Raw genomic sequence first — 55,372 nt, 5'->3', positions numbered from 1 at the left:
GCCACGCCGTCCGGGGTGGCGCCTTGGGTTCCTCCTTTCGGCGCGCATCCTGTCAGCGATGTGCCGCCGGCCGGTCCGGCCGGCTTGCGCCAGGCCAGCGTACCGCTGAAGCTGGCTGACCAGCGTGCGCGCGAAGAGCATGCGCAAGCCGATGCTTCGCTGCCCATGCCGCCGCCCGGCGAATACGAATTCTTTTCCGCCCCGTTCGGAACCAGCGCGCCCGCGCTGCTGGCGCTCGACCCGCGCAAGGCCGTCCTGCACGCCTGGCTGCCCGCCTCGAAACGCTGGCTGGCGCTGGACCCCGACTATGGCAGCTTGCTGGCCGAATCGGACCTGGCCCACGGCGCCTGGCGCGCCGAGCTGGTGCCGGAATTCAATAGCGTGCTGGTCTTGCCGACCAGCCATGGCCTGGCCTGCATCCGTCCCGACGTGCCTTCGCTGACCTACGTGGTCGAGCACGTGGGCGGCGCGCCGTGCGTGGCCGCGCCCGTCTGGTTCCAGAACCGCCTGTGGGCACCGCTGCGCGACAACGATGGCCGCATCCGCTTCGTCAACCTTGATGCGCAACAAAAACCGGGCAGCGACGTGCTGCTCGACGGCGTGGTCGACCTGGGCACCGTCAGCGCCCCCGTGGCCTACAACCGCATGGCCGTGTGGCCCTGCGCCAACGGCCAACTCCGGCTGCAGCTGCAGCCGGACGGCAACGTGGCCGCTTCGTTTACGCCCTGGCCCGAAGGGCTGGTGCCGCATTTCGAATTCGGCAGCCCGTACGTGTCGCGCGATGGCGGCCTGTGGCAGCTGTGCTTCGAGCGCAGCCGCGGCACCTATGTCTACGTGAAACTGGGCGCGCAATCCGAGCGGGCCGACGCGCTGGCGCCGCGCCTGTGCTCGGGCAGCTTCAATTACCGCTTCGCCGCCAAGCTGAAAACGGCGCCGTGGGAAGAACCGGAACACGGCGACGATGGCGGCAAGAACCAGGCCGTCATGCCCTTGCTGGAATCGGGCGGGGGCAGCAGCGTCTTTGGCGTCAAGTTCGCCACCAGCGCCGGCCTGTCGAGCGTGCTGCGCTCGAGCGAGCGCCTGGCGGCCCAGCTGGTGCAGGACGACGAGTTGCGCGAAACCGTATTTCACACGTTCGCCGTCAGCGAGCCGTGGCGCGTGCGCCTGTTTGTGCATGAAGGCATGCTGTGGGCCTACCACCCGCTGCTGTCGCGCATCGATGGCTGGGCCTTGCAGGCATGAAGGCGCGCTTACTGACCGTGGCTTGCGCCGCGTTTTTCAGCGCCGCCGCCGCGCATGCGGCCGGCATCCAGCAAGCGTTTCTGGTGCAAAACTCGGGCTGGATGGAGCCGTTCTACACGGATGAGCATTCGCAGCTGAAAGCCCTGGTGGGCGCCGTGGCGCAGGCCGCTACAAACCCGTCCGACAAGGTCTACACCCTGGCCTTCAGCCAGAGCAGCGGCAGCAATGTGTCGCCAGCGCTGATCGGGCAAGGGCAGGGCGGCGCCGGCGTGGCGGGCCAGCTGGCCCATCTCGGCCTGGCGCGCAAGAGCGCCGGCGGCGCGCTGGCCGACACGGATTTTCAGGAAGCCGTGACCAAGACCATCACGGGCCCGTTTCAGTCCGCGTCCGGCATCGTGTGGATCTTTACCAATAACAAGAACAGCCCGAACAACGACAGCCAGACGGCCGAGCGCAACCGCGATTTTTACCGCTTGCTGCACCTGGAACCGTCGATCACCAAGACGGTGGTGTTTCCGCTGCGCATGCCCGTGCAGGGCAAGCTGTACAGCGCCAAGGGCTTGATGGTGTATGCGCTCGCGTATGGCCAGCCCGCGTCCGAGGCGTTGACCCGCATCCTGGCCGAGGGCCGGCTGTCGCAAGTGCTGACGCGTCCGCCCGCGCGGCTGAAACCGGTGGACCAGGATGCCGTGCGCATCGTGCCCCAGTCCGTCAAGAACAGCGCCAATGTGCACGCCAGCCTGGGCCGCGACGGGCGCACCATCGTGCTCGACGTCGATGCGGCGAACCTGGTGCCGCAAGTGGTGCTGCAGGCGTCGCTGCAAAACATGTTTTTCCCGTACGTGATCGACAGCGCCAGGGTGCACGCCAGCCTGGCGGGCCAGAACGCGCCGCTGCACGTTGCGCCAGATCAAATCCGCCAGCTGCAGCCGGGTGCCAGCCAGTCCGTGCAGGTGCAGTTTGCGTTGCCGATGGCGCAGATTCCGTCGCCGTGGTCGGCGCAGGCGATCGCCGCCATGGGCAAGCAGGTGTTGCTGCCCATGCAGGCGCAGGTGGGCCTGTCGGAACAGCGGCTGGCGCTGGCGTCCAGCTTCGGCAAGGATTTGCAGGAACTGTTTCCCGGCGATCCGATCTCCGGCATGTTCACGCCGCCCGACAGCGTGCGCGCGTCGCAGGCGACGATCCCGCTGCTGGTGCGCATCCAGTATCCGCTGCTGCCCGTGCTGGTGATACTCGGCGGTGTGCTGGCGCTCGTGCTGGGCTTGCTGGCGCTGGGTTTGCTGGGCACGCGCGCCACGCGCTACAAGGTGATGGCCGACGGTGTGCAGCGGCAAGTGCTGCTCAAACCCTTCAAAAGCGTGCAGATCCGCGACGATGACGGCCGCGACATCGGCGAACTCAAGCGTGGCCTGGGCAAGCCGGCCGTCGTGCGCGTGGCCGAAGGCCATACCCTGAGCCTGGCCTGAGCAACCATTCTTTAAATAAACCTTCTATTCAACTGAGGCATACCATGGCGCAAGACACTCCCAAAGACAACAGCGGTTTTACCCTGCCGGCCCCCGCATCCGCGCCGCCGGCCGCCGATGCGCCGGGCGCACCAGCATCCACCACGGCCACCACCGAAGCTGCGCCCGCGTTGGACGCCGCTGCCACGACCGACACCTCGTCGCGCGACACGCTGATCGGCGGCGTCGTGCTGTTGCTGCTGTTCGTTGCCTTTTTCTTTGCCAAGAATGCCTATGCGAATGGCCTGGTGGCCAAGCGCGTGCCGCCGAACAAGGCCAATGCCTCGGGCTGGTGGCTGTTCATTTTCCTGGCCAGCCTGGCGACCGGCGTCGTGCTGGCGGCCGTGAATGCGCATAAATTCCTCGCGCCATTGTTCATGGGACCGCTGGTGCTGGTGGGCCTGGTAGCGTTGCTGTTGACGTTCACCTCCAGCCGCCGCTAAGAATACGCCGTTGCACGCATCATCGAAGGAATCACCATGGCAGAGAACCTGAACCAAACCATCACCGGCGGCGCCAGCGAGCGCAAGCAGGACAAGATCATCGAACTGCGCCCGACCCTGTTCATCGGCATCGGCGGCACGGGCATGCAGGTGTTGATGCGCGTGCGCCGGCGCATCCTCAACACGCTGTGGGGCGGCGCGGGCAACCGCACGCGCATCGAGGGCCTGGCCGACTTTCCCATCGCGCAATTCATCCATTTCGACCTCGACAATGGCGCCGTGATCGAAAGCGGCGAGTCGCAGGCGAAGGACTTGCAGTTCGACCAGGTGAAGTTCACGGACGATGACAAGGTGGTCGAATCGTTCGACATGGACAAGTACAGCCGTGATGAAGATTCCTTGGAGAAATATCCGCACATCAAGGAATGGTTGCCGCTGACGCCGCAGCGCATCCGCGAGCTGCGTTTCGACATGAGCAGCGGCGCCGGGCAGATCCGCGCCGTGTCGCGCCTGTATTTCTTCGACAAATACGCGAAGATCCGCGACAAGATCCGTTTGAAGCTGAAAGCGCTGAAGGCGGGCCTGTCGCACGAGCGCCAGCTGGCCGAACTGGGTTTGCGCATGGAAACGAACCGTTTCCGCATCGTCATCGTCGGTTCCGTGGCGGGCGGCACGGGTTCCGGTTCCTTCCTCGACATGGGCTTGCTGGCGCGCTGGCTGGCGCGCAGCGAAGTGGGCGCGGCCGACGTGGAGCTGATGCTGTTCTTGCCGACCGGCTACACCAAGGCCAACAAGGACCGGGTCGAGGCCAACGGCTATGCGGCGCTGATGGAGCTGGAATCGGCGATGATGGGCAACAAGGGCTATGTGGGCCGCTGGGACGCGTATGACCGTCCGGAGCTGACGCGCGAGCCGTACAGCGAGGTGTACCTGATCGATTCGGGTAATCTTGCCCAACAGCACACCAAGGATGTCAGCGACGTCTACCACATGGTGGCCGACTCGCTGTTCGAGGATTTTGCCTCGGCCGACTTCGCCCGCGCCAAGCGTTCGATCGCCGTCAACCAGGCGCAGCACAAGAATTCGCTGTACAACGCGCCCGTGCCGCAAGACCGCTTCGGCGACATGCGTTTGTATTTCTCGAAGCGCTTTTCTTCGTTCGGCATGGCCGTGCTCGATACGCGCCAGGAAGCGGCGCGCGACGAGCGGGCCCACCGCTGGGCCGGCGCCATGCTGCAAGCGTTCTTTGGCGTGGGCGGCACGGACGCGGGCGCCAACCGCGCCACGGATACGCAGCGCGATAATTTTCTTGCTGCAAATATGTTCCTGAAGGGCACGCCCTTCAGCGATTTCCCCGAGTTTTCCGACAAAAGCATCGAACTGAAGCGCTCCAGCGGCGACTTCATCGATTTCCGCGTCGTCGACGAATTGCTGGAAGACCGCCACGGCCACTTGCTGGCCGGCGTGGAAAACCGGGTCAATACGCGCATCAACGATATCCGCACGGGCTTCGACCGCAGCGAATGGCCGGCGCAGGTGCGCGACGCCATGAAGCACCTGGAACGCGACGCCGTGCGCGACCAGGATTCCACGGCCGACACGACGGAAGACCGCATCAGCAAGCGCCGCCGCGAAGTGCTCGACGATGTCAAGAAAGTCGTGCGCGACCAGTTGTACGGCTATCTTGATAATAAAGAATTCGGCGGCCTGGAATACGTGTTGTCGCTGGTGGAACAGATCAAGGACCGCATCGAGGCGCCGGGCAGCGGCTTGACGGCGCAGATCGGCGCGAATGCCGAGCGCTACCGCGAAATCAAGGAAGCCGTGCGCTCGCGCGAATACGAGCGCCTGCTGAACAACCTGGAACAGACGCGCAGCACCTTCGGTTTCCTCAGCAATGGCGAAAAGCAGGCGGGCGTGGTGATGGATCATTTGCGCACGGAAATGGCGAATGCGCTGAAATTCCATCTGCGGGCCAAAGCGGCGGACGAGTCCGTCATCCTGCTGGGCGAGCTGTCGCGCTGGCTGGGCAACCGGGTCGGCGTCGATGCGCAGGGCCGCGCGCAGTGGAATGGCCTGGTGGGCGAGCTGCAAACGGGCCGCGAAGGCGTGCTGGCCATGCTGGCGGAACTCAAAACGGCCAATACCATCCTGCAAAAGGACCTGGACAAGGAACATGCGACCCTGATCGTCATTCCCGTCACGGAAAAAGACATCGCGCTGCCGTCGGCGGCCACCTTGCGCCAGTGGGCCGATGAAGCGTTCAAGGACATGGGCGGCTCGAAAGCCCTGTTCCCCATGCTGGGCGAACCGGCGCAGCGGGGCTTGATCCTGGCCAAGGTCACGCGCATGGCCGAGAACATGATCGCCACGGCGGGCCTGACCGAAGGCGCGACGAGCACCCCCGACCCCCTGTTCGAGGCATTGGAACAGATGGACGTGTCCGAACGCCTGGACCGCTTCCGCAAGCTGCTGGCCTGCTCCATGCCGTGGATCGACGCCAACATGGCGGGCGACTTCACGGTCGTGTCGGACCAGTTCAAGTGCGTGATCGGCGTGGCCAACGCGGCCGCCTTCAAGGCGAAGTTCGGCGCCGAGCTCGAATCGTGCGTGCCGACCCAGGTGGGCATCACGGTGAGCCAGCTGGAAATCGTCGAGACGGGCATCCGCGGGCGCGCCGTCTGCTATTGCGAGCTGGCCGGCGTGCCGATGACGGTGCTGCGGGGCCTGGAAGGCTGGCGCACCAGCTACCGCAAGGAAGGCGACAACGACAAGGCGCCGACCCACACGCATATCGATCCGACGCAATTTACGCACCCGATCGCGCCCAATACCGATGAAATGAAGCGCCTGGCCGAGGATTTCGGCGAGTTCCTGCAAGCGATCATGCTGGGCGTGCTGACGCGCCACACGGGCAGAGTCGTGCCGCCAGGCCAGTACCAGTTTGCCGTCGAACCGGGCGACCTGCGCCGCATCGGCAACGAACGGGCCATCCGCCAGAACGGCATGCCCGCCTCGTACGAGAAAAACATCGCCCTGCGCATCGAAGAAAAATTGACGGCGCTTGACGTCGTGCAGACGGCGGCCATGGCCGCGCTGGCAAAATACTATGAACGCACCGTGTATGCGCCCAAGCTGGTGGCGCAGGCCGATGGCTCGCAGCTGCCGTACGTCGGCTTTGGCAGCGCCATTTCCGCCGAGCTGGGCGCGCGCCTGCGCGAGTCGGCGCGCCGCAAGGGCATGGCCAGCGATGAGCTCGAGCGCACGGTGCAAGCCTTGCTGGGCCGCCTGAAGGAATGGGCGAACGTCATCGGCGACTCCGACGGCGACGCTTACGACTGGGAAGTGCGCGAGCCGGAAGCGGACGGCCAGCCCCGGCTGAAATATGCGATCAAGGGGGAAATGCTGGAAGCGGGACGCCTGGAGCAACTGCTGCGCCCGGCCAGCGCACCGGCCGCTGCCATGGCGCCGGCCTTTGGCATGGCGCCGCCACCGCTGGGCGGCATGCCGCCGCCCCTGGTGGAGTACCAATATTTCCTGGGCATAAACGGCCAGCAGCAGGGACCGTTCACGGCCCAGCAGATCGTGCAGTACGTGCAGGCAGGGCAGGTCGTACCCGGCACCACCAAGGTGTGGCGCGCCGGTTTGCCGGCCTGGGCCGAGCTGGCCCAGTTCCCCGAGCTGGCGCCCTTGTTCCTCAGCGCGCCGCCACCGTTGATGCCGCCGCCCTTGGGTTGAGTGCTGGAGTGCTGGAATGACGTTGGAATGAAGGATTAGTTTTGGATATCTGCAACAAATGCAAGACGGGCCTGTGGACCGTTGTCAGCCATTGTCCGTACTGCGGGCAGGCGCAGGCTGGCGTAGCCAAGCCAGCCGCGGCTATGCCGCCGCCGCTGCCTGTGCCGGTGGCGGCGCCGGCGCCGGCGCCTGTGCCAGTATCACCGGCTGTGGCGCCCAAGCCGCCGCCTCTGCCGGTGACACCGGCGCCTGCGCCGAAAGCGCCACCCAAGCCGGCGCCGGTGCCGGTGCCGCCGCCAGCCGCGCCGAAGCCCGTGCCGGTGCCGGTGCCGCCATCGGCGCCTGCAACGGCAGTCCCGCCGCCGCCGCGCAAGTGGCTGCGCTGGCTGGGCGGCGCCGTCGCGCTGGCGGCCGTCATCGTCTACATGAATGGCAAGCCGGGCGGCAAGAGCGAATCGGCCTGCAACGACGCCATCGACAGCGGTTTGAAACTGGTGGCGAATGGCAGCCTGGACGGCGCCCGCCAGAAGCTGGCGACGGCGAAAAATGTGTGCACGGGCAAGTCGAGCGCCAAGGCCGACGATCTGCAGGCGGCGATCGGCAAGGCCGGCGCCGCATCGGGCAGTTGCCAGCGCGGCGTGCGCGCCATCGAGCGCAATATTGACGGCCATCAATTGCAAAGCGCCGCCAGGGGCATTGCCGGGCTCGACATCGATTGCGCGGGCGCTGCCAGCGTGGATTCCTTGCGCAAGCAGCTGGCGCGCCAGCAGGCGGCAGCCGCGTCCGTGCTGGTCGGCGTGCGCCAGGCGCTCGATGGCAAGGATGCGACGGCGGCCCGCAATGGCATCGCCAGGCTGGAAGCGATCGACCGCGAAGCGGTGGAATTGCCGCAGCTGAAGGCCGACGTGCAGGCGCTGTCGATGGCGGCGCCCGTTTCTGCCCCGTCACCGGCGCCGGCAGCAATGCCGGCACAGCAGGAACCGGCGCCCGCGCGCGCGGTCGAACGTCCAGTGGTGACCGAACGCCGTCCGCTGGAAACGTCTCCCGTCGATAGCGGCGCGGCCATGCGTAACGAGATGGCGCAATCGTTCCTGCGCGATGCCGAGCGTTCATTGTTGGAAGGTAAGTTCGATGCGGCCAAGACGTATCTGGAAAGCGCGCGCCGCGTCGATCCGGGCAATGCGCGCATCGACAATCTGTCGCGCCGCATCCGCGAGCGCGAACGGCAAGTGCTGCAGACGGAAACAACGATCAATTAGTCATCCGGGAGTCACCATGCTGAATCACACCACCTTGCGCGCCGTCGCTGCGCTGACCATCGCGGCCATGCTGACCGGCTGCGCCACGGCGACTATGAGCCCGAACGGCGTGCGCCAGGACAGTTCCTATCCGCAAGGCGGCGCCCAGGCGGCCACGGATGAGGATCCGTGCAGCGTGGGCACGTCGGCGGCGGCCGGTGCGGCCGTGGGCGCGCTGCTGGGGGCGCTGGCGGGCGGCAAGAATGGCGCGCTGAAGGGCGCGGCCATCGGCGGCGGCCTGGCGGCGGCCGGTTGCCTGGCCATCAATGTCAATTCGCGCCAGACCAAGACGGCGGCGCAGGCGGACCGCGACTACATCCGTACGCGCGGCGCCTTGCCGCGCGAGCCGCAAGTGGTGTCGTACACGCCGCAGCTGAGCGCGTCGACCGTCAAGCGCGGCCAGCCGTTCAAGGTCAACTCCGTGGTGGAGCTGGTCAACGGCAGCGCGCAAAGCGTCAACGACGTGCGCGAAGAACTGGTGGTGCTCGACCCGCAAGGCCAGCCCTTCAAGTCAGGCTCGAAAGCTCTGGCCAGCAACAACAAATCGGGCGGGCGCTTCGAGAACTCGTTCGAGCTGACCTTGCCGGCCGGCGTGTCGCAAGGCGTGTACGGCGTCAAGACGAATCTGTACGTGAATGGCAAGCTGGCCGCCACGCGCGATTTGCGCACGCAGCTGGTGATGCTGGACGACAATAGCGGCGCGGCGCGGCTGGCGCTGCGCTGATCGCCGTATGCAAATGCGTAGGTCGGATTAGCGGGGTAAAGCCCCGCGTAATCCGACAACACCACTAACGCCAACAATGTTGTCGGATTACGGCCCCTTGGGCCTAATCCGACCTACGCGCCGCCGGCGTATCCATGCTGGCGCCAGGCCTCGTAGACAACGACGGCCACCGTATTTGACAGATTCAAACTGCGGTTGTCGGGGCGCATGGGCAGGCGGATGCGTTGTTCCGCCGGGAAACCGTCGCGCAGGGCTGGATCGAGGCCTTTCGTTTCCGAGCCGAACACGAACACGTCGCCCGGCAGGAAGGCCACGTCGCCGAACGGGCGCGAGCCGCGCGTCGTCATGGCGAACATGCGGGCGGGGTCGGGCTGGGTATCGGCCAGGAAGGCTGCCCAATTCTTGTGCACCTTCATCTTCGCGTAATCGTGGTAATCGAGGCCGGCGCGCTTCATCTTGGCATCGTCGAGGGGAAAGCCCAGCGGTTCGACCAGATGCAGCTGCGCGCCCGTGTTCGCGCACAGGCGGATGACGTTGCCCGTATTGGGCGGGATTTCAGGTTCTACCAAAACAACGTGAAACAAAATGCTCTCCTTGGTCTATCTCTAATATATGCAGCGAATTTAATGCGGCGGCGTGCGCGCCACCACCAGGATGCTGACCCTGGCCGCCCCCGCGCGCTTGCAGGCGGCGGCCAGGGCGTTGACGGTATGGCCGCTGCTCATCACGTCGTCGACGATGCCGACATGGCATCCTGGCAATAACGGCGCGTAGTCCGGCGCGATGGCGAACGCGTGCGCCAGGTTGGCTTGCCGTTCCTGCGGCGCCACGCCGCTTTGCGCCCGCGTTTCGCGCACGCGCAGCGCAAGGCGGGGCTGCAACGGTACGCCCAGCAGGCGCGCCAGCGGGCGCGCGATTTCCAGCGCCTGGTTAAAACCCCGCTCGGCCAGCCGGGCCGGGCCCAAGGGCACCGGGCACAGCAATTGTGGCGCTTCCCACCCTTGTTGTTGCTGAATGGCAACATGCAGCAGTTCTGCGAACAGGGGCGCCAGCGCCAGTCGCGCGCCGAATTTCAGCTGCAGCAGCAACTGGTCGACGGGCGCCGCATAGTCAAACGCCGTGACGGTGGCGTCATATGCGGGCCGCTGGCGCAAACAGCGCCCGCACAGTTGAGCCACCTCAATGTCAGCGAGCGGATTGGCGCACTGGCGGCAGCGCTGGCGCAGTTGCCCGCGTCCTTGCCCCAGGTATTGCGCGCGGCAGGGCGAACACAGCACTTGCGGGCAGCCGATGCCGCACAGCGCGCATTGCGCCGGCAGCACGGTGTCGCCCAGCCACAGTCGCAGCGCCTGCCAGGCGGCATCAAGGCGTTGCCGGGTGGCGGTCCGCATCGCGATGGCGTCGTTCCATGTACACTGCCGACATTATCTCACCTCACCCGATTCAACATGCCAGTTCCCACCAGTCCGCCCAAAATGAGTGCGCCCATCGATGCGGTGCAAGTACGCGATTTCTTTTCCCGTCCGGCGCGCGTCGCGCCGTCGGACTTCCTGCGCCGCGAAGTGTCGGCACGCATGCACGAGCGCCTGGAGCTGGTGAAAATCACGCCGCATCGCGTGCTTGACGCCGGCTGCGGCCCCGGCGCGGACCTGGCGCAGTTGCACAAGGATTATCCCGCCGCGCAGATTATCGGTCTCGATGCAGCGCAAGCGATGATGCAGGCGGCGCGCGCGCCCGCGTCGAAACTGGCCAGCCTGAACCAGTTCCTCAGCAAGTTGCTGCCGGCCAAAACGGGCGTGGATTTGTTGTGCGGCGACCTGGGCGACCTGCCGCTGGCGCAGGGCAGCATCGACCTCGTGTGGTCGAATCTGGCGCTGCACTGGCATGCCCAGCCCGACCGCGTGTTTGCCGAATGGCGGCGCGCGCTGCGCCTCGATGGCTTGCTGATGTTTTCCTGCTTCGGCCCCGATACCTTCCGCGAAGTGCGCGACGCGTTTGCCGAGGCCGATTTATATCCGCACGCCTTGCCCTTCGTCGACATGCACGATTTTGGCGACATGCTCGTCGAGACGGGCTTTTCCACGCCCGTGCTGGACATGGAGATCATCACCGTCACCTACGATACGGCGGAAAAACTGCTGGCGGACGTGCGCGCCTTCGGCGGCAACCCGCTCACCACGCGCCGGCGCGGCCTGATGGGCAAGGCGGCCTGGCAGCGCATGCTGGCCGCGCTGGAAAAGACGCGCCGTCCCGACGGCAAGCTGGGCTTGAGTTTCGAAGTGATCTATGGCCATGCCTTCCGTCCCGCGCCGCGCGTGACGCGCAATGGCGAGGCCATCATCCGCTTCGATCTGCCGCGCAAGCCCAAATAAAAGGGCAAAGAAACCGACACTTGGTCGCATTCGCGCGCGATGTGGCAACTTGGCGTTGCAAAGCACGCGGCGGCCGTGAGAAGGGCGCGCACAAAGCCGATTATTGCTTGATGGATTCAAGTTTACTTGATTATAATCGTTGATTGTTTGTCAGCTTGCTAATTGAAAAAAACAAGGGCTGCATACAAAATAAAAAAAACAAAGCGAGACTTATTCGAAGTTACTGCATTAGTATAGTAACCATCTTCCACACGAGGCCATTTCGATGTGGGGAAGAAAAACAGGGTTCCAGCATGGTTGCGCGCCGCCGTTTTTTGCTGCGGCAGCCAGCATGGAATTCGCTGGTGCTTGACGCACATGGCCGCATTCCGGCCGTGTTGCTTTCATGGAGGAGCGGCAGCGGTCCAGTACGGAGAAATCCGCAGCCGTTTAAAATATCATTATTTTTGGGTGGTTGGGGAAAACATGACACATGCAAAGCGACTTCAATCGTTGCTGCTCGGGCTGTCTTTGACAGCGTTTGGCATCGGGCGATGGGCCACGGCGGCACCGGCTGCCAGCACCTATCCCGGCACCGGCGGTCCCGTGCCGTTCGAAATGAATCTGCAACCGCCGGCGACACAGATCGCCCATGAAATCTACGATTTGCACACCCTGATGATGATCATCTGCCTGGTGATCTTCGTGGCCGTGTTCGGCGTCATGTTCTATTCCATCTTCAAGCACCGCAAGTCCCTGGGCCACAAGCCGGCCACTTTCCACGAAAGCACCACCGTCGAGATCGCCTGGACCGTCGTGCCTTTCCTGATCGTCATCGGTATGGCCCTGCCTGCCACGCGCACCGTGGTCGGCATGAAGGACACCTCGAACGCCGACATCACCATCAAGGCCACCGGCATGCAGTGGAAATGGGGCTATGACTACCTGAAAGGCGAGGGCGAAGGCATTTCCTTCCTCTCCAACCTGGCCACGCCGCGCTCGCAAGTGGGTGCGCCAGGCGCGCCGCCGACGGAAAAACGGGGCGAAAATTACCTGATCGAAGTCGACAACGAAGTCGTCGTGCCGGTCAACAAGAAGATCCGCGTGGTACTGACGGCCAACGACGTCATCCACGCCTGGTCCGTGCCCGCCTTTGGCGTCAAGCAGGATGCGATTCCCGGCTTCGTGCGCGACACCTGGTTCAAGGCCGACCATATCGGCACCTTCCGCGGCAATTGTGCCGAGCTGTGCGGCAAGGAACACGCGTTCATGCCCATCGTCGTCAAGGTCGTCTCCGCCGACGACTACAAGGCCTGGGTTGATGTAAAACAAAAGGAAATGGCCGCATTGGCTGATGATCCAAGCAAGGTGTGGACCATCGACGAATTGAAGGTCAAGGGCGAGAAAGTGTATACGGCCAACTGCGTGGTCTGCCACCAGGCGACCGGCAAGGGCGTACCAGGGGCATTTGCGCCGCTGGACGGCTCGGCCGTGGTGAACGGCCCGAAAGCCGATCAGATCCACGTCTTGCTGAACGGGCAAAAGAGCGGCAAGTATCCCGCTGAAATGCCGGCATGGAAACAGCTGTCCGACACGGAAATTGCCGCAGTGATCACTTACACGCGCAATTCCTGGTCGAACAAGGCCGCAGAGAACATCGTTCAACCAGCCGAAGTCGTGGCTGCACGCAAGTAATTAGGAGCCGCATATGAGTACGAGCACGAGCACCTTGGACCACGCCGGTCACGATCACGACCATGCCCACGACCACCCGACTGGCTACCGCCGCTGGCTGTTTGCCACCAACCACAAGGATATCGGTACGTTGTACCTGTGGTTTTCGTTCATCATGCTGCTGTCGGGCGGCGTGCTGGCCCTGATGATCCGTACGGAACTGTTTCATCCGGGCTTGCAATTCTTTCACCCTGAATTTTTTAATCAACTGACCACCATGCACGGCCTGGTGATGGTGTTTGGCGCCATCATGCCGGCCTTCGTCGGCTACGCCAACTGGATGATCCCGCTGCAAGTGGGCGCGTCCGACATGGCGTTTGCCCGCATGAACAATTTCTCGTTCTGGCTGCTGCCGCCGGCCGCGCTGCTGCTGGCCACGTCATTCCTCGTACCGGGCGGCGCCACGGCTGCCGGCTGGACCCTGTATGCGCCGCTGTCGACGCAGATGGGCCCCGGCATGGACATGGCGATTTTTGCCATGCACCTGATGGGCGCCTCGTCCATCATGGGTTCGATCAACATCATCGTCACCATCCTGAACATGCGTGCCCCCGGCATGACCCTGATGAAAATGCCGATGTTCTGCTGGACCTGGCTCATTACCGCGTATCTGTTGATCGCCGTCATGCCCGTGCTGGCCGGCGCCATCACCATGACCCTGACGGACCGCCATTTTGGCACCTCGTTCTTTAATGCGGCGGGCGGCGGCGACCCCGTCATGTACCAGCACATCTTCTGGTTCTTCGGCCATCCCGAGGTCTACATCATGATTCTGCCGGCTTTCGGCATCGTCTCGCAGATTCTGCCCGCGTTTGCCCGCAAGCCCCTGTTCGGCTATGCCTCGATGGTCTACGCTACCGCTTCCATCGCGATTCTGTCCTTCATCGTCTGGGCGCACCACATGTTTACCACCGGCATGCCGGTGACGAGCCAGCTGTTCTTCATGTACGCGACCATGCTGATCGCCGTGCCCACGGGCGTGAAAGTGTTCAACTGGATCGCCACCATGTGGAAGGGCTCGATGACGTTCGAAACGCCGATGCTGTTCTCGGTGGGCTTCATCTTCGTCTTCACCATGGGCGGCTTCACGGGCCTGATCCTGGCCGTCACGCCGATCGACATCCAGCTGCAGGATACCTATTATGTGGTGGCGCACTTCCACTACGTGCTGGTGGCCGGTTCGCTGTTCGCCCTGTTCGCCGGTTTCTACTACTGGTCGCCGAAATGGACGGGCCATATGTACAACGAGACGCGCGGCAAGATCCACTTCTGGCTGTCCCTGATCACGTTCAACGTGACCTTCTTCCCGATGCACTTCCTGGGTCTGGCCGGCATGCCGCGCCGCTACGCCGACTATCCGGCGCAGTTCACGGACTTTAATATGATCGCCTCGATCGGCGGCTTCGGTTTCGGCCTGATGCAGGTGTACTTCCTGTTCTTCGTCGTCTTGCCGACCATCCGCGGCGGCAAGGCTGCGCCGGCGAAACCATGGGAAGGCGCGGAAGGCCTGGAATGGACCGTGCCGAGCCCGGCGCCGTTCCACACGTTTGAAACGCCGCCGACCGTGAAATAAGGTATCGCGGGCCGGCGTGTTGCGCGGCCCGTCTTGAATAAAGTGCCTGCCATGACCGAAGTGAAAACTGAGCGCAAGAAACCGAACAACCTGCGTACCGGGCTGATCTTGGCCGCCCTGGCGGCCTTCTTCTTCCTGTCCGTGTTCGTCAAGCGCATGTGGCTCTGACGTGACGACGCCCCACCAACAGGAAACGCGCGGCCTGAACCGCAAGATGCTGGGCAAGCTGCTCGTCATTGCCGTGCTGATGTTCGGCTTTGGCTATGCCCTGATTCCCGTCTACAAGCAGATTTGCGAAGTGATGGGCATTAACGTGCTGACGCAAAAAGATGGCACGGTGGCCTACGACAACAATACGCAGGTCGATACGACGCGCAGCATCACCGTCGAGTTCGACGGCAATGCGCAAGGGCCATGGCGCTTCCGCCCGACCGTCTCGAGCATGCAGGTGCATCCGGGCGAGCTGGTGACCGTCCTGTATGAAGTGGTCAACACGCAAAACCGCGTCGTCAACGCGCAAGCCATCCCCAGCTACGCGCCGCAGAGCGCCACGCCGCATTTCAAGAAGGTCGAGTGCTTCTGCTTCAAGCAGCAGACCTTGAAGGCCCACGAAGCGCGGCAGATGCCGGTGGTGTTTTTCCTCGATCCGGCCCTGCCGAAAGAGGTGAAGACCATCACCCTGTCGTACACGTTTTTCGAGATTGCCGGTCTGAGCCAGGCTCAAACGCCGGCCGTCCAATAGGAGAGTGTCATGGGCGAATCCAAGCAGCCTGAAAAAGCGTCGTTCCTGTATTCGCTGCGGGCCGTCGTCTGGTCGTTCACGGGACTGCGCCGCAAGAGCGATTTCGACACGGATTCGGCCAAGCTCAATCCCGTGCACATCGTCATCGCCGGTTTCCTGGTGGTGGCTTGCCTGATCGGCATCCTGATTTCAATTGTTAAATTCGTCGTTTTATAAATTATAAAAAACCACCCTATAAGTTTTTGAGGAGATGATGATGAGTTCCAACCACGCCGCCGTACCTTATTATTTCGTGCCCGGCCCGTCGCGCTGGCCCATGCTGGGCGGCGCCAGCCTGCTGCTGACCATGATCGGTGCCTCGGCCTGGGTCAACGACGTCTCCTGGGGACCATACGTGAATTACCTGGGCATCGCGGGCATCCTGCTGGTGCTGTATTTCTGGTTCGGCGACGCCATCAGCGAATCGGAGCAGGGCCTGTACAGCGAGCGCATCGATCACTCGTTCCGCTGGAGCATGAGCTGGTTCATCTTTTCGGAAGTCATGTTCTTCGCCGCCTTCTTCGGCGCCCTGTTCTACGCGCGCAGCATCTCGATGCCATGGCTGGCCGACCTCGACCACAAGGTGATCTGGCCCGATTTCGCCGCCCACTGGGGCAATACGGGCCCGGCCGGCACGGTGCAGGAATTCACCACCATGACGCCGTTCTGGATTCCGACCATCAATACGGCCCTGCTGCTGACGTCGGGTGTCACCCTGACGATTTCCCACCACGCGCTGCGCGCCGGCCACCGCGCCATGACGGCCCTGTTCCTGTTCGCCACCATCGTGCTGGGCGCCATCTTCATGGGCTTCCAGGTCTACGAATACATGCACGCCTACAGCGAACTGAACTTGAAATTGACGTCCGGCATCTACGGCGCCACCTTCTTCATGCTGACGGGCTTCCACGGCTTCCATGTGACCTTGGGCGCCATCATGCTGTCCGTCATCCTGTACCGCGTGCTGAAAGGCCACTTCACGCCCGAGCACCACTTCGGCTTCGAAGGCGCCGCCTGGTACTGGCACTTTGTCGACGTCGTCTGGCTGGGCCTGTACGTGGTCGTGTATTGGTTATAATGGCGGGGCAGGGCGCGCGTTGTTGAGGGGCGCGCCGGCACCATAAAAAAAAGCCGTACCGGGAGATCCTGGGTACGGCTTTTTTCTTAGTGTGAAGAATTTTGCTAAGCAAGCAACGTCGTTGGCAACGGGGTCAGACCCGTCGGGTCTGACCCCAGCCGTTAATGTATGCCCGTCGGCTGGATGTAACCCAGATGATGCGCCAGCAGGATCAGCAAAAACAGGGTGATCGACAAGCCCACGCGCAGGGCCAGCGCCTGCACGGTGCGGTTGCTCTTGCCCTTGTCGCGCATGAGGAAGAACAGGGCCGAGCCCAGGCTGCCCAGGATCAGGATGAAGGCGATGGCAACGAGGATTTTCATGGATGGTAGCGCCAGGCTTGAGGAGGTTTCATTGTAATGCGTATCCGCTTCCATTTTAGATGGATTCCATTTGTTGTAATGCTGCTACTGGTGGCGCTGGGCGTGTCCCTGGCGCAATGGCAGCAGCGCCGTGCCGATGAAAAAGTCGCCCGCGCCACCCGGCTCGAGGCGGGCAACCAGGCCGCGCCGCTGGCCTTGACGGCCGCACCGCTGCTGCCGGACGATGCGCAAGCGATCGAATACCGCCGCGTTACCGTCACGGGCCATTTCGTGCCAGCCTGGACGGTCTACCTGGACAACCGCCCCTACAAGGGCCAGGCCGGTTTCCACGTGCTCACGCCATTTCAAATAGACGGTTCCCCCATGCACGTACTGGTGGCGCAGGGCTGGTTGCCGCGCAACAATGCGGAGCGCACGCGCATTCCCGACTACGCCACGCCCACGGGTACGGTGACGATCACCGGCATCGCGCGCCTGAACGCGGGCCATGTGATGGAACTGGGCACGGCGCCGGCCCTGGCGCCGCACGCCATCGTGCAAAATGCCGATATCGGCCAGCTGGCCCGGGCCAGCGGCCTGGCCTTGCAGCCCTTTATCCTCGAACAAACAGTCGACCCAGGTGATCCGCCAGCATCCGGCCAGCTTCCCGTGCGCGACTGGCCGGCACCCGACCTGGGCGCCGACAAGCACCGCGGCTATGCTTTCCAGTGGTATGCACTGGCACTGATGGCTTTTTTATTTTTTGTCTTTACAGGATTTCGACGTGCAAACAAACAGCCCTGACACAACGCAAGACAACAGCAACAAGCAGGCACAGAATACGGGACGGTGGAAACTGCTGGCCGTCGTGGCCGTGTGCGCGTTTCCCATCATCGCTTCGTACTTCACGTATTACATCATCAAGCCCACGGGCCGCAACAACTATGGCGCCCTGATCGACCCGCGCTTGCACCCGATACCGGAAGCCCAGCTGCAGGTGACGGAACTGGACGGCAAGCCCGCGCCGCTGGCCCAGTTCAAGGGCAAGTGGGTGCTGCTGCAGACGGGACCGTCCGATTGCCAGGAAGCGTGCAAGAAGCAATTGTTTGACATGCAACAACTGCGTTTGATGCAAGGCAAGGAACGTGAACGCCTCGAGCGGGTGTGGCTGGTGACGGACGCTCAGCCGCTCGACACGCTCGTGATGCGCGAATTCGACGGCACCAGCATGCTGCGCGTGAATAATGACGCCTTAAAGGCGTGGCTGCCCGTGGAGCCGGGCGGCAAGACCAGCGACCACTTATATTTGATCGATCCGCTGGGCAATCTGATGATGCGCTTCCCGAAAGACGCGGACCCGAACAAGATCAAGAAAGACATCGCCAAGCTGCTCAAAGCTTCGGCGATCGGTTAAGGGGAACGCATGCCGACGATGCATCTCTCCGCGCTGGCCCAGCTGGGCTTGACGGGTCTGCTGGTGGCGCTGCTGCCTTTGAGCATGGTGTGGGTGTCCGCGGACGCCAATAAATACCGCAAGCTCGTGTGGATCGCCGTCTTCCTGACGGTCGACCTGATCATGTTTGGCGGTTTTACGCGCCTGTCCGATTCCGGCCTGGGCTGCCCCGATTGGCCAGGCTGCTATGGCTCCGCCAATCCTTTCATGGCGCACGAGCACATCGTCGCGGCGGAAACCCTGATGCCGACGGGTCCCGTGACGGTGGTGAAAGCGTGGATCGAAATGACGCACCGCTACCTGGCCATGGCCATCGGCGTCTTGATCGTGGCGATGATGGTGCAGGCGTGGCGCCAGTGGAAGAAAAGCAAACGCGCGGAATTCGCCCCCGCGCTGCCGACGGCGCTGTTCCTGTTCGTCTGCCTGCAAGGCGCGTTCGGCGCCTGGACCGTCACCTTGAAGCTGCAACCGGTGATCGTCACCATCCACTTGCTGCTGGGCATGGGCTTGCTGGCCATGCTGACGTGGCTGGGCGGGCGCCAGGATCATGCCGTCAAACCCCTGCTGCGCGCCGATGCGGACGCTGCCGTGCTGCGCCCCGTGCGCGCGCTGGCCGTCATGTCGCTCGTGCTCTTGACGGTGCAGATCGCGCTGGGCGGCTGGGTGAGCACCAACTACGCCACGCTGGCCTGCACGGATTTCCCCCTGTGCGGCGGCAAGGTCATTCCGGAGATGGATTTCGAGCATGGTTTCCACCTGTGGCGCGAACTGGGCAAGACGGCCGCCGGCCACTATTTGCCGTTTTCCGCGCTGACGGCCATCCACTGGGTGCACCGCAACTTCGCCTTCATCGTGCTGGCCGGCATCGGCTATACCGTGTGGCGGGCGTGGAAATTGCCATCCTTGCGCGGCACGGCCCGCTGGGTGGCGCTGGTGCTGGCCCTGCAGGCGGCCACGGGTCTGGCGACGATTTACCTGAGCTGGCCATTGTCGATTGCCGTGCTGCATAACGGCGGGGCGGCGCTGCTCGTGTTGTTGCTGACCATGTTAAACTACAAGGCTAAATTCCAACTCGATGTAGCGCGCAATGTTCAGCGCGCTTGCGCCGCCGCGCCAGTGCCCTCGGCACCAGCCAGTCCTTCCCGTACCGCATAAATGACTACTCAGACCATCAGCCGTAAACCATCCCCCCGCATCGCCCAGTACTGGGCGCTGACCAAGCCCCGCGTGACGCAGCTGGCCGTATTTTGCGCCGTCATCGGCATGTTCCTGGCCAGCGAGGAGTTGCCGGACTGGCACGCGGTGGTGTTCGGCACCATCGGCATCTGGCTGCTGGCCGGCGCCGCGTTTGCCGTCAATTGCCTGGCCGAGCGCGAAATCGATGCGCGCATGGCCCGCACGGCGCGCCGCCCGATGGCCATGGGCGACATCACGGTGAAACAGACGGTGGTGTTCGCGCTCGTGATCGGCGGCCTGGGCATGGCGATTTTGTATCACCTCGTCAATCCGCTGACCATGTGGCTGACCTTCGTCACGTTTGTCGGCTATGCGCTGATCTACACGATGGTGCTCAAACCGGCCACGCCGCAAAACATCGTCATCGGCGGCCTGTCCGGCGCCATGCCGCCCGCGCTGGGCTGGGCAGCCGTCGCCAACGACGTGCCCATGCAGGCGTGGCTGCTGGTCCTGATCATTTTCGTGTGGACGCCGCCGCACTTCTGGGCGCTGGCCATGTACCGCCGCGACGATTACGCGCGCTCGGGCTTGCCCATGCTGCCCGTCACGCACGGCATGCAATTTACGCAATTTCACGTCTGGCTGTACTCGATCGCGCTGGCTGCCACCACCTTGCTGCCGTACGCCGTGCGCATGAGCGGCCTGATCTACCTGGCTGCGGCCGTGGTGCTCAATGCCGGCTTCCTGTATTACGCGTGGAAGATGTACCGCCACTACACGGACTTGATCGCGCGCAAAGCGTTTACTTTTTCCATCATCTACCTGGCATTGCTGTTCGCGGCCTTGCTGGTCGATCACTACATTCCCCTCGGCACATGAAAAAAACCCTGACTCTGTTGTTGGCGGCCGCGCTGGCCGTCGTCCTCGCCGGCTGCGGCAAGCCTGCCGCACCGAAGCTGGCATTCAAGAACACGGACGTGACGGGCCTGGGCTACGCGCGCGAATTCGCGCTGACGGACCACACGGGCCATCCGCGCACCTTGGCTGACTACAAGGGCAAGCTGGTGCTGATGTTCTTCGGCTACACGCAATGCCCGGACGTGTGCCCCACCACCATGGCCGACATGGCGCAGGTGATGCAGGAAATGGGGCCGCAGGCGGATCAGGTGCAGGTGCTGTTCGTCACCGTCGACCCCGAGCGCGACACGCAGCAATTGCTGGCGCAGTACGTGCCCGCCTTCGACAAGCGCTTCGTGGGCCTGTATGGAGATGCGGCCGCGACGGCCAGGGTGGCCAAGGAATTCAAGGTGTATTACGCCAAGGTCGAGGGCGAAACGGACAGCAGCTACACGGTCGACCACACGGCGGGCACCTATGTGTTCGACCGCGAAGGCAAGATCCGCCTGTTCGTGCGGCACGGCGAAAAGCCTGCCGCCATCGCGCACGATCTTAAACTTCTGCTATCCTGATCCGGTCGCGCCCCCGGGCGCCATCTTCAGGATATGCAGTACATGGATAAACGTTTCGAGCCGCACGCCCGCCTGGCAGCCATCATCTTCTTGTTGATCGGCTGCTTTTTCGTCTTGCGGCCCTTCCTCGCCGCCATGCTGTTTGCCGCCTGCGTGGGCATTTCCAGCTGGCCCCTGTATCTCCTCCTGCTCGACCGCCTGAAAGGCCGGCGCAACTGGGCGGCCGCCATCATGACCCTGTCATTGCTCCTGGTCATCGTGCTGCCGCTGGCCCTCGTCACCTACAACCTGGCCGATAACGTCTCGCGCATCTATGAACAGTTGCGCGCCGCGCTGGAAGCGGGCGGCCTGCATCCGCCGGCCTGGCTGGCCAGCATTCCCGTGGTGGGCGAAACCATCGCCGGCTACGTAGAGCGCCTGCTCGCCGACCGCGAGGAATTACTGAATCTGGGCAAGACGATGCTGGAGCCGGCGCGCCACTTCCTCGCTTCCGGCGGCATCCTGCTGGGCACGGGTCTGGCGCAGACCAGCCTGGCCGTGTTCGTCAGCTTCTTCCTCTACCGCGACGGCCAGCAGCTGAGCCGTGCCTTGATGACGGGCGCCGGCCGCATCATCGGCGACAGCGCACCCGGCGTGGGGCTGACCATCAGCCGCACCGTGCGCGGCGTCATGTACGGCTTGCTGGGCACGGCGCTGGCGCAGGCGCTGGTGGCCGTGGTGGGTTTCCTGATCGCCGGCGTGCCGGCCGTCGCGCTGCTGGGCGTGGCCACCTTCATTTTTTCGCTGATCCCCGTCGGCCCACCGCTGATCTGGGGCGGTGCCGCCATCTGGCTGTTTTCAGACGGCCAGACGGGCTGGGCCATTTTCATGCTGGTGTGGGGGGCGCTGCTGATCAGCGGCGTTGATAATGTGGTCAAACCCATGCTGATCAGCCGCGGCAGCAGCCTGCCGTTCTTGCTGGTGTTGCTCGGCGTGCTGGGCGGCGTGCTGGCCTTCGGCTTCGTCGGCATCTTTATCGGCCCGACCTTGCTGGCGGTGCTGTACAGCCTGTTGCAAACGTGGACGGTGGGCGAAACCACCGTGCCGCAGGGCAAAGATACGATTACCTTGAAGAAGTAATCAGTCGCGCAAGTCCGCATCGAGATCGCGTTCCTGTTTCGGGATTACCTTGATCAGCACGATGCGGGGCCCGTTCATCTTCTTGACGACGATGTCGAAGTCGACGAAGGTGATGCGCTGGCCCTGCTTGGGGATGTCGCCCAGCTTGACCATGATCAAGCCGCCCACCGATTCCACGTCGTCCAGCCCCAGTTCCTCGTTTTCGATATCGATGCCGAGGATGCGTTCGAGCGAGAAGATGGGCAGGCTGGCCTTGCCGATCAGGGTGCCGTCGCTTTGCTTGAGCCAGTCGTTTTCATTGCGGCGGAATTCATCGCGGATTTCACCGACCATGGCGCCGAGCAAGTTATCGAGGGTGATGAAACCCAGCGGGCGCTTGCCCTTTTCGCCGATCAGGGCGAAGTGGGGCGCGCCGTCGCGAAAGCGCCGGAACAGTTCCAGCGCGGGCGTGCGCGCGGAAATGATGTCGACGGGACGCAGAAACGGCGTGAGCGAGGTGATCGGTTTGCCTGCCTGCTGGGCAAAGAACAGGTCTTTCAGGTGTACCACGCCCAGCACGTCGTCTTCATTCGTGTCGAAATACGGGTAGCGGCTGAAGCGGTTGCGCAGCACCGTGTCGAGGTTTTCTTCCAATGTGTTCGAGGCGTGCAGGGCGATCACTTCATTGATCGGGCGCATCAGGTCCGATACCGTCATTTGTTCGAAATCGAGCGACTGCGCCAGGATGTTGCGCTCGTCGCGCGTAAACTTTTCGCCGGGCTGGCTGGTGCGCAGGATCAGTTTCAATTCTTCGGACGAATAGTGGGCATCGTGGCCGCCCTTGCCGGACAGGCCCGCCAGGCGCAGCACCCAGTTGGCGCTGGCGTTGAGCAGGTAGATGGCGGGATACATGGTCCAGTAAAAGCCGTATAGGGGAATCGCGCTCCACAGGCCGACGGCTTCCGGGTTGCGGATGGCCATCGATTTGGGCGCCAGTTCGCCCACGACGATATGCAGGAAGGAAATCACGCTGAAGGCGAGGACAAAGGAGATGCCGTGGATCAGCTCTTGCGAGGTGACGCCCATGGCGCCGAACAGCGGCTCGAGCAAGCCGGCAAATGCCGGTTCGCCGACCCAGCCCAGGCCCAGCGACGCCAGCGTGATGCCCAGCTGGCAGGCGGACAGGTAGGCGTCCAGCTGGCCATGCACCTTGGCCAGGATGCGGCCCCGCAGCCCTTGCGTCTTGGCGATGGCGCGGATGCGCGTGCGCCGCAAGGTGACGATGCCAAACTCGGCGGCAACAAAAAAACCGTTCAGCGCGACCAGGAAGAGGGCGAGCAGGACTAGCAAGACATTGTGCATGGGGGCGCAAAAGATGGGCTGTTAAAACGTCATCTTAAACGACGAAGGCCGCCATAGCCTAATTTAGCCGCGCGCCCCGCCCGTGCAGGCGGGCGCGCGCGGCGGGTTTTTCACGCTTTTCAGCCTTTGGCCGCCGTTTGCGGTCCGCCGCGCATGGCAAACACCATGACGGCCGAGACGATGGCGGGGATGGCGACGACGAGGAAAATCGTGCTGTTGGGCCAGTTCAGGCGGATCAGCTCGCCGCCGAGCACGGGGCCGATGATGGAGCCGATGCGGCCCACGCCCAGGCTCCAGCCGATGCCCGTCGAGCGCAGGGTGGTCGGATAGTAGCTGGCCGCCAGGGCGTTGACGGCAGGCTGGCCGCCTACCACGCAGAAACCGGCGATGAAAATGGTGATGAACAGGAACGCCAACGACACGTCGGGACGGCCGATCAGGGCAATGGCCACGGCAGCGACCAAAAAGCACGGCAGCAGGATGCGGCGGAAGCTGGAGCGGTCGATTAGCTGGCCCATGACGAGGGTGCCGATGGTGCCGCCCACTTGCAGGGCCGTGCCCGCCAGCACGGCATTGGCCGTCGACAGGCCCGCTTCCTTGGCGATCGTCGGCAACCAGTTCGACAGGAAATACAAGTTCAGCAAGTTCATGAAATTGATGACCCACAACAGAATCGTCATCTTCGCGCGGCCGCCCGTAAACAATTGCAGCACGGGCGCGCCCTTGTGTTCCTTCTCATGCACGACGTATTGCGTGTCGGCCGTGATGGTCACCGTTGGATCGATGCGTTTGAGCCACTTGGCGACTTTATCCAGCTTGCGTTTCTTGAGCACCAGGAATTGCATCGACTCGGGCAGCAGGAAGAACATCAGCACGCCGATCACCAGCGGCACCACGCCGCCCACGTAAAACACGGATTGCCAGCCGAAGGCGGGAATCAGCGCGGCGGACAATAATCCGCCCAGCACGGCGCCCAGGGTAAAGCCGCACGAGACGAGCATCATCAGGGTGACTTTCTTGCGCAGGGGGCTGTATTCGCCCGCCAGCGCCATGGCGTTCGGCATCACGGCGCCCAGGCCCAGTCCCGTGATAAAACGGATCAGCTGCAATTGTTCGATGTTCGTCGCCAGCGGCGTGACCAGCATGCACAGGGCGAAGAAGATGGTCGAGCCGATCAGCACGGGACGGCGGCCGAACTTGTCGGCCGTGATGCTGAAGACGAGCGAGCCGACCAGCATGCCCAGCAGGCCCGCGCCAAACACGGGGCCGAGGTTGGCCTTGCTGACATGCCAATCGGCAATAATGGCGGGCGCCACATAGCCCATCGCCTGCACGTCGAAGCCATCCATGATGACGCACAGCCCGCACAGGATCAGCATGCCGATCTGGAAGGAGCCGATCCTGTTGTTATTGATGAGATCGGGAATATCGATCGTCTTGCCTGCCGTGGACATGGTGATGCTCCTGTTTTTTATGGTGATCGCCCCCTGCCGGCGAGGGAGGGGCGCGTGTTTGTCTCAGGCTTTATTACAATCGCTTTTGATTGATTATTCAAACGTTATTTTCGAATGGATTTATCAGCTTTCCTTGTGAATCTTTGGCTGGCCCTGGATGGCGGCCAGGATGACGTCCAGCGCCGGGTGCATGATCTTGCGTTCGTTTGAAATGACATAAAACTGTTCGCGCAGGGATGAGGCGTCGCCGACCAGCACGGCGCCGAATTGCTCCTCGATATCGGCCGCCAGGCTGGCCGGGGCGAAGAACAGGCCCAGGCCCTTGCGGCCGAAGGCGTTGAGCATGGCGTTGTCCTCGAATTCACCGACCACATCGGGCCGCACGCCTTGCTGCACCATCCATTCATCGATGCGCCCGCGCAAGGCGTTATTGCGCGCCGGCAGCAGGAATGGCGCGCCATGCAGGCTGTGCGGGAAGTTGTCGCGGTATTGTGCGGCCAGCGCGGGGATGCCGAACAGTTTCATGGCGCTTTCGCCCCACAGGTGGCTGGACACGCGCAGGCTGGCGCCGGCGGGCACGGCGCGGTCCGTCAACACCAGGTCCAGCTTGTGCAGGGCCAGGTCGGCCAGCAAGGATTCAAATTCGTCTTCCAGGCACACGAGCTTGACGGGCTGGTCCAGGCTGCGCGTGGCGTCCAGCATGCGGTAGGCCATCAGTTTCGGCAGGGAATCGGAAATGCCCACCGTCAAACGCATCTTTTCCGCGTCCGTATCGGCCAGCGCATCCTGCATCTGCTCGCCCAGCAAAAAAATCTGGTCCGCATAGCCGAGCGCCAGCCGGCCCGCTTCCGTCGGCACCAGGCGGCGTCCCTGCGGCTGCAACAGGGAGCGGCCCAGTTCCTTTTCCAGCAGGGCCAGCTGGGTGCTGATGGTTTGCACGGCCAATCCCAGCCGTTCGGCCGCGCGCGTCACGCCGCCTTCCTTGGCGACGACCCAAAAAAAGTACAAATGGCGGTAATTGAAGCCCGTGGTTTTCATCGCGATATCCTATCTTCTGTTTTTACGAAGTAATACTTCCATTATCTTCTATTTTTAAATGTGTGACATGTCCCTATACTATGTTTCATTAAATCTAGATAACGGGGAACTATCGATGAAACATTTCAGAGTGTCATTTCTAGTGACATTTATCTGCCTGGGCATTTCCGCCTGGTGGGGTTACACGCACGGTGGCGTGCAGACGATGCTGGCGGCGCTCGGTATCGCGGTGATCCTGGGCGTGATGGAAGTCTCGCTGTCGTTCGACAACGCGGTGGTCAACGCCTCGGTGCTGAAGAACTGGGACAAGTTCTGGCAAAACCTGTTCCTGGGCGTGGGCATCATCATCGCCGTGTTCGGCATGCGTCTGCTGTTCCCGCTGGTCATCGTGGCGCAAGCGGCGGACTTGGGCTTGCTGGAAGTATGGAATCTGGCACTGAGCAATCCGGAACAGTATTCGATGCACCTGACGAATCACCACGCGGAAGTGGCGGCATTCGGCGGCATTTTCCTGCTGCTGGTCTTCCTGAACTTCCTGCTGGACTCGGAAAAAGAAACGCACTGGCTGGGTCGTATTGAAGAAAAATTGGGTGCGCTGGGCAAGATTTCGTCGATTTCCGTGATGATCGCGCTCGGTACCCTGATGGCCAGCCTGTCGATGATCGAAGAAGGCCAGAAGCTGGTGGTCCTGACGGCCGGCCTGTGGGGCATCCTGACCTACGTGGGCGTCGATGTGATCAGCGGTTTGCTGGAAGGCGACAACGGCGACGGCAACATGGGCGACATCATCAAGCGCGGCGGTATTGGCGGCTTCCTGTACCTGGAAGTGCTCGACGCCTCGTTCAGCTTTGACGGCGTGATCGGCGCGTTTGCCATCACCAAGGATGTCGTGATCATCATGCTGGGCCTGGCAATCGGCGCGATGTTCGTGCGTTCGATGACGGTGTTCCTGGTGCGCAAGGGCACGCTCGACGAGTTCGTTTATCTGGAGCACGGCGCGCACTATGCGATCGGTATCCTGGCCGTGATCATGTTGGTCAGCATGAAGTTCCACATTCCCGAGATTTTCACGGGTCTGATTGGGGTGGCCTTCATTCTCGCCTCGCTGTGGTCGTCGATCCGCTACAAGCGCAGGATGGCCCTCGAAGAAGGCCGGACGGAAGCGCTGGAAGCGGTCAAGGCAGTGTAAAGAATGCGCGGCAAACGACTACACCCGTTTGTCGGCAAGTTGCAGCAAGCGTCGCCGCCGGCCTGGGGAGTCAGGCCGGTGGAGGACGCCAGGTGTTTGGTCATATACAACCCACATAGGAGAAATACATCATGGCAATCAGTCTGCAAAAAGGCGGCAACGTCAACCTGAGCAAGGAAGCCCCCGGCATTTCGAAGATGATCATCGGCCTGGGCTGGGATGCCCGCGCCACCGATGGCGCCGCGTTCGACATCGACGGTTCCGTATTCCTGTTGAAGGCCGACGGCAAGGTTCGCGCCGACGTCGACATGATTTTCTATAACAACCTGAAGTCGAGCGACGGTTCCGTCACCCACTCGGGCGACAACACCACGGGCGCCGGCGATGGCGACGATGAAACCGTCGTCGTAGACCTGGCCACGGTGCCGGCCGAGATCGACAAGATCGCCGTCTGCGTGACGATTCACGATGCCGAAGCGCGCAAGCAAAACTTTGGTATGGTATCGAAAGCGTACGTGCGTTGCGTCAACGCCAACGGCAACACGGAAATCGCCCGCTTCGACCTGTCGGAAGACGGCTCGGCGGAAACGGCGATGGTCTTCGGCGAAATCTACCGCAACGGCGGCGATTGGAAATTCAAGGCTATCGGCCAGGGATATAAAGGCGGTCTGGGCCCACTCGCAGCATCGTTCGGCGTCGGCGTATAAGTTGTAAATAATCAAGGCGGTCCGCAGCGCGGGCCGCCGCCATCACCATCATCGTTGAGGAAGGAACAGTTGAATGCCGGTTTTTAATGTAACAGGGGACGTCGACCCGTTTCTGCATGTGTCGCTGGCCAAGGGCGAGAAGATTTATTGCGAATCCGATGCGATGGTGATGATGGAAACCAATCTTGAGCTGAAAGGCAAGATGACGGGCGGCATAGGCGCTGCGCTGATGCGCACCTTTGCCAACGGGGAATCGTTCTTTCAGCAGCATATCGAGGCCATGCGGGGCGACGGCGACTGTCTGCTGTCGCCCACCTTGCCCGGCGCGATGCGGGTGCTCGAGGTTGGCACCCAGCAATACATGATCAGCGACGGCGCCTTCGTGGCGGCCACGTCTGGCGTGGAATTGAAGGTGCGCACGCAAAGCCTTGGCAATGCGCTGTTTGCCCAGAGCGGTGGTTTTTTCATCACCGAGACGGCAGGCAGCGGCCAGTTGGCGGTGTCCGGTTTTGGCGCGATGTCGGAACTGGAAGTGACGCCTGGCAAGGACGTGGTGATCGACAATTCGCACGTCGTATGCTGGGACAACCGCCTGCAATACGAAATTTCCATCACGACCGGCAGCAGCGGCGGCTTTCTGGGCAATTTGATCAATAGCCAGACCAGCGGCGAAGGCGTAGTACTGAAATTTTCAGGCACGGGAAAAATCCTCGTGTGCTCGCGCAACCGCGCGGCCTTCCTCGCCTGGACGCAAAGCAAGCCGGCGTAACTAATATTTGATGTAACCAAGCAAACAGGAGCTATGCGTATGTCTGTCAATTTGAGCAAGGGCCAGAAGATTTCTCTGGACAAAGAAGCTGGTACCACCCTGACCCGTATCACCATGGGCCTGGGCTGGGATGCGGCCAAGACCAAGGGTTTCCTTGGTTTCGGTTCGAAGACGGAAGCCGTCGACCTGGACGCCTCGTGCATCATGTTCGACGAGAACAAGGGCACGTCCGACATCGTCTGGTTCCGCCAGCTGAAAAGCAAGGACGGCAGCATTGTCCACACGGGCGACAACCGCACGGGCGCGGGCGATGGCGACGACGAACAGATCAATGTCGATCTGTCGAAGGTGCCGGCGCATGTGAAAAGCCTGGTCTTCACCGTCAACAGCTTTACTGGCCAGAACTTCTCGCAGGTGGAAAACGCCTATTGCCGCATCTTGAATGCGAGCAATAACCAGGAAGTCGCGCGTTTCAACCTGTCTGTGCAAGGTTCCCACACGGCACAGATCATGGCCAAGCTGTACCGCCATAACGGCGAATGGAAGATGCACGCCATCGGAGAAAACGGCAACGGTCGCACGTTTGACGACCTGATGCCCCAAATCTCAGTGCATCTATAAGGAGCAGTACGCAGCGGGCGGGGGACGGACCGGATACCGGCCCTTGTCCGCTGCTCTATTTTGAAGGAGAGTATGTCGTGATGCGATTGCTGATAGCCTTGCTACTTCCGTGTCTCACGTTTTTCATGCTGGGGCGCCCGCTGGCCGGTGCCGCCGCCTTGATCTTGCAGTGCACTGTGATCGGCTGGGCGCCGGCGGCCCTGTGGGCCCTGTACACGGTGAACCAGCATAAAACGGAGCAGGAACTGGAAGGTGCGTTAAGCCGCAGCTACATGCGCAGGCGTAGTCGCTTGATTTAAGGTCGATTGATCTAAATCAACCGGGCGCCAGGAATCCTTGCGCTAAAGCCCGTACGAGCGATCGTGCGGGCTTTTTTGTGCGCGTGCGAGGCGCTACTCATCGCTTTCGGCTGGGCATATTGCCGCTTGTGCGGCCTCTTGCGAGGACGTTTCCGCTGCCGCCAGCAGGGTGTCGACGGTGCTGGCGTCAACGCGCTTCATGTCTTTCGACCACGATACGAGTAAGGCGAAAGACAGCAACAGGCTGATCACGCCGATGACTAGCGTAAGACCGATGCCCCATTGCGACCACTTTCGTTGTACCAGGTTGAAGTGTTCAACACTTTGCCATTTTCCATTTTTCCAGGCCATCTCACGGCCTTTGATGCCCAGCCAGATGGCAACCCCGATGCCAACGTAGGGGATCAGTGCGAGTAAGCCTATCCACGTGCGGTTGCCGATCGCCCATATCCAGTTCAGCAGGAAGGCACCCCAGCTCCAGCCAGCCACACCGGCAGGCAGTGCCTCGGCGGCGTCACTGCGCGCGCCACAGTTGGCGCAAAAGTGCGTCTTGCCTTCCGCTTGCTGCGTCCCGCATGCCGTGCAAAACATGGGCTATCCTTCACGATGAATGGTGACCAGGCGGCTGCGGTGCATGGGTTTATCTCCCGCAACAGCCGTACAGTGCATTCTTCTTCGTCGACGTCATGGCTGTCTTGATTACAATCAAGAGTTACCCTTGTCGTGACAGGCAGCTCATTTCTTGCAGCGTATCGGCACGTTCACGGAATTGCCGTCCGAACTCAAGTTGCGGTATTGCAAATCTTCGCTTTCGATGGCGAAGCGGGGCACGGCGTGCACGTAGCGCTGCTTGCAGACCGTGTCGTCATTGATCAGTTTGCCCGCCAACATGTAGTCGCACAGGGCGAAGCGCGATTCCTCGTCGTCGAGGATCAGCACGCGCGCGGCGCTGTACAGCGCCGATTGCAGGACGTCCGGGCTGCAATTTTCCGGCCCCGTCAGTTTCAGATGGGTTTTCGTCTGCGTGGCCAGGCGTTGCAGCTTGACGAGGGCGGCGCGCTCTTCCTTGCGGGCAATGTCGACTTGGGCGTCGCCGCTGGACAGGCGCAGCGCCAGCGAGGCGATCTGGTCGATGGAAATATGCCAGGCAAAGCCTTCGAGGCGCGTGCGGATCTGGCCGGGCAGGGGATCGGCCGCATCGACTTCGCAGCGGTACTGGCCCAGGTGGGGACGGCACAGCACGGGAATGGCAAAGGCCGAGGTGCGCTTGCTCTTGACGAATTTCTGGCTCAGGTCGCCAAAGTTTTCATGCGTGATGGTATCGAAGCGGGCTTGCCCAAAGCCCATCTTGACGAGATTTTCCTTGCGCTGGCGCGAGAACAGGGCGTCGACGGCATCGTAGATATTCTTGTTGAAGATGCGGTCCAGCGGCTGGCGCTCGTCCGACATCTTTTCGAACACGGCGCTGGAATTGGGCGCGTTGGCGTCGATGGAAATGAGGATGAAGGGCTTGCTGTTCAGGCGCGGCGGCACGACGGCCATGTCGTTGCCGTACAGCTGCGTCAGGGCCACGTCCCACAGGGTTTCCACGCCCAGGTTGTCGGCCGCGCCGCCATCGAACAGGTGGACATAGGACGGCGATTCGCGCGACTCGGAACCGAGTTCCGGCACGAACGTATTTTTCGGACGGAAACGCTCGAAGGTGACGGAATCGAACACGCCGGGAAAGGCGGCCGAGGTGGCCACGGCCGTGGCCAGGCGGATATCCTGGATCGGCGAATGCAGGGTGCCGTAAAAATACTCATAAGAAAACACCACGCGCTTGCCGCCATCGGTGGCGTCCGTCGCGTTGGCCAGGAAGATGGGGCCGTCGTGCGGCAAGTCCTCGTAGGTTTTCTTGTCGTACAGCACATCGTCGAATACGTCGGACAGGAAGGACGTGCGCGTCTTGTTCGTCAACAACATCGTCGTCAGGTTGGCCGGTTTCAAAATGGTCTGGCCAAAGAAATCCGTTTTCAGCTTGCTGCGCAGCAAAGGCCAATCCGTCTGCCTGCCATGCAAGGCATAGTAGCCGCCCGCGATGGCGCCGCCGGACACGCCGGAGATGGCCGAGGCGCCGCTGACGAGGCCGAACTGCTCCAGCTGCTCCAGCGAGGCGGCCGAGAAATTGGCCGCGCGGCTGCCCCCGCCTGACAGGGCGATGCCGATGAAGTGGTCGTTGGGCATCGGGTTCTGGATGCGCGCCTTGGGCGCGTCGATGCGCAGGCGCGGGGCTTCCTGCACGGTGAACGTGCGGTTTTCCACGCCGCTGTTGGGGCGCAGGGCGAGTACCGTGCAGCCGCTCAGCAGCGCGACGAGGATAAATGGTGCGAACAAGCGTGGCTTCATGCGTGATCTGTGCGTAGTCATTGGTTGGGATACGGACGGAAACGTGTGCGATTCTAGCAAACTTGCTGGTGATTAAGCATGCAGCTGATATGCGAGGAGGGCGGCGTTGTAGCCCGCGTGTACCAGCATGGGCGCCAGCAGCGCGCCGCTGCGTTCGTACGCGAGGCCCGCGCACAGGCCCAGCACGAAGGCAGGCAGCATGGACACGGGCGGATGCACGATGGCAAACAGGGCGGCACCGATGGCGATGGCCTGCCAGGCCGGCAGTGAACGGCGCAAGCCGCCCTGCAGCAAGCCGCGGAAAATGAATTCCTCGCACAGGGGCGCGGCCAGCACGCCCAGGGCCAGCAGCCACAGGCTGTCCCACGAACTGCCGCCCGCTGCCGCCGCAGGTGCTTGCAGCACGAGCGTGCAGGCGATGCCGCAGAGAGCCGATACGGCCGCGCCTGCCGTACCCCAGCGCCAGGGGTGCCGGCCTCGTGTCATGCCTGGCACGCCGGCCGTCTTGCTGCGCCAGTAGACCAGGCGCAGCAGCACATACGTGAGCACGCCAGCCACCTTGTCCTTGAGCAGGATCAACAGCAGGATTTGCAGAATAAAAAACAGCATGGCGGCGATCAGGCCGTCGGCTGCCGTGACCCTGGCCGGCGGCGAGGCGGACGGGTCGAGCAGGTAGGGCAGCGCATCGCGTGCTTTTTGCCACAGGGCCACGGCCAGCGCCGCCGTCAGCACGACAAACACCAGTTGCTGCGCCAGGCTGCCGGCCGCCAGCGCGGCGATGTACAGGCCGGTCAGCAGCAGGTATAGATAGGTGTAGGCCGGCCGTATCTTTACCGCCGCTTCGGTGGCCAGCGGATCGCTGGCAAACACGCCCAGCGCCACGGCGATCGCCGAGTACAGGGGGATGCCGGCCAGGGCCAGCAGCATCAAACCCGCCATGTCCCACCGCCAGGCGTCTTGCCAGGCCAGCGCCGCGCTGAACAGGATCAAGGGGTAGAGCAGGGCCAGCGCGGCCCACAGCTGGGCTTTTTGCCGCAGCGCCTGGTCGACGGCGACGGGAAACGTGTACAGCAGCCACAGCGCGCCGCCTTCCTTGTTGAGGGTCTGGAAGGCCGACATCATCAGCACATAAGTGCCGAGGAAAAAGCCGGTAGAGGCCAGCAAGACGGGGCTGGACAGCAGCTCGTGCAGGTCGCGCGCATGGCCCGAGAACAGGGCCTGGCCACCGAGGATCAGCAAAGGCAGCAACAGGGTTTGCACGAGAAAATTACGGTCGCGCAGCAGCAAAGTCAGCTCGCGGCGCTGGATCACCGTGCCGGGGCGGACGCGCCACTTGCCAGCGGACTGGTTCGCAGGGGAGCGCTTGCGGCCGGCCTCGCGCTGGCCCGCGCCCACCACGCCGTGGCGCAGCTGGCGGCGCAGCAGGGCCATGCCCAGCAGCATCAAGCACAGGCATTGCGCCAGCAGCAGGACGGCCGGCAAGGCTGCTGCCGCACCTTGGGCATTGAGCAAACTCACCAGCAGGCCCGGCGGCGTCCAGCCGGTCCAGGCCGGCATGGCCGCCGCCCACGCGTGGGCAAAGCCGCCCGTACCCATGCCGAACGACATGCCCATATACATGGGAAACAGGCCGGCCACCGACAGCAGGGCCTGCAAGTTGCCCAGCTGCGCAGGACTGAGCGACAGGCGCAAGCCCGTGTCGATCAGGGTACGCAACATGGCTGCCAAGGCCAGCAGGAGCAGGCAGGCAAACAGCCCCGACAGCGGCGAAAACCAGCCCTGGCCCGAATACCAGGCGATCATGGTGGTGCCGGGCCACAGCACCAGCAGGCCGAGCGGGTTGACCAGCGTGCGTTCGAGCACGCGCGCCCACAGCAGGGTGCCCTTGTCGACGGGCAGGGTGACCAGCCATTCCAGGTCCCAGTCCGGCTTCGACAGTTCTCCCATGCCCAGCGGCAGCAGCAGGCTCACCAGCCACAGCAGCGCCAATTGCAAGGTCAGGGCGCCCGCCAGCGCCGCACTGAACGGTTGCTCGATCAAGTGGGCGATGACGGGCGCCATCACGCGCTCGCCCGCCTGCAGGCTGCCCTTGGCCTGGCAAACGGTCACCTGGTCGAGCAGGCAATGCATGTTCAGCAGGTTGTGGCGGGCGATATTGCCGGAGGCAAATAGCATGGGCAAGACCAGCAGCGCGCCCAGCAGCCAGCGTCCTCGTTTCTTTCCTGGCGTGGCGGGCCGGCTCTTGCCTCCCCGATGGAACGCCAAGCCCTTGCCGCTGACGTTGAGCAGGCGCTGCAGGCGCAATCGGGTCAGCAGCCAGACGGCGCGCCAGGCGGTGGGCGGCGCCGGTGTCATGCGGTTTCGTCGGTGAGTTGCAAAAAGAGGTCTTCCAGGCTGCCGTCGCTGGACAGCTGCTGGCGGATCTCGTCCAGGCTGCCCGTGGCGACCAGGGCGCCACGGTGGATGATGGCAACCCGGCTGCACAGCTTTTGCGCCATGTCGAGCAAATGCGTGGAAACAAAAATGGTGGTGCCGGCCGCGGCGATGCGCAGCAAGCGTTCCTGCACGTCGCGCGACGCGCGCGGGTCGAGGCCGTTGATCGGTTCATCGAGGATCAGCACGGCGGGATCGTGGATCAGCGCGCACGCGAGGCCCAGCTTTTTCTTCATGCCCAGCGAATAATTGACGGCGAAATCCTCGCTCGCCTCGTCCAGGCCGAATTCCGTCAGCAGACGCGCCGTGCGCGTGGCCGCCTCGGCGCGTGGATAGCCATGCATTTCGGCCACGAATTGCAGGATTTCACGTCCTCGCAAATAATCGTAGAAGATGGGATTGTCGGGCAGATAGCCGACCTTGCGCTTGACGGCGGCGCCATCGCGGTGGCAATCGAGGCCATCGATCAGCACGCGCCCGCTGCTGGGCACGAGGATGCCCATCAGCATGCGGATGGTGGTGGTTTTGCCCGCCCCATTCGGGCCCAGGAAGCCGAAGACCTCTCCTTTGCCCACTTGTAAGGTCAGCGGCTTGACGGCCTCGAACGTGCCGTACTGTTTGGAAAAACCTTCGAAGCTGATCATGGTGCCCCCAGGGCGGCCAGCAGGCGCCGCTCGCCATCGGGCGTGAGGCGCAGGGCACGGCTGTCGAGTTCGCGCTCGGCCCAGCGCCGGCGCAGGGCCAGCTGCAGCAGGGCCGCCCCCAGCGCCCCGCCCAAATGGGCGCGCCGTTCGCTCCAGTCCAGGCAGGCACAGGCGAAGCGGCGGCGCTGGCGCTGCAATTGCGGCACGTCGATGCCCAGCGCCGCCATGCCGTCCGCGCCTGCTTCCGACAGGCAATATTCGCCTTCGCCATCATCGTCGAGCAGCCAGCCTTGCGCGTGCAACTGGTCGTGCATGGCGACGGCGACCGTGCCGGCCATGTGGTCGTAGCAGGTGCGCGCATGGCGCAAGCGGTCCGGCGTGGAGGGTGTAAACGGCGTTGCGGGCACGCCGGCCACCACCAGCAGCGCTTCCAGCGCCCGCGCCACCTCCGTACTGGCCAGACGGTAGTAGCGGTGCTTGCCCTGCGCCAGCATCGACAGCAAACCGTCGTCGCGCAAGCGCGCCAGATGGGCGCTGGCCGTCGAGGCGCCTACCTCGGCCAAGGTGGCCAGTTCCGTGGCCGTGCGCGCATGGCCATCGAGCAGGCTGCACAGCATGCGCGCGCGGGCCGGTTCGGCGATGGCGCCGGCCAGTTGCGCCAGGCCCATGTCGGCAGAGGGAAGTTTGTTATCCATGATTCGTCCGTGGGCGAAGTGTTGTGGTGGAAGGACCAGCATACTCGTGTCCCCACATCACTGCAATGGAATGCGCATGCCGCTCGCCGACCCTTTTTCCGCCGTCACCCACGCGGCGCCGTATGACTACTATCGCCGCCTGGCGGAAGGCCCGCCCCTGCGTTTCGAGGCGTCGCTCGATTGCTGGCTGGCAACGGGGGCCGTTGGCGTACAGGCCGTCCTCGAGCATCCTGCTTGCCGCGTGCGCCCGGCAGGCCAGCCGGTACCGGATACGCTGGCAGGCACGCCGTGCGGCGCCATCTTTGCCGAACTGGTGCGCATGAACGAGGGCGAGCGGCATGCCGTACCGAAACAGGTGCTGGCGCGCGCGCTGGGCCAGGTGGACCTGGCGCGCCTGCATGGACGGGTGATGCAGATTGCCGGCGACCGCGTTCCCGACAGCGCCGCGCAGCTGAACGAGGCGATTGTTGAGCTGCCCCTGTTCGCCATGGCGGACTTGCTGGGCTTTGCGCCAGCGCAATGGCCGGCGCTGGCCGCCTGGACGCGCGACTTTGTCGCCTGTTTGTCGCCGCTGAGCAATGGGAAAGAATTGGCCGGCGCGCAGCAAGCGGCCGATGCCTTGCTGCACGGTTTTACCGTATTGCTGCGCGAGGCGGATGCCTTGCCCGGCAGCTTGCTGCACGACATCGTGACCGGGGCGTATGCCGTCGGCTGGCAGGCGTCTGGCGGCGTGCTGGCCAACCTTGTGGGCTTGCTGTTGCAGACGTGTGACGCCACGGCAGGTCTGCTGGGCAATGCCACGGTCGCTTTGTGCACGCAGCCGCAGTTGTTCGCGCAACTGCGCGCCGCACCCCAGCGATGGCCGGCTTTGCTGCGCGAGGTCAGCCGGCATGACCCCGCGATCCACAACACGCGCCGCTACACGGGCGATGCCGTGGAATTGCCCGGCGTGCGCATACCGGCCGGGCAGACGATCATCGTCGTGCTGGCCAGCGCCGGCCAGGCGGAGTCGGGTTTTGGCCATGGCCGCCACGCCTGTCCGGGCCAGTCCATCGCGCAGACGATTGCCACGGCATGCCTGCAGGCATGGGCCGACGGGCTGGAAGACATGCCGCTGGCCTGGTCGTACCGGTCTTCGCTGAATGCCCGCATCCCCGTTTTCAACACTGGAGAAAGAGCATGATTGCCGTGATTTTCGAAGTCTGGCCCAGCGCCGAAGGACGCCAGCAGTATCTGGACCTGGCGGCCGCGCTGCGTCCCTTGCTCGCTGAAGTCGATGGATTCATTTCCATCGAGCGCTTCAGCAGCCTGAGCGAGCCAGGCAAACTGCTGTCGCTGTCTTTCTTTCGCGACGAAGCGGCACTGGCGCAGTGGCGGCAGCTGGAAGCGCACCGCGCGGCGCAATCGGCGGGCCGGCATGGCGTGTTCGACGATTACCGGCTGCGCATCGCCGGCGTGGTGCGTGATTACGGTATGCTGGAGCGGCAACAGGCGCCGACCGACAGCCGCCAGCGCCACGATGTCTGATGCTTAGCGGGGCAGGGCACCCTGCGTGATTTTTACCTTGACCCGGTAGGTGGGCGCGGCTGCGTCCAGGGCGGGCGGCGTGGCCGGATCGACGTCGAGCAGGGTGAACGTCAGGTGGTTGACGGTCACGGAGCTGGCGGCGCCGGGCATGGACTCGGACAAGACGATATCGGTGGCGCCCGCGCTGTTGAGCAAACTGAAACTGTAGCTGACGTAGCCTTTCCACACGCACACGGCGCCCTTGCGGCAGCGGCTGTCGTTGACGCGCTCGAGTTTCAGGGTATCGGTGGCCGTGATGGCGACCTGTTCGCCCGGCGAGAGCACGTGGGTGACGCTGCGCGGCGTGTTTTCCGCGTCGCCGGCGCTGCCAGCCGCGCCGCAGCCCGCCAGCACGGCCAGGCAGGCGATGAACAAGGGTAACAACCACGTTCGGTACGATTGATGTAGATAGTGCATGTTTTTCCTTTCAGGTAGAGCGTCCCGGCGTGGCGTCCACGCGTGGGATGAAAATGATAATAACAAAATGATATTTTTCTGGCGCACTATTGGCGCGCTGCCGATGAATTGACGCGCCGGCCACGCGGCGCGCCGATTACTGCGTAGAATGGCTGTTTTGAAAATCAGGAAACAACCATGAAAAAAACCGACCTGGCCAAAAGCGATGCCAAGAAACTGATGGGAAAGATGAATGTTCCCGGCGCCGGTGCATTCGGTAAGGAAGCGGTGGTCGTCGACCGCCGCGAGCAGCGCAAGCGCGATCAGGCGCTGGGCCTGGTGCCGTTCGCCGTCAAGCTGAACAGCGATCTGGTGTTGCAATTGCAGACCCTGGCCAAGGAGCGCGGCGCGGATCTGAATGAATTGGTCGCCGAGCTGATCACCAAGGGCTTGGTTGCAGCATAAAGGCTGACAATGTTTATCTGTTGATAAATATCATTTATAAAACTAAAAGGCGCCTTGCGGCGCCTTTTGCATTGCGGCATTGCTTTCGATTACACGTAGGCCGCCAGGGCGCCCTTCATTTTCTTCAGCGCCGCCACTTCGATCTGGCGGATGCGCTCGGCCGATACGCCGAACTCTTCCGCCAGCGCGTGCAGCGTGGCGCCGGAACCGTCGTCGTTGGCCAGCCAGCGCGCTTCGATGATGCGGCGCGAACGGGCGTCCAGCTTCGACAAGGCCGTTTCCAGGCCTTCCGATTGCAGGCGCGTCACTTGTTCCGCTTCCAGTACCTTGGTCGGCTCGCTTTGCTCCGACGACAGGTAGGCGATCGGCGAAAACTTGTCGTCTTCATCGTCGGTCGGCGACTCCAGCGCGATGTCGCGGCCGCTCAAGCGCGTTTCCATTTCGATCACTTCTTCGCGCTTCACGTCGAGCAGCTTGGCCAGCGCATCGATCTGTTTCGGCGTCATCGCGTCGAGGCCCGTCTTGTGGCTGCGCAGGTTGAAGAACAGCTTGCGCTGTGCCTTCGTCGTCGCAACCTTGACCAGACGCCAGTTTTTCAGGATGTACTCGTGCATCTCGGCTTTCACCCAGTGCATGGCGTACGACACCAGGCGCACGCCCTGGTCGGGATCGAAGCGTTTCACGGCTTTCATCAAGCCGATATTGCCTTCCTGAATCAGGTCGGCGTGCGGCAAGCCATAGCCCAGATAGCCGCGGGCAATCGAGACCACCAGGCGCAGGTGCGACAGCACCAGTTCTTGCGCGGCGGCCAGGTCATTTTTTTCACGCAGGCGTTTTGCCAGCGAAATTTCTTCGTCATGGGTCAACATGGGCAGACGGTTCACGGCCGAAATATAGGCGTCGATATTGCCCAGATTGCCAGTGAACCCGAGGCCCAGCGCATTACTTTTGGTCGGAACCAATGCGGATGTTGCGGACATCATAGTCATGTTTTCTCCCTCGTAGTCTTGCTGTGTTCCAGTTGGCCACATCACACGATGTGGCCTGATTGTCTGTTCTGTTTTGCGTATTCGGTCTTGCACTTTGCAGATCGCGGCACCATCTTCATCTGGCGTCCATGGCGGTTCTGCTGTTGGTATGTCCCTATATTAGCACTCTCTGCCTGAGAGTGCCAATCAGCACATTTAATCGTCCTGATAGCCTAAATACTATGGCGAATGAATGCTTGATAAATATGTCTGAACAGCGATCTGAACAGCACTGCAGGCCGCTTCACGACAACATGGCTAGTCTACGGCCTCTGGCTGAAGCGAGCCTTAAGAATACTTGCTAAATATCAAGATAACAGCAGATGGGGATGGCGAGGCGCATGGCGGCGCCAGGAGCGCCGCCATGGAAAGGAAGGTCAGTTCAGGCGCGCCAGGTGGCGCTGTACGCAGAGGAAGGCGCCGATCAGGCCCAGGCCGGCGCTGACGGCCAGCAAGCCGGCCATCGGCAGCGGCGCCAGCGGCACCAGCTGAAATTCGGACGCATACAGGCGTGCAAACTCGGCAATCGCGGTATTGAGCGGCTGCAAGGCCAGCGCCACGGCGCCCAGCGCCAGCGCACCGGCGCACAGGCCCAGCAGGGCACCCGTGTAATAGAAGGGGCGGTGGATGAAAGTATCGGTGGCGCCGATCAGTTTCGAGATGCTGATTTCATCGCGCTGCTGCATCACTTGCAGGCGGATGGTATTGAAGACCACGGCGATGACGGCCACGCCCAGGGTGATGGCCAGCAATAGCAGCACCAGGCGCAGCACGCCCAGCAGGGCCGCCAGACGCTTGACCCAGGCCGAATCGACTTGCGCCGATTCCACGCCCGGCAGGTGGCGCAGCTGTTCCGCCACGGCATCGACATCCTGCGCTTCGCTGGCGCTGCTGAAGGCGTCGAGTTTCAGCACATAGCTGTCGGGCAGGGGATTGTCGCCCAGGGTGCTCAGTACGTCGGCCAGGCCGTTCTTGTTCTTCAGCGTATCGAGCGCCTGTTCGCGCGGGATGAAGACGATCTTTGCCTTTTGCTCGCCGACGATCTTGCGCATGGCGCTGGCCAGGGCCACGGCTTGCTCGCGCGGCGTGTCGATCTTCAGGAAGACGCTGATTTCCGGGTCGACGGACATCTGTTCCGACATGGGGCGCACATTGTCGAGCATGGTCAAGCCGGCGAACGGCAGCGACAGGGCGATGGCGACGACGAGCACGTTCAGTAAAAAGCCGCCTGGCGACTTGCGTAAGTGAATCAGCGCCGAGCCGAGGGCGAAGCGGTGTTGGCGGAACCAGCCTCTCATGCCTGTTCTCCCTGCGCATCGTCCTGGTCGGGGGCGGGCGCGAAATCGGGATCGGGCGGCGCGAAGACGGGCGCCTGCGTGGCCTTGTCGATGGCGACCAGCTGGCCGTTCTTCAGGTGGATCACGCGGGCGGCGGCGTCGAGCATCTGTTCGTCATGGCTGGAAATGAGGCAAGTCACGCCCACCGAGTGGAATGCTTTGAGGGCGTCGAGCACCTTGTTGGCGCTGGCGCGGTCCAGGTTGGCTGTCGGTTCGTCGGCCAGGATGATCTGCGGCCGGTTGACGATGGCGCGCGCGATCGATACGCGCTGCTGCTCGCCGCCCGACAGCGACAGCGGACGCGCCATGGCGCGGTCCAGCAATCCCACCTTGTCGAGCGCGGCGCGCGCGCGCTGCTCGGCGGCAACTTTATGCGCGCCGACGACGAGCAGCGGCAGCATGACGTTGGCCAGGATGGAGCGGTCGTTCAGCAGTTTTTGCTGCTGGAAGATCAGGCCCATGTTACGGCGCAAAAACGGCACGCCGGCCGGCTTGATCTTCGCCATGTCCTGGCCATTGACGATCAGCTTGCCCGACGTGGGGCGTTCCATGGCGGCGATCATTTTCAGCAAGGTGGACTTGCCGGCGCCGGACGGGCCGGCCAGGAAGACCAGCTCGCCCTTGGCAATACTGAGCGAAATGTCGCTGAGCGCCACGGCGTCGGGGGAGTATTGCTTGGAGACGTGCTGAAATTCAATCATGTATAGGCTTATCCGAGCAGCGCTTCGACAAATTCGGCAGCCACGAAAGGCTGCAAGTCTTCAATTTTCTCACCGATGCCGATGAAATACACGGGCACGGGGCGCACGCGGGCAATCGCCGCCAGCACGCCGCCCTTGGCGGTACCGTCCAGCTTGGTGATCACCAGGCCGCTCAGCTGCAGGGCATCGTCGAACGCCTTCACTTGCGTGAGGGCGTTCTGACCCGTGTTGCCGTCGATGACGAGCAGGGTTTCATGCGGTGCGCCCTCCATGCCCTTGCCGATCACGCGCTTGATTTTCTTCAATTCTTCCATCAGGTGCAACTGCGTCGGCAGGCGGCCGGCCGTGTCGACCATGACCACGTCGATGCCGCGCGCCTTCGCCGATTGCACGGAGTCGTAGGCCACGGCGGCCGGGTCGCCCGATTCTTGCGAAATCACGGTGACGTTGTTGCGTTCGCCCCAGACCATCAACTGCTCGCGCGCGGCGGCGCGGAAGGTGTCGCCCGCGGCCAGCAGCACGGACTGGTTGTTCGACTGCATGTGCTTGGCCAGCTTGCCGATGGTGGTGGTCTTGCCGGCGCCATTGACGCCGGAAATCATCATCACCAGCGGCTTGTGGCGGCCCAGCTCGAAGCGCTTTTCCAGCGGGCTCAGGAGCTCGATCAGCAGCACTTTCAGCGCGGCCTTGACGGCGGCTGCGTCGAGCAGCTTGTCTTCCTTGACCTTTTTCTTCAATTCCGTGAGCAGGAATTCGGTGGCGTCGATGCCCGCGTCGGACATCAGCAGCGCCGCTTCCAGCTCTTCGTACAGGGCGTCGTCGATCTTCGCGCCGACGAACAGCACGGACAAGGTGTTCGAGGTTTTCGACAGGCCCGCCTTCAGGCGCGTCATCCACGATTTTTTCTCGGGTTCGGCGGCCACGACCACGGGCACGAGCTCGGCCGGCGCGCCGCTCAGGGGCGTAGCGGCTGGCTGCGGTGCGGGCGGCGTGGCGGGAAGGACGAGGGGCTCGGCTGGTGCGGCCTCGGGAGCGATGGGTTTTTTCTTGAAGAAACTAAACATGGATGTGTGGTGGCGGGTGCTGACCTAAGGCCCGGCGGCGCCGGACACTGTGTTACGGGCTATTCTACCAGAGCGCGCCCGGCCCTTCATGCTTTACTGTTCGATTGGCAACATTGCGTGCCTATCCACGGAGATCGCCGCAGTTGCCGCGCTTTTCAACGGGTTCAATGCGTTTGCAGGGCCAGCGCCTGGTGGCGGCGGCGCCAGTCGGCGATGCTTTCGTCGACTTGCCGCAAGTCCAGCACATGCAGGAAAGAAGGGGGCTGCTTGTACAGCACGGGACTGCGTCCCCCTGCCCACAATTCCATGCTTGGCGGCAAGTTCGCATGCAGTTGCTGCAGGCTGTCGCGCGTCTGCCGCTGCTTGCTGGCGCTGGAAAACGACAGCGCCACGATATCGGCTCGCTGCGCGCGGGCGGCCGCGACGATGTCCGTCAGCGGCGTTTCCACTCCCAGCGACATGCAATGGGCGCCCGCCGCCGCGCACAGCGCCTCGGCCATCAGCAGCCCCAGGCCATGACGCTCCTGCGGCAAGGTACTGAGCACGATGCGCGGCGTGCGCGTCGATGGGCTGCTTGCCTGCGGCAGGGAAAAGATGGCGTGGCGCATCACCGTTTGCAAGGTTTCGCTATACAGATGCTCTTCATACACGGCCAGGTCGCCGCAAGCCCATGCCTCGCCCACCATGCCCGTCAGGGGGGCGATCACGTCGATGGTGAACGCTTTCAAGCCCAGCACGGCCAGCGCCTGGCGCAGGGCGTCACCCAGTTCCGCCATCTGGTGGCCGCGGCACAGCGACAGGTAGTGTTCGAGCTGCGGGGGCGGCGTTGACGGCGCCGCACTGCCGGCGCTGGCCAGCTGCTGCAGTTGCACGGTGCTGTGCTGCATGATTTTTCCCGGACGAAAGCCGAGGTCCAGCAGGCGCTTGACCATGCGCAACTTCTGCACTTGCTCGGCCGGGTAGCTGCGCTCGCCAAAGGCGTCGCGCTGAGGCTGGGGAAAAGCGTAGCGGCGCTCCCAGACACGCAAGGTTTCCTTGGCCAGCCCGGTATCGCGCTCGACATCGCTGATGCTGAAGGCGGAAGTAGGTTGCAGGTCAGTATCCATACCAGGGGCTTGCTCGCATGCCAAAAAGAACGTGGAGTGCATTTTACGCCTTCCGCCGCCCCGGACCAAATAGCTGAATCCGATTGGAAATTGCCGACGTATAAGTTGTGGAACGGCCGAGGGCGCTCATTGACATAAATCAATATTTCATCGATTATCCATGAGGCTCGTTTTGTCCAGGACAAATTTAATACAGGTGTACTCATGAAAATTGCCGTCGTCGGAGCAGGAATTGCAGGTTTGTCGTGTGCCTATCGCCTGGCGCAGGCGGGCCAGGACGTTACCTTGTACGAGGCGGGCGACTATTTTGGCGGCCACAGCCATACGGTCGATGTCACGCTCGATGGCGTCACGCATGGCGTCGACACGGGTTTCCTCGTGTTTAACCACGCCACCTATCCGAACCTGGTGCAACTGTTTGACGAACTCGGTGTCGAGGCGGCCGACAGCGACATGTCGTTTTCCGTGAAGATGCCGCTGGGCACCTCGTCCGATGCCCGCGTGCTGGAATGGGCGGGCGCCAATTTCGATACCGTGTTCACGCAGCGCAGCAATCTGTTGCGCCCCGCCTTCCTGCGCATGCTGCGCGATATCGTGCGCTTCAACCGCCAGGCCAGCGTCCTGGCCATGGCCAGCGTGCCGGCGCCGGCCATGTCGCTCGGCGAGTTCCTTGATCTGCACAATTATGGCGACGAGTTCCGTCACTGGTATCTGTTGCCCATGGCCGCCTGCATCTGGTCGTGCCCGGCGCGCCAGATGCTGGCCTTTCCCTTGGCCACCTTCATCCGTTTCTGCCACAACCACGGCTTGCTGCAAGTAAGCAACCGGCCGCAATGGCGTACGGTACGCGGCGGTGCGCGCGTGTACGTGGAAAAACTGCTGGCAGGCATTGCGCAGCAGCGCCTGGCGTGTCCCGTGCTGGCCGTGCGCCGCCAGCCGCACGATGGCGCGCGCATGGTCGAGCTGCATACGGCGGCCGGCGTCGAGCATGTCGATCACGTCGTGCTCGCTTGCCACAGCGACCAGTCGCTGGCCCTGCTGGCGGACATCCGTGACGACGAGCGCTCCGTGCTTGAAGCCGTGCGCTACCAGCCGAACCGGGCCGTGCTGCATACGGATGCGTCTTGCCTGCCGCAGCGCCGCCGCGCCTGGTCGGCCTGGAATTACCAGGGCCGGCCGGCCGCGCAGGAGGGCGAATCGCCGCAGGTATGCGTGCACTATTTGCTGAACCAGCTGCAGCCGCTGCCGTTTACGACACCCGTCATCGTCTCGCTCAATCCGCTCGACGAGCCGGACCCGGCCAAGGTCATCGACGCGTTTTCGTATGCCCACCCCGTGTTCGATGGCGCGGCCATTGCGGCTCAGGCGCGCCTGGCCGGTTTCCAGGGCGCGCAGCACACGTGGTTCGCGGGCGCCTGGACGGGCTATGGTTTCCATGAAGACGGTTTGAAGTCGGGCCTTGCCGTGGCGCAAATACTCAATGGCATGGCGGCGGCGGAGCTCGGTCATGCCGCGTAATTCATCGCCGTCCGTGCCGCCGCAGCCCCAGCTGTGTCTGGGGCGGGTGCGGCATGCGCGGCTGCGTCCGCGCGCGCATGCTTTCAGTTACGGCATGTTTTATCTGCGCCTGCCCTTGCGCAGCCTGGGCGCGCACGATTTTCCTGCCCGCTTGATCTCGCGCAACGGCGCCAATGTGCTGTCCTTCCGCGACAGCGACCATGGCGATGGCACGACGCCGCTGCTGGAGTGGATCGATGGCTTGCTGCGCCAGCAAGGCGTGCTCGACGCGGGCGGCGAAATCTGGCTGCAAACCATGCCGCGCATGTTCGGCTATGTGTTCAATCCCGTCAGCTTCTGGTTTTGCCACCGTCCGGATGGCGCGCTGCGGGCCGTGGTCTGCGACGTGCGCAATACCTTCGGCGAGCGCCACCTGTACCTGCTCGAACAGGGCGGGCCCATCGCTTATGGCAGCGAATTGCAGGCCAGAAAAATTTTCCACGTGTCGCCGTTTTGCAAGGTGGAAGGGCATTACCGCTTCCGTTTCCTGCGCAACAGTGAAGAGGATGGCGAGCGCCACCTGGCCCGGGTCGATTACGACGACCTCGACGGTCCTGTTTTGCAGACGAGCTTGTCCGGTACGGCGCGGCCGCTGCGCGATGGCGCCATCGCCTGGGCTCTGCTGCGCTACCCGCTGATGACGTTTGGCGTGATGGCGCGCATCCATTGGCAAGCCTTGCGCCTGTGGCTGCGCCGCGTGCCGTTTTTCAGCAAACCCCACCCTCCACAAGAAAAGGTGTCCCGATGAGCTCCGACTCCCTGCCGACCGGCCTGCATGCGCGCAGCAGCGCGTGTCCCGCGCACTTGCCCGACTACACGCACCTGGATATGCCCGCTTCCGGGCGCATGATCGTGCGCCTGCTGCAAAAATTACAATATGGCGCCCTGCGTCTGCGCACGCCGGATGGCAGCATCTTGCTGTACGGCGACGGCAGCCACCCCGTCACCCTGGACTTGCACAACTGGCGCCTGTGTTCCGCCGTGTTGCGCTCGGGCGATATCGGCTTTGCGGAAACGTTTATCGCCGGCGACTGGCGCACGGACAATTTGCCGGGCTTGATCGAGCTGATGATACGCAACCGCGCGCAGATCGAGTCCTTGATCTATGGCAACTGGTGGGGCAACCTGGTCTACAAGCTGCGGCATTTGCTCAACCGCAATTCGCGCGCCGGCAGCAAGAAGAATATCCACGCCCATTACGACATTGGCAACTCCTTTTATCAGTTGTGGCTGGATCCGTCGATGACGTATTCGAGTGCGCTGTTTGCCGAAGGCGCCAGCCTGGAGCAGGCGCAAGGGGCGAAATACCGGCGCATCGCCGATCAGCTGCAACTGCGGCCAGGCGCCAAGGTGCTGGAAATCGGCTGCGGCTGGGGCGGTTTTGCGGAAACGGCGGCGCGCAGCTACGGCGCCCACGTGACGGGCCTGACCTTGTCGACCGAGCAGCTGGCGTATGCGCGCCGGCGCCTGCAGGACGCGGGGCTGGCGGCGCAGGCCGACTTGCAGCTGTGTGATTACCGCGACAGCGCCGGCCAGTACGACGCCATCGCCTCGATCGAGATGTTCGAAGCCGTGGGGCAAAGCTACTGGCCCGGCTATTTCGCCTGCGTGGCGCGCAACCTGAAGCCGGGCGGGCGCGCCTGCATCCAGACCATCGTCATCGCCGACGACTTGTTCGAGCGCTACAGCAAGAGCACGGATTTCATTCAACAGTATATTTTTCCGGGCGGCATGCTGCCGTCGCCGGCCGAGTTCCGCCGCGCCGCCGAGGCGCAGGGCTTGCACGTGGAAGACGCCTTCCGCTTTGGCCTCGATTATGCGGAAACCCTGCGCCAGTGGCGCGCCAGCTTCCTGGCCCAGCGCACGGCGCTGGAAAAGCAGGATTTCGATGGCCGTTTCCTGCTGACCTGGGAGTTTTACCTCGCGTATTGCGAGGCCGCCTTCCAGGCGCACAACACGGATGTGATGCAATTTACTCTGGTGAAGGACTGACCATGCGCCGCTTGCTTGCCACTGTTGTGCTGTCATTGACCATGTTGGGTGCCGCGGCCGCGCCGCCTGCCTTTGTCGCCGCCGACGTGCCCGAAGCCCGGCTGGCGGGCGAGGGCGAATACACGTGGTTCGGCATGCGTATTTATCGGGCACAACTGTGGGTGGGACCGCAGGGCTACCAGGGCGCGGCGTCGCCAACGGCGCCGTTTGCGCTGGAATTGCGCTATGCGCGCTCGCTCGATGGCAAGAAGATCGCCGAAGCCAGTTATGAACAGATGCAGAAAATCGGCGCCGGCACGCCGGAGCAGCGCCTGGCCTGGCTGTCCACCATGCAGCGCATCTTTCCTGACGTCAAAGAGGAGCAGCGTATCGCGGGCGTCTTCCGGGCCGGCATCGCGCCCGGCGTGCGCTTTTATCTCGATGGCAAGGTGCTGGCCGACGTGAGCGATGGCGATTTCGCGCGCGCGTTTTTTGCCATCTGGCTCTCGCCGTCGACCACGGCACCCAAGCTGCGCGCGGCCTTGCTGCAGAATGCGGCGCCGCTGCCATGAACGCCGGGGCCAGCGTGTTGAGCTTGCCGGCCTTGTTCAGCTACGGCCTGTTCGGCTTGCCGCTGGCCATGCTGGCGCTGCCCATCTATATCTATGTGGCGCCGTTTTATGCGCAGCGCAGCAGTCTTGATCTGGCGCAGATCGGCGCCGTGCTACTCGCGGCGCGCATCGCCGCCGCCTTCATCGATCCGGCCCTGGGCGCCTGGATGGCGCGTGGCGGGCGCAGTTATGCCATGCTTGTCGGCGCCGCGCTGCCCTTGCTGCTGCTGGGCTTTGGCGCGCTGTTCCATCCACCGCCGATGCCGCAAGAGGTTACCCTGGCCTGGTTCCTGGCCGCCTTGCTGCTCGTCTACACGGCCTATGGCCTGGCCGGCATCGCGCACCAGAGCTGGGGCGCGGCGCTCACCCAGGCGTCCACGCAGCGGGCGCGGGTGGCGGCCGTGCGCGAAGGCTGCGGCTTGCTGGGCGTGATCCTGGCGGCCGGGCTGACTTCCGTGCTCGGCTATGACGGCTTGTCGCTGGCCTTTGCCGTCTGCTTGCTGGCGGCGGGGGCGCTGCTGCTGGCGCACGCCCCGCGTCCGGCCTTGCGCAGCGCCGGGGAAACGTTACCCGGCAATGGCTGGAAGCTGCCGTTTCGCCAGCGCGCGTTTCGCTGGCTGTTTGCCGTCCTGCTCGTCAATGGCGTGGCGGCCGCCATTCCCGCCACCCTGTTCCTGTTCTTTGCCGGCGACTACTTGCGCCTGGGACATTACGCGGGGCCGTTCCTGATCGTCTATTTTTGCGCGGCGGCCGCCTCGATGCCCGTGTGGGTGGCCCTGGCGCGCCGGTTTGGCGAAGCGCGCGCCTGGGGCGGCGCCATGCTGCTGGCCGCGACCGTGTTTGTCTGGGCGTATGGCCTGGGCGCGGGCGCCGCCTGGGGCTTTGCCGCCATCTGCCTGCTGTCGGGCCTGGCGCTGGGCGCCGACCTGGCCTTGCCGCCGGCCCTGCTGGCAGGGTTGATCGGCGCGGCCGGCCATGCCGGGCGGCACGAAGCGGCATATTTCGGCTGGTGGAACTGGGGCGTGCAAATGAGCCTGGCGCTGGCGGCCGGCATCGCCCTGCCCCTGCTGGCCTGGCTCGGCTATGTGCCTGGCAACAGCAGCGGCGGTTTGCCGGCCCTGGCTGCCGCCTACGCCTTGCTGCCCTGCGCCTTGAAACTGCTGGCGGCGCTGCTGCTGTGGCGCGCGCCGCTACAACATATATATAGTGAACCCGGGGAGTACCGACCATGTACCTGATGAAATGCTGCCGGCGCGGCATGACGGCCGCCGCCTTGCTGCTGGCGCTGGCCGCCTGTTCCACGCCGCCCACGCCCGCCACTTACGCGCAGGAAACACCCAAGCTGGACCTGCAACAGTACTTCAACGGCACGCTCGACGCCCACGGCATCTTCCAGGACCGCTCCGGCAAGGTCGTGAAACGCTTCACCGTCGTGATGCGGGCCAGCTGGGCGGGCGAGACGGGTACCCTGGACGAGGATTTCACGTATTCGGACGGCAGCCGCCAACGGCGCATATGGACCTTGCGCAAGACGGCGCCCGGGCGCTTCATCGGCACGGCGCCCGACGTGATCGGCGAGGCCGTCGGCGAAGTGGCCGGCAATGCCTTGCGCTGGCAATACGTGCTGGCGCTGCCCGTCGATGGCACGGTCTACCACGTCGACTTCGAGGACTGGATGTTCCTGATGGATGACAAGGTCATGCTGAACCGCGCCGCCATGAGCAAGTTCGGCTTCAGCCTGGGCGCCGTCACTTTATCGTTCAGCAAACGTCCGCAGGCGGCCCCATGAATCGCAAGATCACCAGCTGGGCCGGCAAGCACGTGTGGATCATCGGCGCTTCCAGCGGCATCGGCGCCGCCTGCGCCACCCTGCTGCTGGAGCAGGGCGCCAGCGTGGCCTTGTCGGCGCGTCACCGCGCCAGCCTCGAGCAGTTGTGCGAGGGGCAGCCGCTGGCGCAGGCATTGCCGCTCGATGTCACTCAGCACGCGCAGCTGCGGGCCGTCTGCGTGGAGTTGCAGCGGCAGTGGACGCATATCGACCTGATACTGGTGGTCGCTGGTGGTTATCAGGCCATGCGCGCCGATAGCTTCGACCTTGAGGCGGCGCAGGGCTTGCTGGCCCTGAATGTGGGCGGCGTCTTCAATTGCCTGGAGCAGGCCTTGCCGTGGCTGTTGCGCCAGGGCAGCGGCGGCATCGGCATCGTCGCCTCGGTGGCCGGCTATGGCGGCTTGCCCAAGGCGCTCGCATATGGCGCCAGCAAGGCTGCGCTGATCAATCTGACGGAGTCGCTGTATCTGGACCTGCATCCACGCGGGATTGATGTATATCAAATCAACCCCGGTTTTGTCGCCACGCCTTTGACGGCGGACAACGATTTCACCATGCCGGCCCTGATGACGGCGCAGGACGCGGCCGCCGCCATGCTCGATGGCATCGAGCGGGGGCAGTTTCACATCCACTTTCCCAAACGCTTTACCAATACCCTGCGCCTGGCGCGGCTGTTGCCGTACCGCGCCTATTTCTGGCTGATCCGCAAGGTGACGGGCGTATGAGCACAAGCATGCTGGACACGGAAGGCGTGGAACAGGCGCTGGCGCGTCTGGTGGCATTTTACGAGCACCTGAGCCTGGAAAGCCTGGCCCAGCTGGGGGCCGTGTACGCGCCGGACGCCCATTTCAAGGACCCGTTCAACGAGGTGAAGGGGCATGCCGCCATTCTGGCCATCTTCGAGCACATGTTCGTGCAGGTTGATGCGCCCCGGTTTGTCGTGCTGGAAAGCCTGGGGCAGGGGCAACAAGCCTTTCTGACCTGGGAGTTTCGCTTCCGCATGAAACGACTGGTATCTGGCGAACAATGCATACGCGGCGCCACACATGTGCGCTTCGATGCGCAGGGACGGGTGCTCGTGCACCGCGATTATTGGGATGCGGCGGAAGAGTTGTATGAAAAACTGCCGTTGCTGGGCTCTTTCATGCGCCTGCTCCGGCGCGCAAGCCAGCGTTAAAGCTTGTTTCTCTATGCTTTTAAGAAAAAAATGCAAAAAAGAAAAAGTAAAGATGTGAAATGGGGCCGCTGAAAACTTGATTTCGGTCAAAGTGTCGTTTTTTAGACACAAAAATATCAAAATATTGAGAAGGCAACATTGTAAGAAATTGTTTCAAGTGATGCGCAATTTGCAAGCAAGAGTCGTACTCATCCGTTCCAATCGGATGGTGGAAGCGTAGTCTGAAAAACATGGAAAACATTTCTATGTGAGCAATTTAAATTACCGGAAAGTCAGTAATTGTGTTGATACTCTGCCTATTTTTTTGACGCGTGCGCCGACGTCGAAAATAGCGCCTACGCCCCTGAATAATGCGGCAACGCACCAAAAATGGGCGCATGCATTCCCGTTTTTGGGCATTCGGCAGCAAACATTGCCGATGCCGTGTATGCTTCGTCCCGTTTATCCATTATCGCCTGACAAATTGTGCGCTTTGTCGCGTAAATCTTGGAGGGCAAATGAGGGGTAAAGCATGTTGACGTTTTAATCACTCGCCTGATACTGTTGCACTAATACAACGGGTGTCGACTAGGCATGCGCTATGATGGAATGGTCAATCAGGCCAATGCATTGGTTGGCAAGGGGCACTGGCTCTGTCGCGTAGTACGGTTGGCGATGGTCGGGATGCCTGAAAAAGCCCCCGGCCTGGTACCGGAAGTAACATGTTGGAACTTGATGGAATGTGAAACGGTCGTTATAGTGCCGCTTCCGGTGCCGTTTGAGCACCGAACCGGCGCACGAATAACGGTCGTTATGCAGCCTTCAAGCTTATCGGTGCAATAGCGTGCCGATACCGATATGAATGTTCCTCTGACCGGAACAGCAATGTGGCAGGTGGAGACCTTGCCCTCACTCATAAAAAGCGCTCTGCTAGAGCGCAGCTCGAGATGCATAGGCTGTATTACTTTTTGCTTCAAAAATTAAAGGAAATCGCAATGAAAAAAACTCTGATCACCCTGGCAGTTCTGGCAGCAGCCACTGGCGTAGCCCAAGCTCAATCGAGCGTTGTTATCTACGGTACCGTTGACGCTGGTTTCGTCAGCGAGCGCGGCGGTGTTAACGGCAACGTTAACAAACTGGACAGCGGCATTGCTTCGGCTTCCCGTATCGGCTTCAAAGGCACCGAAGATCTGGGCAGCGGCCTGTCGGCACTGTTCGTTCTGGAATCGGGCTTCGGCGTTGACAACGGTCAACAAGACGTTGCAGGCAGCTTGTTCAACCGTCAAGCTTACGTTGGTCTGAGCAGCAAAACGACCGGTACCCTGACCCTGGGTCGTCAATACACCCCTTGGTACAACACCCTGTCGAAAGTTGCTGATCCATTCGCAGCTGGCTACGCTGGTTCCGCTAAGAACCTGTTCCCATCGAACACCCGCACCAGCAACACCGTGCTGTACACCTCGCCAAACTTCAACGGCTTTGACGCTGACGTGGCTTACACCTTCGGCGAGCAAGCTGAGTCGAACAAAATCGGCCGCAAAATCGGCGCGTCGGCTGGCTACTCGAACGGTCCTTTGAACGCTCGTATCGCTTACAACAACACCAGCAACGACACCGCAACGACCGAAACCGGTAGCGGCCGTAACTGGTTGGCTGCAGCTAACTACGACTTCGCAGTTGCTAAAGCTTACATCGCATACGGCGCAAACAAAGGCCAAAACAGCGCCATCCGCAACAACGGCAATGTTAACGCGTTTAACTACACTTCGGCTGGCTACAGCACCGACAGCAACAACATCCTGGTCGGCGCAACCGTACCTGTTGGCCCAGCTGGCACCGTAATGGCTTCGTTCATCCGCACGAACGACAAAACCGCTGCTAACGCTGATGCTGATCAATGGGCACTGGGCTACTCGTACGCTCTGTCGAAGCGCACCAGCACCTACGCTTCGTACGCTAAAATCAAGAACAAAAACAACGCTGGCTACACCGTTGGTAACAACAGCAATGTTGGTACGGGCGACAAAGCCTTCAACGTTGGCGTTCGTCACTCGTTCTAATATTCGCGCAAGCGAAGCTTAGTACCGCTGCCAGCATCCCTTCGGGGATGCTGATAAGCAAGGAAACGCGCTGTCTGGCTTCGGCCTGGCGGCGCGTTTTTGCATTGGCGGCGCCAGTTATAATGGCGCCGTTACCCAAGTAAAGGAATGCCATGTATTCATTCACCTCGCCGCGCCTGGCCGCCATGCTGGCCGCGCTGCTGCTCGCCGGCGCCACGGGCGCCGCTGTTGCCGCCGTCAAGGGCAAGAAGCCGGCCGGACTGGAGCGCTATGGCGTGGCCGTCTATTCGGACCTGTGCCTGCAAAAGGATAGCGGCGAAATCGGCGGCCAGCGCGTCACCCTGCACCGCTTTGCCGAGGCCGATTCCGTCATCTATGAATTCACGGCAGGCGCCCTGAGCTGGCCTATCGTGGCCAACGACGTCAACCTGGACGCCGCCACGGGCGCTTTCGACTTCACCATCGCCGGCGCCGACAGCGAGGAACGCACCATCGTCGGCAAGTTTTCCAAAGACGGGCAGACCCTGACCCTGGAAGGCGATTACTGCGGCGGCAACGTGCGCATGCCGATGAAACTGAGCCGCGTGCGCGATTTCGGCCGTCCCCTGAAAAACTGCACGCCATGCCCGCCGATGCCGGAAGCGCCAGCGCAGGCGCCGGCGCAAGACAGCGCCGAGGCGCCTGCCGCCTGAGTTATTGTGACTTGCACATGAAAAAGGCCCGGTATCGACCGGGCCTTTGTTATTTCTCGCCTTGCAAGAGGCTTATTTGGCCGCCTGCGCCTTTTCCGCATTCGCGCGGATGGTGGCCAGTGTCGCGTTTGGCGTGATCAGGTTGCCGTCGTAGCGCAGCTCGATCAGGGCCGGCAAGTCGTGCGCCCTGGCATGCGCCAGCGCCCGCTGCAGGGCAGGGGCAAACTCTTCCGTCGTATTCACCACTTCGCCATGCGCGCCGTATGCCTGCGCCAGCGCCGCAAAATCGGGGTTGTGCAGGGTCGTGCCCGACACGCGGCCCGGGTAGTCGCGTTCCTGGTGCATGCGGATGGTGCCGAACATCTGGTTGTTGAAGACGATGATGACCACGCCCGCCTGGTATTGGACGGCCGTGGCCAGTTCCTGGCCATTCATCATGTATTCGCCATCGCCGGCGAACGTGATCACGGTGCGCTCCGGGTGCACGATCTTCGCCGCCACGCCGGACGGCACGCCGTAGCCCATGGCGCCGTTCGTCGGCGCCAGCTGGGTGCGCATGCCGCCGTAGCGATAAAAACGGTGCGCCCACGAGGCGTAATTGCCGGCGCCGTTCGTCACGATGGTGTCGGCCGGCACCTGCGCCATGATCTCCTGCGTCACCTGCCACAGGTCCAGCGGCGCCTGGCCATCGCGGAAGATGGGCGGCTGCTCCTGGTAGGCGGCCAGCTCGGCCTTCGCTTCCGCCGGCGTATGTTTCCAGGCGGAAGCATCGACGGGGGGCATGGCGGCCAGCATGGCGCACACTTGCGGCATGCCGCTGTTGATCATCAGCTCGGCCTGGTAGACGCTGCCCAGCTCCTCGGCGTCCGTATGGATGTGCACCAGGCGCTGGCGCGGCACGGGCGAGTCGAACAGGGTGTAGCCGCCCGTCGTCATTTCGCCCAGGCGCGGGCCGATGGCGATGACCAGGTCGGCATTTTTTACGCGCGCGGCCAGTTTCGGGTTGATGCCGATGCCGACGTCGCCGATGTAGTTCGGGTGTGCATTGTCGAGCAAGTCCTGGAAGCGGAAGGCGCAGGCGACGGGCAGGTGGTTGCTTTCCGCGAACTGCTGCAGGTCGGCGCACGCTTGCGGCGTCCAGGTGGTGCCGCCGAGCAAGACCAGCGGCTGCTTCGCCGTCGCCAGCATGGCGCGCAGCTGCTGCAGCTGGGCGTCGGACGGCGCCGCCTGCACGCTCCGGTAGGCGCGCGTGTCGGCGACAGTCGCCATGGAAATGAGCATGTCTTCCGGCAGGGCCAGCACGACGGGGCCGGGACGCCCGCTGGTGGCGACCTGGAAGGCGCGCGCCAGGTATTCGGGGATGCGCTCGGCGCGGTCGATCTGCGCCACCCACTTGGCCATCTGGCCGTACATGCGGCGGTAGTCGATTTCCTGGAACGCTTCGCGGTCGACGAAATCGTTGCCCACCTGGCCGATGAACAGGATCATCGGGGTGGAGTCCTGGTAAGCCGTGTGCACGCCGATCGAGGCGTTGGTGGCGCCCGGACCGCGCGTGACGAAACAGATGCCCGGCTTGCCCGTCAGCTTGCCGTAGGCTTCGGCCATGAAGGCGGCGCCGCCTTCCTGGCGGTTGATGATGAAGCGGATGCCCGAGTCGTGCAGGGCGTCGAGCACGTCGAGGTAGCTTTCGCCAGGCACGCCAAAAGCGGTGTCGACACCGTGGATCTGCAGGGCATCGACCAGGATCTGGCCGCCGGTACGGGGTTGTTGCGTCATGTTCGGCTCTTTATATTCTAGTTGGGTGGCAAAGAAATGGGGCAAGCGGTGTGCATGCGCCTGCATGCAGGCGGCTTGCCCCATTCATTCTATGTGAGCCGATTTGGCCCGGCTTTTGAAATGGCGACACCGAATTACACAATCCCCCGGGCCGGAGCCCGACGCGGGGCCCGGCGAACGGTGTCGTTCCCGCACAGGCCTTTTTGCAGAAACATGCTGCGGCGCGGTACAATGGCGGGTGAAGCAGGCCAGACAGTCGCTGGCCGGCGCAGCAATGCGCTGGCGGGAGGAAGGTCCGGACTCCATAGAGCGGGGTGACGGTTAACGGCCGTCCGTCGAAAGCCGCAAGGTATAAGGCGAGGAATAGGGCCACAGAGACGAGCGTATTAAGTTACGGTGAAACGCGGTAACCTCCACCTGGTGCAATTTCAAATAGGCACGCGATGATGCTGCTC

General features: G+C 62.9%; 55 protein-coding genes and 1 other RNA gene (2 of these 56 only partly in view). 38 read left to right on the top strand and 18 right to left on the bottom strand.

Annotated elements, in window-relative coordinates; all coding sequences use genetic code 11:
- The 6 genes in view from IGS60_RS23230 to IGS60_RS23205 are tightly spaced (at most 44 nt apart) and all read left to right on the top strand, a layout consistent with a single transcriptional unit that may run on beyond the window.
- Positions 1-1,242, top strand: partial view of a hypothetical protein gene (locus IGS60_RS23230; RefSeq protein WP_230506339.1) — the 3' portion only. The gene continues 255 nt to the left of window position 1, outside the view; 1,242 of the gene's 1,497 nt are visible here — the last part of the coding sequence; the start codon falls outside the window, past its left edge; the stop codon is at positions 1,240-1,242.
- Complete coding sequence (locus IGS60_RS23225) at positions 1,239-2,708, top strand: hypothetical protein (protein WP_230506338.1); 1,470 nt, start codon at positions 1,239-1,241, stop codon at positions 2,706-2,708. The genes IGS60_RS23230 and IGS60_RS23225 overlap by 4 nt, the downstream gene beginning before the upstream one ends.
- 44 nt (positions 2,709-2,752) lie before the next feature.
- Positions 2,753-3,190: a hypothetical protein gene (locus IGS60_RS23220; RefSeq protein ID WP_230506337.1), complete on the top strand. Its 438-nt coding sequence runs from the start codon at positions 2,753-2,755 to the stop codon at positions 3,188-3,190.
- A 36-nt stretch (positions 3,191-3,226) separates the two neighbouring features.
- The gene (locus tag IGS60_RS23215; RefSeq protein WP_230506336.1) at positions 3,227-6,928 is read left to right on the top strand and encodes a tubulin-like doman-containing protein; all 3,702 of its coding nucleotides are present in this window, start codon (positions 3,227-3,229) and stop codon (positions 6,926-6,928) included.
- A gap of 41 nt (positions 6,929-6,969) precedes the next feature.
- The gene (locus IGS60_RS23210) at positions 6,970-8,187 is read left to right on the top strand and encodes a hypothetical protein (protein ID WP_230506335.1); all 1,218 of its coding nucleotides are present in this window, start codon (positions 6,970-6,972) and stop codon (positions 8,185-8,187) included.
- A gap of 16 nt (positions 8,188-8,203) precedes the next feature.
- Positions 8,204-8,950: a hypothetical protein gene (locus tag IGS60_RS23205; RefSeq protein ID WP_070312379.1), complete on the top strand. Its 747-nt coding sequence runs from the start codon at positions 8,204-8,206 to the stop codon at positions 8,948-8,950.
- 113 nt (positions 8,951-9,063) lie between these two features.
- On the opposite strand, the gene trmL is transcribed toward IGS60_RS23205, so the two are convergent.
- Both trmL and IGS60_RS23195 read right to left on the bottom strand, forming a co-directional pair.
- Entirely contained in the window at positions 9,064-9,534 is a 471-nt protein-coding gene (trmL, locus tag IGS60_RS23200; RefSeq protein ID WP_070222564.1) for a tRNA (uridine(34)/cytosine(34)/5-carboxymethylaminomethyluridine(34)-2'-O)-methyltransferase TrmL, read from the bottom strand.
- A 39-nt stretch (positions 9,535-9,573) separates the two neighbouring features.
- Positions 9,574-10,341: a ComF family protein gene (locus IGS60_RS23195; protein ID WP_230506334.1), complete on the bottom strand. Its 768-nt coding sequence runs from the start codon at positions 10,339-10,341 to the stop codon at positions 9,574-9,576.
- Positions 10,342-10,398: 57 nt separating this feature from the next.
- On the opposite strand from IGS60_RS23195, the gene IGS60_RS23190 reads away from it, so the two are divergent.
- The 7 genes from IGS60_RS23190 to IGS60_RS23160 all read left to right on the top strand — a co-directional run bounded on the left by IGS60_RS23190 (position 10,399) and on the right by IGS60_RS23160 (position 16,467).
- The gene (locus tag IGS60_RS23190; protein WP_227742101.1) at positions 10,399-11,322 is read left to right on the top strand and encodes a methyltransferase domain-containing protein; all 924 of its coding nucleotides are present in this window, start codon (positions 10,399-10,401) and stop codon (positions 11,320-11,322) included.
- Between the two features lie 465 nt (positions 11,323-11,787).
- Positions 11,788-12,996 (top strand): cytochrome c oxidase subunit II, encoded by a 1,209-nt coding sequence (gene coxB / locus IGS60_RS23185; protein ID WP_070222560.1) that lies wholly within the window; start codon positions 11,788-11,790, stop codon positions 12,994-12,996.
- Between the two features lie 13 nt (positions 12,997-13,009).
- On the top strand, positions 13,010-14,608 hold the full coding sequence (gene ctaD / locus IGS60_RS23180; RefSeq protein WP_034749009.1) for a cytochrome c oxidase subunit I: 1,599 nt from the start codon (positions 13,010-13,012) through the stop codon (positions 14,606-14,608).
- 51 nt (positions 14,609-14,659) lie between these two features.
- Positions 14,660-14,776: a cytochrome oxidase small assembly protein gene (locus IGS60_RS23175; protein ID WP_217494223.1), complete on the top strand. Its 117-nt coding sequence runs from the start codon at positions 14,660-14,662 to the stop codon at positions 14,774-14,776.
- 1 nt (position 14,777) lies between these two features.
- A complete protein-coding gene (locus IGS60_RS23170; RefSeq protein ID WP_071650232.1) occupies positions 14,778-15,350 on the top strand; it encodes a cytochrome c oxidase assembly protein in 573 nt (190 codons plus the stop codon).
- Positions 15,351-15,359: 9 nt separating this feature from the next.
- Positions 15,360-15,566 carry a DUF2970 domain-containing protein gene (locus IGS60_RS23165; protein ID WP_034749002.1) on the top strand — a complete coding sequence of 69 codons (207 nt, stop codon included), beginning with the start codon at positions 15,360-15,362 and terminating at the stop codon, positions 15,564-15,566.
- A gap of 40 nt (positions 15,567-15,606) precedes the next feature.
- Positions 15,607-16,467: a cytochrome c oxidase subunit 3 gene (locus IGS60_RS23160; protein WP_070222559.1), complete on the top strand. Its 861-nt coding sequence runs from the start codon at positions 15,607-15,609 to the stop codon at positions 16,465-16,467.
- A 161-nt stretch (positions 16,468-16,628) separates the two neighbouring features.
- Here IGS60_RS23160 and IGS60_RS23155 read toward each other — a convergent pair whose 3' ends face one another.
- Positions 16,629-16,829: a twin transmembrane helix small protein gene (locus IGS60_RS23155; RefSeq protein ID WP_046683386.1), complete on the bottom strand. Its 201-nt coding sequence runs from the start codon at positions 16,827-16,829 to the stop codon at positions 16,629-16,631.
- Between the two features lie 36 nt (positions 16,830-16,865).
- On the opposite strand from IGS60_RS23155, the gene IGS60_RS23150 reads away from it, so the two are divergent.
- From IGS60_RS23150 to IGS60_RS23125, 6 genes are read left to right on the top strand one after another with little or no spacing between them, the layout of a single operon-like run.
- Positions 16,866-17,612, top strand: coding sequence for an SURF1 family protein (locus tag IGS60_RS23150; RefSeq protein WP_230506333.1), 747 nt, complete (start codon positions 16,866-16,868; stop codon positions 17,610-17,612).
- On the top strand, positions 17,593-18,222 hold the full coding sequence (locus IGS60_RS23145) for a cytochrome C oxidase subunit I (RefSeq protein WP_230506332.1): 630 nt from the start codon (positions 17,593-17,595) through the stop codon (positions 18,220-18,222). The genes IGS60_RS23150 and IGS60_RS23145 overlap by 20 nt, the downstream gene beginning before the upstream one ends.
- Before the next feature lie 18 nt (positions 18,223-18,240).
- On the top strand, positions 18,241-19,416 hold the full coding sequence (locus IGS60_RS23140) for a heme A synthase (protein ID WP_230506407.1): 1,176 nt from the start codon (positions 18,241-18,243) through the stop codon (positions 19,414-19,416).
- Positions 19,417-20,316, top strand: coding sequence for a heme o synthase (gene cyoE / locus IGS60_RS23135; RefSeq protein WP_070222556.1), 900 nt, complete (start codon positions 19,417-19,419; stop codon positions 20,314-20,316).
- Positions 20,313-20,906, top strand: a complete 594-nt coding sequence (locus tag IGS60_RS23130) for an SCO family protein (protein ID WP_230506331.1) — start codon at positions 20,313-20,315, stop codon at positions 20,904-20,906. The genes cyoE and IGS60_RS23130 overlap by 4 nt, the downstream gene beginning before the upstream one ends.
- Before the next feature lie 42 nt (positions 20,907-20,948).
- Positions 20,949-22,025 (top strand): AI-2E family transporter, encoded by a 1,077-nt coding sequence (locus IGS60_RS23125; RefSeq protein ID WP_230506330.1) that lies wholly within the window; start codon positions 20,949-20,951, stop codon positions 22,023-22,025.
- On the opposite strand, the gene IGS60_RS23120 is transcribed toward IGS60_RS23125, so the two are convergent.
- The 3 genes from IGS60_RS23120 to nhaR all read right to left on the bottom strand — a co-directional run bounded on the left by IGS60_RS23120 (position 22,026) and on the right by nhaR (position 25,858).
- Positions 22,026-23,366 (bottom strand): hemolysin family protein, encoded by a 1,341-nt coding sequence (locus IGS60_RS23120; RefSeq protein WP_230506329.1) that lies wholly within the window; start codon positions 23,364-23,366, stop codon positions 22,026-22,028.
- A 119-nt stretch (positions 23,367-23,485) separates the two neighbouring features.
- Positions 23,486-24,820, bottom strand: coding sequence for an MFS transporter (locus IGS60_RS23115; RefSeq protein WP_230506328.1), 1,335 nt, complete (start codon positions 24,818-24,820; stop codon positions 23,486-23,488).
- A 123-nt stretch (positions 24,821-24,943) separates the two neighbouring features.
- Positions 24,944-25,858 carry a transcriptional activator NhaR gene (gene nhaR / locus IGS60_RS23110; protein ID WP_070222547.1) on the bottom strand — a complete coding sequence of 305 codons (915 nt, stop codon included), beginning with the start codon at positions 25,856-25,858 and terminating at the stop codon, positions 24,944-24,946.
- 115 nt (positions 25,859-25,973) lie between these two features.
- On the opposite strand from nhaR, the gene IGS60_RS23105 reads away from it, so the two are divergent.
- The 5 genes from IGS60_RS23105 to IGS60_RS23085 all read left to right on the top strand — a co-directional run bounded on the left by IGS60_RS23105 (position 25,974) and on the right by IGS60_RS23085 (position 29,443).
- Positions 25,974-27,047 carry a DUF475 domain-containing protein gene (locus IGS60_RS23105; protein WP_230506327.1) on the top strand — a complete coding sequence of 358 codons (1,074 nt, stop codon included), beginning with the start codon at positions 25,974-25,976 and terminating at the stop codon, positions 27,045-27,047.
- Positions 27,048-27,178: 131 nt separating this feature from the next.
- Positions 27,179-27,754, top strand: a complete 576-nt coding sequence (locus tag IGS60_RS23100) for a TerD family protein (protein ID WP_070222543.1) — start codon at positions 27,179-27,181, stop codon at positions 27,752-27,754.
- 73 nt (positions 27,755-27,827) lie between these two features.
- A complete protein-coding gene (locus IGS60_RS23095) occupies positions 27,828-28,523 on the top strand; it encodes a TIGR00266 family protein (protein WP_230506326.1) in 696 nt (231 codons plus the stop codon).
- Positions 28,524-28,562: 39 nt separating this feature from the next.
- On the top strand, positions 28,563-29,144 hold the full coding sequence (locus IGS60_RS23090; protein WP_070222539.1) for a TerD family protein: 582 nt from the start codon (positions 28,563-28,565) through the stop codon (positions 29,142-29,144).
- An 80-nt stretch (positions 29,145-29,224) separates the two neighbouring features.
- Positions 29,225-29,443 (top strand): hypothetical protein, encoded by a 219-nt coding sequence (locus IGS60_RS23085; protein ID WP_034784905.1) that lies wholly within the window; start codon positions 29,225-29,227, stop codon positions 29,441-29,443.
- 93 nt (positions 29,444-29,536) lie between these two features.
- Here the strand turns inward: IGS60_RS23085 and IGS60_RS23080 are convergent, their stop codons facing one another.
- From IGS60_RS23080 to IGS60_RS23060, 5 genes are all read right to left on the bottom strand, one after another.
- Positions 29,537-30,034: a zinc ribbon domain-containing protein gene (locus IGS60_RS23080; RefSeq protein WP_070290123.1), complete on the bottom strand. Its 498-nt coding sequence runs from the start codon at positions 30,032-30,034 to the stop codon at positions 29,537-29,539.
- Between the two features lie 144 nt (positions 30,035-30,178).
- The gene (locus IGS60_RS23075; protein WP_230506325.1) at positions 30,179-31,819 is read right to left on the bottom strand and encodes a patatin-like phospholipase family protein; all 1,641 of its coding nucleotides are present in this window, start codon (positions 31,817-31,819) and stop codon (positions 30,179-30,181) included.
- An 84-nt stretch (positions 31,820-31,903) separates the two neighbouring features.
- The gene (locus IGS60_RS23070; protein ID WP_230506324.1) at positions 31,904-34,186 is read right to left on the bottom strand and encodes a CPBP family intramembrane glutamic endopeptidase; all 2,283 of its coding nucleotides are present in this window, start codon (positions 34,184-34,186) and stop codon (positions 31,904-31,906) included.
- Positions 34,183-34,908 carry an ABC transporter ATP-binding protein gene (locus tag IGS60_RS23065; protein ID WP_230506323.1) on the bottom strand — a complete coding sequence of 242 codons (726 nt, stop codon included), beginning with the start codon at positions 34,906-34,908 and terminating at the stop codon, positions 34,183-34,185. The genes IGS60_RS23070 and IGS60_RS23065 overlap by 4 nt, the downstream gene beginning before the upstream one ends.
- The gene (locus IGS60_RS23060; RefSeq protein WP_230506322.1) at positions 34,905-35,603 is read right to left on the bottom strand and encodes a helix-turn-helix transcriptional regulator; all 699 of its coding nucleotides are present in this window, start codon (positions 35,601-35,603) and stop codon (positions 34,905-34,907) included. The genes IGS60_RS23065 and IGS60_RS23060 overlap by 4 nt, the downstream gene beginning before the upstream one ends.
- Positions 35,604-35,679: 76 nt before the next feature.
- On the opposite strand from IGS60_RS23060, the gene IGS60_RS23055 reads away from it, so the two are divergent.
- Complete coding sequence (locus IGS60_RS23055; protein WP_230506321.1) at positions 35,680-36,786, top strand: cytochrome P450; 1,107 nt, start codon at positions 35,680-35,682, stop codon at positions 36,784-36,786.
- Positions 36,783-37,130 carry an antibiotic biosynthesis monooxygenase gene (locus IGS60_RS23050; RefSeq protein ID WP_230506320.1) on the top strand — a complete coding sequence of 116 codons (348 nt, stop codon included), beginning with the start codon at positions 36,783-36,785 and terminating at the stop codon, positions 37,128-37,130. The genes IGS60_RS23055 and IGS60_RS23050 overlap by 4 nt, the downstream gene beginning before the upstream one ends.
- Positions 37,131-37,133: 3 nt before the next feature.
- Here the strand turns inward: IGS60_RS23050 and IGS60_RS23045 are convergent, their stop codons facing one another.
- The gene (locus IGS60_RS23045) at positions 37,134-37,586 is read right to left on the bottom strand and encodes a hypothetical protein (protein ID WP_070222524.1); all 453 of its coding nucleotides are present in this window, start codon (positions 37,584-37,586) and stop codon (positions 37,134-37,136) included.
- 177 nt (positions 37,587-37,763) lie between these two features.
- On the opposite strand from IGS60_RS23045, the gene IGS60_RS23040 reads away from it, so the two are divergent.
- Positions 37,764-38,030: a hypothetical protein gene (locus IGS60_RS23040; RefSeq protein ID WP_230506319.1), complete on the top strand. Its 267-nt coding sequence runs from the start codon at positions 37,764-37,766 to the stop codon at positions 38,028-38,030.
- 89 nt (positions 38,031-38,119) lie between these two features.
- On the opposite strand, the gene rpoH is transcribed toward IGS60_RS23040, so the two are convergent.
- The 5 genes from rpoH to IGS60_RS23015 form a co-directional block, all read right to left on the bottom strand.
- On the bottom strand, positions 38,120-39,019 hold the full coding sequence (gene rpoH, locus IGS60_RS23035) for an RNA polymerase sigma factor RpoH (RefSeq protein ID WP_170932923.1): 900 nt from the start codon (positions 39,017-39,019) through the stop codon (positions 38,120-38,122).
- Positions 39,020-39,435: 416 nt separating this feature from the next.
- Positions 39,436-40,356 (bottom strand): permease-like cell division protein FtsX, encoded by a 921-nt coding sequence (ftsX, locus tag IGS60_RS23030; RefSeq protein ID WP_070222518.1) that lies wholly within the window; start codon positions 40,354-40,356, stop codon positions 39,436-39,438.
- Positions 40,353-41,096 carry a cell division ATP-binding protein FtsE gene (locus tag IGS60_RS23025; RefSeq protein WP_070222516.1) on the bottom strand — a complete coding sequence of 248 codons (744 nt, stop codon included), beginning with the start codon at positions 41,094-41,096 and terminating at the stop codon, positions 40,353-40,355. The genes ftsX and IGS60_RS23025 overlap by 4 nt, the downstream gene beginning before the upstream one ends.
- A gap of 8 nt (positions 41,097-41,104) precedes the next feature.
- Positions 41,105-42,160 carry a signal recognition particle-docking protein FtsY gene (ftsY, locus tag IGS60_RS23020; protein ID WP_230506318.1) on the bottom strand — a complete coding sequence of 352 codons (1,056 nt, stop codon included), beginning with the start codon at positions 42,158-42,160 and terminating at the stop codon, positions 41,105-41,107.
- A 164-nt stretch (positions 42,161-42,324) separates the two neighbouring features.
- On the bottom strand, positions 42,325-43,266 hold the full coding sequence (locus IGS60_RS23015) for a MerR family transcriptional regulator (RefSeq protein ID WP_230506317.1): 942 nt from the start codon (positions 43,264-43,266) through the stop codon (positions 42,325-42,327).
- A 204-nt stretch (positions 43,267-43,470) separates the two neighbouring features.
- Between IGS60_RS23015 and IGS60_RS23010 the strand changes: the two genes are divergently transcribed.
- The 10 genes from IGS60_RS23010 to IGS60_RS22965 all read left to right on the top strand — a co-directional run bounded on the left by IGS60_RS23010 (position 43,471) and on the right by IGS60_RS22965 (position 53,141).
- Positions 43,471-44,784 (top strand): FAD-dependent oxidoreductase, encoded by a 1,314-nt coding sequence (locus tag IGS60_RS23010; RefSeq protein ID WP_230506316.1) that lies wholly within the window; start codon positions 43,471-43,473, stop codon positions 44,782-44,784.
- Positions 44,774-45,571: a DUF1365 domain-containing protein gene (locus IGS60_RS23005; protein WP_121668494.1), complete on the top strand. Its 798-nt coding sequence runs from the start codon at positions 44,774-44,776 to the stop codon at positions 45,569-45,571. Before IGS60_RS23010 ends, IGS60_RS23005 begins: the two co-directional genes overlap by 11 nt.
- Before the next feature lie 80 nt (positions 45,572-45,651).
- Positions 45,652-46,815, top strand: coding sequence for a cyclopropane-fatty-acyl-phospholipid synthase family protein (locus IGS60_RS23000; protein ID WP_230506406.1), 1,164 nt, complete (start codon positions 45,652-45,654; stop codon positions 46,813-46,815).
- A gap of 2 nt (positions 46,816-46,817) precedes the next feature.
- Positions 46,818-47,366, top strand: a complete 549-nt coding sequence (locus IGS60_RS22995; RefSeq protein WP_230506315.1) for a chalcone isomerase family protein — start codon at positions 46,818-46,820, stop codon at positions 47,364-47,366.
- Positions 47,363-48,643: an MFS transporter gene (locus IGS60_RS22990; RefSeq protein ID WP_230506314.1), complete on the top strand. Its 1,281-nt coding sequence runs from the start codon at positions 47,363-47,365 to the stop codon at positions 48,641-48,643. Before IGS60_RS22995 ends, IGS60_RS22990 begins: the two co-directional genes overlap by 4 nt.
- Positions 48,634-49,194 carry a DUF3833 domain-containing protein gene (locus IGS60_RS22985; RefSeq protein ID WP_139143699.1) on the top strand — a complete coding sequence of 187 codons (561 nt, stop codon included), beginning with the start codon at positions 48,634-48,636 and terminating at the stop codon, positions 49,192-49,194. Before IGS60_RS22990 ends, IGS60_RS22985 begins: the two co-directional genes overlap by 10 nt.
- Entirely contained in the window at positions 49,191-49,958 is a 768-nt protein-coding gene (locus IGS60_RS22980; RefSeq protein WP_230506313.1) for an SDR family oxidoreductase, read from the top strand. Before IGS60_RS22985 ends, IGS60_RS22980 begins: the two co-directional genes overlap by 4 nt.
- Positions 49,955-50,410 carry a nuclear transport factor 2 family protein gene (locus IGS60_RS22975; RefSeq protein WP_070222503.1) on the top strand — a complete coding sequence of 152 codons (456 nt, stop codon included), beginning with the start codon at positions 49,955-49,957 and terminating at the stop codon, positions 50,408-50,410. The genes IGS60_RS22980 and IGS60_RS22975 overlap by 4 nt, the downstream gene beginning before the upstream one ends.
- A 974-nt stretch (positions 50,411-51,384) precedes the next feature.
- On the top strand, positions 51,385-52,449 hold the full coding sequence (locus tag IGS60_RS22970) for a porin (RefSeq protein ID WP_070222502.1): 1,065 nt from the start codon (positions 51,385-51,387) through the stop codon (positions 52,447-52,449).
- Between the two features lie 152 nt (positions 52,450-52,601).
- A complete protein-coding gene (locus tag IGS60_RS22965; RefSeq protein ID WP_230506312.1) occupies positions 52,602-53,141 on the top strand; it encodes a hypothetical protein in 540 nt (179 codons plus the stop codon).
- A gap of 72 nt (positions 53,142-53,213) precedes the next feature.
- Here the strand turns inward: IGS60_RS22965 and IGS60_RS22960 are convergent, their stop codons facing one another.
- Complete coding sequence (locus IGS60_RS22960) at positions 53,214-54,917, bottom strand: thiamine pyrophosphate-binding protein (RefSeq protein WP_230506311.1); 1,704 nt, start codon at positions 54,915-54,917, stop codon at positions 53,214-53,216.
- A 240-nt stretch (positions 54,918-55,157) separates the two neighbouring features.
- Between IGS60_RS22960 and rnpB the strand changes: the two genes are divergently transcribed.
- Positions 55,158-55,372, top strand: an RNA gene (rnpB, locus tag IGS60_RS22955) — RNase P RNA component class A (it continues 125 nt past the right edge of the window).

It is taken from the genome of Janthinobacterium sp. FW305-128 (assembly GCF_020858135.1).
In the GTDB taxonomy this organism is placed as follows: Bacteria; Pseudomonadota; Gammaproteobacteria; order Burkholderiales; family Burkholderiaceae_D; genus Janthinobacterium.
The sequence above is the reverse complement of the archived record's forward strand: the minus strand, read 5'-3'. Positions and strand labels throughout refer to the sequence as shown.

Excerpts from the sequence above, each read along its gene's own strand:
- IGS60_RS23005 (WP_121668494.1), top strand. The coding sequence starts at position 44,774 with ATGCCGCGTAATTCATCGCCGTCCGTGCCGCCGCAGCCCCAGCTGTGT.
- IGS60_RS23120 (WP_230506329.1), bottom strand. The coding sequence starts at position 23,366 with ATGCACAATGTCTTGCTAGTCCTGCTCGCCCTCTTCCTGGTCGCGCTG.
- IGS60_RS23165 (WP_034749002.1), top strand. The coding sequence starts at position 15,360 with ATGGGCGAATCCAAGCAGCCTGAAAAAGCGTCGTTCCTGTATTCGCTG.
- IGS60_RS23115 (WP_230506328.1), bottom strand. The coding sequence starts at position 24,820 with ATGTCCACGGCAGGCAAGACGATCGATATTCCCGATCTCATCAATAAC.
- IGS60_RS23105 (WP_230506327.1), top strand. The coding sequence starts at position 25,974 with ATGAAACATTTCAGAGTGTCATTTCTAGTGACATTTATCTGCCTGGGC.
- IGS60_RS23000 (WP_230506406.1), top strand. The coding sequence starts at position 45,652 with ATGCCCGCTTCCGGGCGCATGATCGTGCGCCTGCTGCAAAAATTACAA.
- coxB (WP_070222560.1), top strand. The coding sequence starts at position 11,788 with ATGACACATGCAAAGCGACTTCAATCGTTGCTGCTCGGGCTGTCTTTG.
- IGS60_RS23045 (WP_070222524.1), bottom strand. The coding sequence starts at position 37,586 with ATGCACTATCTACATCAATCGTACCGAACGTGGTTGTTACCCTTGTTC.
- ftsY (WP_230506318.1), bottom strand. The coding sequence starts at position 42,160 with ATGTTTAGTTTCTTCAAGAAAAAACCCATCGCTCCCGAGGCCGCACCA.
- IGS60_RS23040 (WP_230506319.1), top strand. The coding sequence starts at position 37,764 with ATGAAAAAAACCGACCTGGCCAAAAGCGATGCCAAGAAACTGATGGGA.
- cyoE (WP_070222556.1), top strand. The coding sequence starts at position 19,417 with ATGACTACTCAGACCATCAGCCGTAAACCATCCCCCCGCATCGCCCAG.
- IGS60_RS23225 (WP_230506338.1), top strand. The coding sequence starts at position 1,239 with ATGAAGGCGCGCTTACTGACCGTGGCTTGCGCCGCGTTTTTCAGCGCC.
- nhaR (WP_070222547.1), bottom strand. The coding sequence starts at position 25,858 with ATGAAAACCACGGGCTTCAATTACCGCCATTTGTACTTTTTTTGGGTC.
- IGS60_RS22965 (WP_230506312.1), top strand. The coding sequence starts at position 52,602 with ATGTATTCATTCACCTCGCCGCGCCTGGCCGCCATGCTGGCCGCGCTG.
- IGS60_RS23160 (WP_070222559.1), top strand. The coding sequence starts at position 15,607 with ATGAGTTCCAACCACGCCGCCGTACCTTATTATTTCGTGCCCGGCCCG.
- IGS60_RS22980 (WP_230506313.1), top strand. The coding sequence starts at position 49,191 with ATGAATCGCAAGATCACCAGCTGGGCCGGCAAGCACGTGTGGATCATC.
- IGS60_RS23215 (WP_230506336.1), top strand. The coding sequence starts at position 3,227 with ATGGCAGAGAACCTGAACCAAACCATCACCGGCGGCGCCAGCGAGCGC.
- IGS60_RS23190 (WP_227742101.1), top strand. The coding sequence starts at position 10,399 with ATGCCAGTTCCCACCAGTCCGCCCAAAATGAGTGCGCCCATCGATGCG.
- IGS60_RS23150 (WP_230506333.1), top strand. The coding sequence starts at position 16,866 with ATGCGTATCCGCTTCCATTTTAGATGGATTCCATTTGTTGTAATGCTG.
- IGS60_RS22995 (WP_230506315.1), top strand. The coding sequence starts at position 46,818 with ATGCGCCGCTTGCTTGCCACTGTTGTGCTGTCATTGACCATGTTGGGT.
- IGS60_RS23010 (WP_230506316.1), top strand. The coding sequence starts at position 43,471 with ATGAAAATTGCCGTCGTCGGAGCAGGAATTGCAGGTTTGTCGTGTGCC.
- IGS60_RS23155 (WP_046683386.1), bottom strand. The coding sequence starts at position 16,829 with ATGAAAATCCTCGTTGCCATCGCCTTCATCCTGATCCTGGGCAGCCTG.
- IGS60_RS23065 (WP_230506323.1), bottom strand. The coding sequence starts at position 34,908 with ATGATCAGCTTCGAAGGTTTTTCCAAACAGTACGGCACGTTCGAGGCC.
- IGS60_RS22960 (WP_230506311.1), bottom strand. The coding sequence starts at position 54,917 with ATGACGCAACAACCCCGTACCGGCGGCCAGATCCTGGTCGATGCCCTG.
- rpoH (WP_170932923.1), bottom strand. The coding sequence starts at position 39,019 with ATGACTATGATGTCCGCAACATCCGCATTGGTTCCGACCAAAAGTAAT.
- IGS60_RS23050 (WP_230506320.1), top strand. The coding sequence starts at position 36,783 with ATGATTGCCGTGATTTTCGAAGTCTGGCCCAGCGCCGAAGGACGCCAG.
- IGS60_RS23125 (WP_230506330.1), top strand. The coding sequence starts at position 20,949 with ATGGATAAACGTTTCGAGCCGCACGCCCGCCTGGCAGCCATCATCTTC.
- IGS60_RS23085 (WP_034784905.1), top strand. The coding sequence starts at position 29,225 with ATGCGATTGCTGATAGCCTTGCTACTTCCGTGTCTCACGTTTTTCATG.
- IGS60_RS23080 (WP_070290123.1), bottom strand. The coding sequence starts at position 30,034 with ATGTTTTGCACGGCATGCGGGACGCAGCAAGCGGAAGGCAAGACGCAC.
- IGS60_RS23175 (WP_217494223.1), top strand. The coding sequence starts at position 14,660 with ATGACCGAAGTGAAAACTGAGCGCAAGAAACCGAACAACCTGCGTACC.
- IGS60_RS23205 (WP_070312379.1), top strand. The coding sequence starts at position 8,204 with ATGCTGAATCACACCACCTTGCGCGCCGTCGCTGCGCTGACCATCGCG.
- IGS60_RS22975 (WP_070222503.1), top strand. The coding sequence starts at position 49,955 with ATGAGCACAAGCATGCTGGACACGGAAGGCGTGGAACAGGCGCTGGCG.
- IGS60_RS23195 (WP_230506334.1), bottom strand. The coding sequence starts at position 10,341 with ATGCGGACCGCCACCCGGCAACGCCTTGATGCCGCCTGGCAGGCGCTG.
- IGS60_RS23015 (WP_230506317.1), bottom strand. The coding sequence starts at position 43,266 with ATGGATACTGACCTGCAACCTACTTCCGCCTTCAGCATCAGCGATGTC.
- IGS60_RS23025 (WP_070222516.1), bottom strand. The coding sequence starts at position 41,096 with ATGATTGAATTTCAGCACGTCTCCAAGCAATACTCCCCCGACGCCGTG.
- IGS60_RS22990 (WP_230506314.1), top strand. The coding sequence starts at position 47,363 with ATGAACGCCGGGGCCAGCGTGTTGAGCTTGCCGGCCTTGTTCAGCTAC.
- IGS60_RS23070 (WP_230506324.1), bottom strand. The coding sequence starts at position 34,186 with ATGACACCGGCGCCGCCCACCGCCTGGCGCGCCGTCTGGCTGCTGACC.
- IGS60_RS23060 (WP_230506322.1), bottom strand. The coding sequence starts at position 35,603 with ATGGATAACAAACTTCCCTCTGCCGACATGGGCCTGGCGCAACTGGCC.
- IGS60_RS23130 (WP_230506331.1), top strand. The coding sequence starts at position 20,313 with ATGAAAAAAACCCTGACTCTGTTGTTGGCGGCCGCGCTGGCCGTCGTC.
- ctaD (WP_034749009.1), top strand. The coding sequence starts at position 13,010 with ATGAGTACGAGCACGAGCACCTTGGACCACGCCGGTCACGATCACGAC.
- IGS60_RS23220 (WP_230506337.1), top strand. The coding sequence starts at position 2,753 with ATGGCGCAAGACACTCCCAAAGACAACAGCGGTTTTACCCTGCCGGCC.
- IGS60_RS23095 (WP_230506326.1), top strand. The coding sequence starts at position 27,828 with ATGCCGGTTTTTAATGTAACAGGGGACGTCGACCCGTTTCTGCATGTG.
- IGS60_RS23140 (WP_230506407.1), top strand. The coding sequence starts at position 18,241 with ATGCATCTCTCCGCGCTGGCCCAGCTGGGCTTGACGGGTCTGCTGGTG.
- IGS60_RS22970 (WP_070222502.1), top strand. The coding sequence starts at position 51,385 with ATGAAAAAAACTCTGATCACCCTGGCAGTTCTGGCAGCAGCCACTGGC.
- IGS60_RS23100 (WP_070222543.1), top strand. The coding sequence starts at position 27,179 with ATGGCAATCAGTCTGCAAAAAGGCGGCAACGTCAACCTGAGCAAGGAA.
- IGS60_RS22985 (WP_139143699.1), top strand. The coding sequence starts at position 48,634 with ATGTACCTGATGAAATGCTGCCGGCGCGGCATGACGGCCGCCGCCTTG.
- IGS60_RS23090 (WP_070222539.1), top strand. The coding sequence starts at position 28,563 with ATGTCTGTCAATTTGAGCAAGGGCCAGAAGATTTCTCTGGACAAAGAA.
- IGS60_RS23055 (WP_230506321.1), top strand. The coding sequence starts at position 35,680 with ATGCCGCTCGCCGACCCTTTTTCCGCCGTCACCCACGCGGCGCCGTAT.
- ftsX (WP_070222518.1), bottom strand. The coding sequence starts at position 40,356 with ATGAGAGGCTGGTTCCGCCAACACCGCTTCGCCCTCGGCTCGGCGCTG.